Annotated in this window: 59 protein-coding genes, 1 pseudogene and 1 riboswitch (2 of these 61 cut by a window edge); of the genes and pseudogenes, 33 read left to right on the forward strand and 27 right to left on the reverse strand. The window is 66.6% G+C overall.

The window, feature by feature from the left end; all coding sequences use genetic code 11:
* Positions 1-660, forward strand: the 3' end of a protein-coding gene (resB, locus tag IEZ21_RS35365) for a cytochrome c biogenesis protein ResB (RefSeq protein ID WP_189325898.1). Its footprint begins 1149 nt before the window's first position; 660 of the gene's 1809 nt are visible here — the last part of the coding sequence; its start codon lies beyond the left edge, outside the window; the stop codon is at positions 658-660.
* Positions 657-1760, forward strand: coding sequence for a c-type cytochrome biogenesis protein CcsB (gene ccsB / locus IEZ21_RS35370; protein WP_189325899.1), 1104 nt, complete (start codon positions 657-659; stop codon positions 1758-1760). Before resB ends, ccsB begins: the two co-directional genes overlap by 4 nt.
* Positions 1761-1848: 88 nt before the next feature.
* Here the strand turns inward: ccsB and IEZ21_RS35375 are convergent, their stop codons facing one another.
* From IEZ21_RS35375 to IEZ21_RS35390, 4 genes are all read right to left on the reverse strand, one after another.
* Positions 1849-2262 (reverse strand): SHOCT domain-containing protein, encoded by a 414-nt coding sequence (locus IEZ21_RS35375; protein ID WP_189325900.1) that lies wholly within the window; start codon positions 2260-2262, stop codon positions 1849-1851.
* A gap of 108 nt (positions 2263-2370) precedes the next feature.
* Positions 2371-2718, reverse strand: a complete 348-nt coding sequence (locus IEZ21_RS35380; protein ID WP_189325901.1) for a carboxymuconolactone decarboxylase family protein — start codon at positions 2716-2718, stop codon at positions 2371-2373.
* 70 nt (positions 2719-2788) lie between these two features.
* Positions 2789-4153, reverse strand: a complete 1365-nt coding sequence (locus tag IEZ21_RS35385; protein ID WP_189325902.1) for a hypothetical protein — start codon at positions 4151-4153, stop codon at positions 2789-2791.
* A 62-nt stretch (positions 4154-4215) separates the two neighbouring features.
* Positions 4216-4530 (reverse strand): hypothetical protein, encoded by a 315-nt coding sequence (locus IEZ21_RS35390; RefSeq protein WP_189325903.1) that lies wholly within the window; start codon positions 4528-4530, stop codon positions 4216-4218.
* A 318-nt stretch (positions 4531-4848) separates the two neighbouring features.
* Here IEZ21_RS35390 and IEZ21_RS35395 point away from each other — a divergent pair, with 318 nt between their 5' ends.
* Positions 4849-5316 carry a DUF6325 family protein gene (locus tag IEZ21_RS35395; protein WP_246568466.1) on the forward strand — a complete coding sequence of 156 codons (468 nt, stop codon included), beginning with the start codon at positions 4849-4851 and terminating at the stop codon, positions 5314-5316.
* A 30-nt stretch (positions 5317-5346) separates the two neighbouring features.
* The gene (locus IEZ21_RS35400; RefSeq protein ID WP_189325904.1) at positions 5347-5628 is read left to right on the forward strand and encodes an SHOCT domain-containing protein; all 282 of its coding nucleotides are present in this window, start codon (positions 5347-5349) and stop codon (positions 5626-5628) included.
* Between the two features lie 47 nt (positions 5629-5675).
* Here the strand turns inward: IEZ21_RS35400 and IEZ21_RS48955 are convergent, their stop codons facing one another.
* Entirely contained in the window at positions 5676-5813 is a 138-nt protein-coding gene (locus IEZ21_RS48955) for a DUF397 domain-containing protein (protein ID WP_373302351.1), read from the reverse strand.
* Positions 5755-6771: a helix-turn-helix domain-containing protein gene (locus IEZ21_RS35405; protein ID WP_189325905.1), complete on the reverse strand. Its 1017-nt coding sequence runs from the start codon at positions 6769-6771 to the stop codon at positions 5755-5757. The genes IEZ21_RS48955 and IEZ21_RS35405 overlap by 59 nt, the downstream gene beginning before the upstream one ends.
* 141 nt (positions 6772-6912) lie before the next feature.
* Here IEZ21_RS35405 and IEZ21_RS35410 point away from each other — a divergent pair, with 141 nt between their 5' ends.
* Positions 6913-7140: a hypothetical protein gene (locus IEZ21_RS35410; RefSeq protein WP_246568470.1), complete on the forward strand. Its 228-nt coding sequence runs from the start codon at positions 6913-6915 to the stop codon at positions 7138-7140.
* A 192-nt stretch (positions 7141-7332) separates the two neighbouring features.
* Here the strand turns inward: IEZ21_RS35410 and IEZ21_RS35420 are convergent, their stop codons facing one another.
* Positions 7333-8310 carry an isopenicillin N synthase family dioxygenase gene (locus IEZ21_RS35420; RefSeq protein ID WP_189325907.1) on the reverse strand — a complete coding sequence of 326 codons (978 nt, stop codon included), beginning with the start codon at positions 8308-8310 and terminating at the stop codon, positions 7333-7335.
* Positions 8291-8749 (reverse strand): nucleoside deaminase, encoded by a 459-nt coding sequence (locus IEZ21_RS35425; protein WP_189325908.1) that lies wholly within the window; start codon positions 8747-8749, stop codon positions 8291-8293. Before IEZ21_RS35425 ends, IEZ21_RS35420 begins: the two co-directional genes overlap by 20 nt.
* 259 nt (positions 8750-9008) lie before the next feature.
* Between IEZ21_RS35425 and erm the strand changes: the two genes are divergently transcribed.
* Positions 9009-9788 (forward strand): 23S ribosomal RNA methyltransferase Erm, encoded by a 780-nt coding sequence (gene erm, locus IEZ21_RS35430; protein WP_189325909.1) that lies wholly within the window; start codon positions 9009-9011, stop codon positions 9786-9788.
* Here the strand turns inward: erm and IEZ21_RS35435 are convergent.
* Positions 9785-10213 (reverse strand): PLD nuclease N-terminal domain-containing protein, encoded by a 429-nt coding sequence (locus IEZ21_RS35435; RefSeq protein WP_189325910.1) that lies wholly within the window; start codon positions 10211-10213, stop codon positions 9785-9787. The two genes, erm and IEZ21_RS35435, sit on opposite strands and share 4 nt — an antisense overlap.
* An 86-nt stretch (positions 10214-10299) precedes the next feature.
* Here IEZ21_RS35435 and IEZ21_RS35440 point away from each other — a divergent pair, with 86 nt between their 5' ends.
* Both IEZ21_RS35440 and mqnP read left to right on the forward strand, forming a co-directional pair.
* Entirely contained in the window at positions 10300-11760 is a 1461-nt protein-coding gene (locus IEZ21_RS35440; protein ID WP_189325911.1) for a menaquinone biosynthesis decarboxylase, read from the forward strand.
* A 31-nt stretch (positions 11761-11791) separates the two neighbouring features.
* On the forward strand, positions 11792-12694 hold the full coding sequence (gene mqnP, locus IEZ21_RS35445; RefSeq protein ID WP_189325912.1) for a menaquinone biosynthesis prenyltransferase MqnP: 903 nt from the start codon (positions 11792-11794) through the stop codon (positions 12692-12694).
* On the opposite strand, the gene IEZ21_RS35450 is transcribed toward mqnP, so the two are convergent.
* The gene (locus tag IEZ21_RS35450; protein WP_189325913.1) at positions 12684-13322 is read right to left on the reverse strand and encodes a rhomboid family intramembrane serine protease; all 639 of its coding nucleotides are present in this window, start codon (positions 13320-13322) and stop codon (positions 12684-12686) included. The genes mqnP and IEZ21_RS35450 overlap by 11 nt on opposite strands.
* A 116-nt stretch (positions 13323-13438) precedes the next feature.
* On the opposite strand from IEZ21_RS35450, the gene IEZ21_RS35455 reads away from it, so the two are divergent.
* The 7 genes from IEZ21_RS35455 (at position 13439) to IEZ21_RS35485 (ending at position 18736) form a co-directional block, all read left to right on the forward strand.
* On the forward strand, positions 13439-14113 hold the full coding sequence (locus IEZ21_RS35455; protein ID WP_189325914.1) for a UbiX family flavin prenyltransferase: 675 nt from the start codon (positions 13439-13441) through the stop codon (positions 14111-14113).
* A gap of 75 nt (positions 14114-14188) precedes the next feature.
* Positions 14189-14644 carry an Lrp/AsnC family transcriptional regulator gene (locus tag IEZ21_RS35460; RefSeq protein ID WP_033319506.1) on the forward strand — a complete coding sequence of 152 codons (456 nt, stop codon included), beginning with the start codon at positions 14189-14191 and terminating at the stop codon, positions 14642-14644.
* Positions 14645-14736: 92 nt separating this feature from the next.
* A complete protein-coding gene (gene mqnE, locus IEZ21_RS35465; RefSeq protein WP_189325915.1) occupies positions 14737-15900 on the forward strand; it encodes an aminofutalosine synthase MqnE in 1164 nt (387 codons plus the stop codon).
* 370 nt (positions 15901-16270) lie between these two features.
* Complete coding sequence (locus IEZ21_RS35470; protein WP_189325916.1) at positions 16271-16957, forward strand: UdgX family uracil-DNA binding protein; 687 nt, start codon at positions 16271-16273, stop codon at positions 16955-16957.
* A gap of 87 nt (positions 16958-17044) precedes the next feature.
* A complete protein-coding gene (locus IEZ21_RS35475; protein WP_189325917.1) occupies positions 17045-17578 on the forward strand; it encodes a GNAT family N-acetyltransferase in 534 nt (177 codons plus the stop codon).
* Positions 17579-17722: 144 nt separating this feature from the next.
* Positions 17723-18028 carry a DUF4229 domain-containing protein gene (locus IEZ21_RS35480; protein ID WP_033319671.1) on the forward strand — a complete coding sequence of 102 codons (306 nt, stop codon included), beginning with the start codon at positions 17723-17725 and terminating at the stop codon, positions 18026-18028.
* Between the two features lie 45 nt (positions 18029-18073).
* A complete protein-coding gene (locus tag IEZ21_RS35485; protein WP_189325918.1) occupies positions 18074-18736 on the forward strand; it encodes a TetR/AcrR family transcriptional regulator in 663 nt (220 codons plus the stop codon).
* Positions 18737-18756: 20 nt separating this feature from the next.
* Here the strand turns inward: IEZ21_RS35485 and IEZ21_RS35490 are convergent, their stop codons facing one another.
* Complete coding sequence (locus IEZ21_RS35490; RefSeq protein WP_189325919.1) at positions 18757-19674, reverse strand: MaoC/PaaZ C-terminal domain-containing protein; 918 nt, start codon at positions 19672-19674, stop codon at positions 18757-18759.
* Between the two features lie 340 nt (positions 19675-20014).
* Between IEZ21_RS35490 and IEZ21_RS35495 the strand changes: the two genes are divergently transcribed.
* Complete coding sequence (locus IEZ21_RS35495; RefSeq protein ID WP_373302348.1) at positions 20015-21916, forward strand: AMP-dependent synthetase/ligase; 1902 nt, start codon at positions 20015-20017, stop codon at positions 21914-21916.
* Positions 21917-22192: 276 nt separating this feature from the next.
* Here IEZ21_RS35495 and IEZ21_RS35500 read toward each other — a convergent pair whose 3' ends face one another.
* Positions 22193-22396 (reverse strand): cold-shock protein, encoded by a 204-nt coding sequence (locus tag IEZ21_RS35500; protein ID WP_033319512.1) that lies wholly within the window; start codon positions 22394-22396, stop codon positions 22193-22195.
* Positions 22397-22751: 355 nt separating this feature from the next.
* On the opposite strand from IEZ21_RS35500, the gene IEZ21_RS35505 reads away from it, so the two are divergent.
* The 4 genes from IEZ21_RS35505 (at position 22752) to IEZ21_RS35520 (ending at position 28558) form a co-directional block, all read left to right on the forward strand.
* On the forward strand, positions 22752-23621 hold the full coding sequence (locus IEZ21_RS35505) for a menaquinone biosynthetic enzyme MqnA/MqnD family protein (RefSeq protein ID WP_189325921.1): 870 nt from the start codon (positions 22752-22754) through the stop codon (positions 23619-23621).
* An 80-nt stretch (positions 23622-23701) separates the two neighbouring features.
* A complete protein-coding gene (locus IEZ21_RS35510; protein ID WP_189325922.1) occupies positions 23702-25486 on the forward strand; it encodes a serine/threonine-protein kinase in 1785 nt (594 codons plus the stop codon).
* 230 nt (positions 25487-25716) lie between these two features.
* Positions 25717-28110 (forward strand): serine/threonine-protein kinase, encoded by a 2394-nt coding sequence (locus IEZ21_RS35515; RefSeq protein ID WP_189325923.1) that lies wholly within the window; start codon positions 25717-25719, stop codon positions 28108-28110.
* A gap of 163 nt (positions 28111-28273) precedes the next feature.
* Entirely contained in the window at positions 28274-28558 is a 285-nt protein-coding gene (locus IEZ21_RS35520; protein ID WP_189325924.1) for a WXG100 family type VII secretion target, read from the forward strand.
* Positions 28559-28714: 156 nt separating this feature from the next.
* Here the strand turns inward: IEZ21_RS35520 and IEZ21_RS35525 are convergent, their stop codons facing one another.
* The 7 genes from IEZ21_RS35525 to IEZ21_RS35555 all read right to left on the reverse strand — a co-directional run bounded on the left by IEZ21_RS35525 (position 28715) and on the right by IEZ21_RS35555 (position 39055).
* On the reverse strand, positions 28715-33175 hold the full coding sequence (locus tag IEZ21_RS35525; protein ID WP_189325925.1) for a type VII secretion EssC family protein: 4461 nt from the start codon (positions 33173-33175) through the stop codon (positions 28715-28717).
* 31 nt (positions 33176-33206) lie between these two features.
* The gene (locus IEZ21_RS35530; protein ID WP_189325926.1) at positions 33207-33467 is read right to left on the reverse strand and encodes a WXG100 family type VII secretion target; all 261 of its coding nucleotides are present in this window, start codon (positions 33465-33467) and stop codon (positions 33207-33209) included.
* Positions 33468-33890: 423 nt separating this feature from the next.
* A complete protein-coding gene (locus tag IEZ21_RS35535) occupies positions 33891-34715 on the reverse strand; it encodes a hypothetical protein (protein ID WP_189325927.1) in 825 nt (274 codons plus the stop codon).
* Positions 34716-34785: 70 nt separating this feature from the next.
* Positions 34786-35994 (reverse strand): hypothetical protein, encoded by a 1209-nt coding sequence (locus tag IEZ21_RS35540; protein WP_189325928.1) that lies wholly within the window; start codon positions 35992-35994, stop codon positions 34786-34788.
* A gap of 685 nt (positions 35995-36679) precedes the next feature.
* Positions 36680-37117: a membrane protein insertion efficiency factor YidD gene (gene yidD, locus IEZ21_RS48960; RefSeq protein WP_373302349.1), complete on the reverse strand. Its 438-nt coding sequence runs from the start codon at positions 37115-37117 to the stop codon at positions 36680-36682.
* A 259-nt stretch (positions 37118-37376) separates the two neighbouring features.
* Positions 37377-38123: a hypothetical protein gene (locus tag IEZ21_RS35550; RefSeq protein WP_308429672.1), complete on the reverse strand. Its 747-nt coding sequence runs from the start codon at positions 38121-38123 to the stop codon at positions 37377-37379.
* 281 nt (positions 38124-38404) lie between these two features.
* Positions 38405-39055 (reverse strand): hypothetical protein, encoded by a 651-nt coding sequence (locus tag IEZ21_RS35555; protein WP_189325930.1) that lies wholly within the window; start codon positions 39053-39055, stop codon positions 38405-38407.
* A 595-nt stretch (positions 39056-39650) separates the two neighbouring features.
* Between IEZ21_RS35555 and IEZ21_RS35560 the strand changes: the two genes are divergently transcribed.
* Together IEZ21_RS35560 and IEZ21_RS35565 are read left to right on the forward strand one after the other, a co-directional pair.
* Positions 39651-41042 carry a PE-PGRS family protein gene (locus tag IEZ21_RS35560; RefSeq protein ID WP_189325931.1) on the forward strand — a complete coding sequence of 464 codons (1392 nt, stop codon included), beginning with the start codon at positions 39651-39653 and terminating at the stop codon, positions 41040-41042.
* Between the two features lie 51 nt (positions 41043-41093).
* Positions 41094-41678, forward strand: a complete 585-nt coding sequence (locus tag IEZ21_RS35565) for a hypothetical protein (protein ID WP_246568474.1) — start codon at positions 41094-41096, stop codon at positions 41676-41678.
* A 21-nt stretch (positions 41679-41699) separates the two neighbouring features.
* On the opposite strand, the gene IEZ21_RS35570 is transcribed toward IEZ21_RS35565, so the two are convergent.
* The gene (locus tag IEZ21_RS35570; protein WP_189325933.1) at positions 41700-42524 is read right to left on the reverse strand and encodes a hypothetical protein; all 825 of its coding nucleotides are present in this window, start codon (positions 42522-42524) and stop codon (positions 41700-41702) included.
* A gap of 64 nt (positions 42525-42588) precedes the next feature.
* Here IEZ21_RS35570 and IEZ21_RS48515 point away from each other — a divergent pair.
* A pseudogene (locus IEZ21_RS48515) lies at positions 42589-42882 on the forward strand (transposase); the annotation flags it as partial.
* Between the two features lie 160 nt (positions 42883-43042).
* Here the strand turns inward: IEZ21_RS48515 and IEZ21_RS35575 are convergent.
* Entirely contained in the window at positions 43043-43462 is a 420-nt protein-coding gene (locus IEZ21_RS35575; RefSeq protein ID WP_189325976.1) for a hypothetical protein, read from the reverse strand.
* Positions 43459-43755: a hypothetical protein gene (locus IEZ21_RS48040; RefSeq protein WP_246568476.1), complete on the reverse strand. Its 297-nt coding sequence runs from the start codon at positions 43753-43755 to the stop codon at positions 43459-43461. Before IEZ21_RS48040 ends, IEZ21_RS35575 begins: the two co-directional genes overlap by 4 nt.
* A 162-nt stretch (positions 43756-43917) precedes the next feature.
* Between IEZ21_RS48040 and IEZ21_RS35585 the strand changes: the two genes are divergently transcribed.
* The 4 genes from IEZ21_RS35585 to IEZ21_RS35600 all read left to right on the forward strand — a co-directional run bounded on the left by IEZ21_RS35585 (position 43918) and on the right by IEZ21_RS35600 (position 45963).
* Entirely contained in the window at positions 43918-44145 is a 228-nt protein-coding gene (locus IEZ21_RS35585) for a GntR family transcriptional regulator (protein ID WP_033309133.1), read from the forward strand.
* Positions 44146-44183: 38 nt separating this feature from the next.
* A complete protein-coding gene (locus IEZ21_RS35590) occupies positions 44184-44702 on the forward strand; it encodes a hypothetical protein (RefSeq protein ID WP_189325934.1) in 519 nt (172 codons plus the stop codon).
* A 50-nt stretch (positions 44703-44752) separates the two neighbouring features.
* On the forward strand, positions 44753-45313 hold the full coding sequence (locus tag IEZ21_RS35595; protein ID WP_189325935.1) for a hypothetical protein: 561 nt from the start codon (positions 44753-44755) through the stop codon (positions 45311-45313).
* A 101-nt stretch (positions 45314-45414) separates the two neighbouring features.
* Entirely contained in the window at positions 45415-45963 is a 549-nt protein-coding gene (locus IEZ21_RS35600; RefSeq protein WP_189325936.1) for a hypothetical protein, read from the forward strand.
* A gap of 289 nt (positions 45964-46252) precedes the next feature.
* Here IEZ21_RS35600 and IEZ21_RS35605 read toward each other — a convergent pair whose 3' ends face one another.
* On the reverse strand, positions 46253-46633 hold the full coding sequence (locus tag IEZ21_RS35605) for an AQJ64_40280 family protein (protein WP_189325937.1): 381 nt from the start codon (positions 46631-46633) through the stop codon (positions 46253-46255).
* On the opposite strand from IEZ21_RS35605, the gene IEZ21_RS48965 reads away from it, so the two are divergent.
* On the forward strand, positions 46594-47055 hold the full coding sequence (locus IEZ21_RS48965) for a GntR family transcriptional regulator (RefSeq protein WP_373302350.1): 462 nt from the start codon (positions 46594-46596) through the stop codon (positions 47053-47055). The genes IEZ21_RS35605 and IEZ21_RS48965 overlap by 40 nt on opposite strands.
* A gap of 28 nt (positions 47056-47083) precedes the next feature.
* Here the strand turns inward: IEZ21_RS48965 and IEZ21_RS35615 are convergent, their stop codons facing one another.
* Entirely contained in the window at positions 47084-47569 is a 486-nt protein-coding gene (locus tag IEZ21_RS35615) for a hypothetical protein (protein WP_189325938.1), read from the reverse strand.
* Positions 47566-47892, reverse strand: coding sequence for a plasmid mobilization protein (locus IEZ21_RS35620; protein ID WP_189325939.1), 327 nt, complete (start codon positions 47890-47892; stop codon positions 47566-47568). Before IEZ21_RS35620 ends, IEZ21_RS35615 begins: the two co-directional genes overlap by 4 nt.
* Positions 47893-48839: 947 nt before the next feature.
* On the opposite strand from IEZ21_RS35620, the gene IEZ21_RS35625 reads away from it, so the two are divergent.
* The 4 genes from IEZ21_RS35625 (at position 48840) to IEZ21_RS35640 (ending at position 51598) form a co-directional block, all read left to right on the forward strand.
* Positions 48840-49490, forward strand: a complete 651-nt coding sequence (locus tag IEZ21_RS35625) for a hypothetical protein (RefSeq protein WP_189325940.1) — start codon at positions 48840-48842, stop codon at positions 49488-49490.
* Position 49491: 1 nt separating this feature from the next.
* The gene (locus tag IEZ21_RS35630) at positions 49492-50085 is read left to right on the forward strand and encodes a hypothetical protein (RefSeq protein WP_246568478.1); all 594 of its coding nucleotides are present in this window, start codon (positions 49492-49494) and stop codon (positions 50083-50085) included.
* A gap of 221 nt (positions 50086-50306) precedes the next feature.
* Positions 50307-50804, forward strand: a complete 498-nt coding sequence (locus IEZ21_RS35635; protein WP_189325941.1) for a hypothetical protein — start codon at positions 50307-50309, stop codon at positions 50802-50804.
* A gap of 257 nt (positions 50805-51061) precedes the next feature.
* Entirely contained in the window at positions 51062-51598 is a 537-nt protein-coding gene (locus tag IEZ21_RS35640; RefSeq protein WP_189325942.1) for an SMI1/KNR4 family protein, read from the forward strand.
* Between the two features lie 63 nt (positions 51599-51661).
* On the opposite strand, the gene IEZ21_RS35645 is transcribed toward IEZ21_RS35640, so the two are convergent.
* Positions 51662-53191 carry a hypothetical protein gene (locus tag IEZ21_RS35645; protein ID WP_189325943.1) on the reverse strand — a complete coding sequence of 510 codons (1530 nt, stop codon included), beginning with the start codon at positions 53189-53191 and terminating at the stop codon, positions 51662-51664.
* 590 nt (positions 53192-53781) lie between these two features.
* Positions 53782-53933: riboswitch (cyclic di-AMP (ydaO/yuaA leader) on the forward strand.
* A 2-nt stretch (positions 53934-53935) separates the two neighbouring features.
* Between IEZ21_RS35645 and IEZ21_RS35650 the strand changes: the two genes are divergently transcribed.
* The gene (locus IEZ21_RS35650; RefSeq protein ID WP_189325944.1) at positions 53936-54709 is read left to right on the forward strand and encodes a transglycosylase SLT domain-containing protein; all 774 of its coding nucleotides are present in this window, start codon (positions 53936-53938) and stop codon (positions 54707-54709) included.
* A gap of 78 nt (positions 54710-54787) precedes the next feature.
* Here the strand turns inward: IEZ21_RS35650 and IEZ21_RS35655 are convergent, their stop codons facing one another.
* On the reverse strand, positions 54788-55070 hold the 3' portion of the coding sequence (locus IEZ21_RS35655) for a hypothetical protein (RefSeq protein WP_189325945.1). It continues 329 nt past the right edge of the window; the window shows 283 of its 612 coding nt (coding positions 330-612); the start codon falls outside the window, past its right edge; it ends in the stop codon at positions 54788-54790.

Raw genomic sequence — 55070 nt, forward strand, 5'->3', positions numbered from 1 at the left:
GCCTTCTTCGTGCCGACGTTCGCCGGTGCGGGCCAGGGCCAGATGCTGTCCCAGTTCCCGGCACCGGACTTCCCGGTACTGGCGCTCTCCGCCTACCACGGCGACCTGGGCGTCAACTCGGGCCTCCCGCAGAGCGTGTACCAGCTCGACACGAAGAACATGAAGGAGTTCAAGGACTCCAAGGGCGAACTGTTCAAGCAACGCCTCCTCCCAGGCGAGACCATGAAGCTCCCGAACGGCGCCGGCTCGATCACCTTCGAGAAGGACATCAAGGAGTGGGCCGGCTTCCAGGTCACCCAACAGCCCGGCAGCGGCTGGGCCCTGGCCGGAGCCCTGGCCGCCATCTTCGGCCTCGCCGGCTCCCTGTTCATCCAACGCCGCCGGGTCTGGGTCCGCGCCACCGCAGGCCCCGACGGCGTCACGGTCGTCGAAATGGCCGGCCTCGGCCGCAGCGAATCCGCGAAAGTCCCCGAGGAACTGGGGGACTTGGCGGCCATCCTGTACGAGACGGCTCCTGGCGCACCGGATCCGGACGCCGAGCCGGAGACCGACGCCAAGGCTTCCGAAGCCGAGCCCGAGCCGGACGCCAAGGTTTCCGAAGCCGAAGCCGACCCCACCCCCGACCCCCAAGCCGTACCTGCCGAAGGGGCTGAGCAGTGACTCTCGCCGCCGCGACCAACGAAAACCTCGCGAACCTCAGCAACACGCTGATCTACTCCGCGATGGCCGTCTACACGCTGGCCTTCTTCGCCTACATCGCCGAGTGGACCTTCGGCAGCCGCAGCAAGGTCAGCCGCACGGCAGCCGCGCTCACCGGCGACGCGAAGGGCGCGAAGAAGGACACCAAGAAGGCCGGTGCGCCCGAGGTCACCGTGAAGAAAGCCGGCGGCACCGCCGTACTGGAGCGGCCCAAGGTCGTCACACGAGCCGCCGCCGGTGCGCGGGACGTGCCGGACGGACCCGGCGCGCACGGCGGGGACGAACAGGGCGACCTCTACGGACGTATCGCCGTGTCCCTCACCGTGCTCGCCTTCCTCATCGAGTTCGGCGGAGTGCTCGCACGGGCCCTGTCGGTGCAGCGGGCGCCGTGGGGCAACATGTACGAGTTCAACATCACCTTCTCCACCGTCGCCGTAGGCGTGTACCTCTCACTCCTCGCGCTGAAGAAGAACATCCGCTGGCTCGGCCTCCCCCTGGTCACCTCGGTCCTCCTCGATCTCGGTCTCGCCGTCACTGTCTTGTACACCGCCAGTGACCAATTGGTTCCCGCGCTCCACTCGTACTGGCTCTACATCCACGTATCGACGGCGATCTTCTGCGGCGCCGTCTTCTACGTGGGCGCGGTCGGCACGATCCTGTACCTCTTCAAGGACTCGTACGAGAACAAGCTGGCCGGCGGTGGCACGCCCGGCCGTTTCGCCACCTCCGTCCTGGAGCGGCTCCCGTCCTCCGCCTCCCTCGACAAGTTCTCCTACCGCGTCAACGCCGCCGTCTTCCCCCTGTGGACCTTCACGATCATCGCGGGCGCCATCTGGGCGGGCGACGCCTGGGGCCGCTACTGGGGCTGGGACCCCAAGGAGACCTGGTCCTTCATCACCTGGGTCGCGTACGCCTGCTACCTCCACGCCCGCGCCACGGCCGGCTGGAAGGGCCGCAAGGCCGCGTACATCGCCCTCGCCGCCTTCGCCTGCTGGCTGTTCAACTACTACGGCGTGAACATCTTCGTGAGCGGCAAGCACTCGTACGCCGACGTCGGCTGAGCGCAGCGCATCACCCACGAGGCCGGTTCCATGTGACGTACGTCGCGGGAGCCGGCCTTCGTCGTACGGACAGGTGGGACACGCCGGGTCAGTGGAGGACCTTCTCCTTGGCCCGGCGGAACTCCTCGTCGGAGATGTCGCCCCGGGCCCGGATCTCCGAGAGCTTGGCGAGTTGATCCGCCTCGCTGGCTGGGCCGGTGGCGCCGACGGTCTCGCGGACGTACCGGTTCGTCTCCTCCAACTGGGCCCTGACGTGCGCCTGTTCACGCGCGCCCATGTCCTTGCCCCGGGCAATGAGGTAGACGAAGACGCCCAGGAACGGAAGGACGATCGTGAAGACCAGCCATCCCGTCTTGGCCCATCCACCCATGGAGTCGTCACGGAAGATGTCGACGACGACACGGAAGAGCAGGAAGATCCACATGACCCAGAGGAAGATCCACATGACTGTCCAGAAGGCGCCCAGGAGCGGGTAGTCGTAGGCCAGATTCACACTGCCCATCGCTTCTCCTGTTGCTGTCGTTGCGTTGAGGTCGCGGCGCGCGCCGGGGCGGAAGCCGCAGGCCCCTTCCGGAGGGGGCGGGGCCCGCGACCCAGGCCGCGCCGGTCGTTACTGCTCCTCTTCGCCGGGAAGTTCCAGCCCGAAGGCGTCGCCGATGGCGCGGGCGGCGGACACGATGCGGGCGCTGCCCACCACGGGGGCGATCGCCACGAGCGTTCCCTGGATCTTCTCCAGCGGCACGCCGACTTCCGCGGCAGTGCCGATGTTGAGGAGGTACGAGGGGGCAGAGGCATCCATGGCCACCAGAGCCGCGATGCGTGCCAGCAGATACGTCTCCTCATCCAGCCCGGACCGCTCGAACGTGTCGAGCGTCATCTGGACGAGTGTCTCGAACACGGGCGCGTTCGCTTCGGCGAGGGCGGCGACGCCGCTCGCCCCTGTCTCCTTCTCAGCCATCTCAGGCTCCTTTCCTGGCGGTTGGTGTGACGTACGTCTTCGGGAGAGCCTCGGCGTGCGCCGGACGGCATCAGCCGGGGCGGATGACTGGCTGATCGCCGACGGTCGGGCGTTCTGCTGTGCCGGAGGCCGCGGCGAGGATTCCGAGAAGAGCCAGCACGAGGACGACGATGCCGAGGACAAGCGCCACGGCCCCGGGGGTGGGGTAGTTCCACAGCACCAGGGCGAGTACGCCGCCGGCGATGACGATGCCGGTGGTCCAGCCGGCGTGCGCGTCCAGCCAGCGGCCGGCCGCGCCGGTACGCAGACCGTGGCGCGCCATGGCCCGGCCGGTGGCCCCGGTTCCGCCTGCCGCCCCTGATCTGATCCACCGGGCACCGTGTCCGGGACCGTACAGATAGGCGGCCAGCGCGGTGATCACGGCGATGACCAGGACCGTAACCGTGCTGTTCCTCAGGAAACGGATGAAGGTGTCGTAGATGTCGGCCGCGGTGTCCTGCGGCAGAGCGGTGGTGGGGACGGAGTCCAGATAGACCTGGCGCAGCACGGCAAGGCCGACGAGCAGCACGATCATCATGACCCCGACGCCGATGGCCGTGGCCAGCAGGGCGGCGCGATGCGCGGGGGCGCTCCAGATGGCGAGCGCCGCCAGGACCAGGACCACGACGGGGAGCCAGATACCGATCACGTTCAGCAGACGCATGCCGTCCTGGGCCTCGTTCAGCTTGTCGGTGTGCAGCAGGGTGATCGTCTTGTCGACGTCGGGGATCTTCGAGGCCGGAGCGAAGCCCGCGTCCACCAGCCTTTGCTTGACGTCGTCGATGACGGTGCCGAGGTTCAGGTCGATGGTGCCGTCGCCGGCCTGGACAGCGCTGCTGCCCTCGCCGGTGAGGACCTTCACCACGGCGGCGTGGGCCCGTCGGTTGGCGTCGTCCCACACTTCGGCGAACTGGTCGCTGGTCACCACCTTGTGCACGATGTCGTGGACGGCCGAGTTGAGCGCGCTCTTCAGCGGGCCGGTCAGTGCTTTGGCGCCCTCGACCACCCGAGGTGGCGCCCCGTCCTGCTGCAACCTCTGGGCGAGGGCTGCGGTGAAGGCGGCGACGTCGACGTTGTCGACCACGCGCTTGGTGAGCCGGTCGGTCACCGTGTTCTGGACGGAGGGCTCGGTGGCGATCGGGGCGACGGTCTGGACGTACCGGTCGGTGTCGGAGACCTCGGAGTCGACCCAGGCCGCGACCACGGCCAGCGGCGCCAGGAGGAAGGCCAGCAGCAGTAGCAGGGAGGTGGCCGTGTAGCGCAGATGCCGGTGGCGAACGGACGCCGCCTTGCGCAGCCGTTCGTACTCGTCCCGTTCCGTGGCGTTCAAGGGAGGGCCGGCGGCCGGACGGTCAGGTCCTTCGGAAGCCGATGACGAACCATCAGAGGAATCCATGAGTCGCCCCTTGGCTTGCAGCTTCGGTTTGTAGAGCCACGTACGTAGGTGGGAAGGCGGCCTCAGGCTTCTTCCAGGGCCTGACCGAACTCGCGCAGCACTCGGCCGTGATGGCTGTGGGTGAGCTGGTGTCCGACCGCCAGGACCAGCGCCACCGGCCATTCGAGGATCTCCAGAGCGGCCAGTACGCCAACGCCGGCGAGAAAGGCGAGCTGCTCGGGAGGGGGCAGTTCAAGACGCGCGCCGAACACGTCGAGAGTCACGGTGTGGTGTGTGACAGCGCGTTCAGCGGCCGCGCCTGCCGACTTCGCGTCCGTGCCCGAGGCACCGGGCTGAACGGGACGGGCATCCTGTGGGGTGACAGTTGATGCGGTCATGGTTGCCATCCGTTCCATCGCCGACCACGAAGCCTCGGCGATGCGTTTTGGCACGTTTTGTCATCCTGTTAACCATACCGAGGGTGTGCGGGCGTCGCATTGCCGAGCGGCGGGCCGAGCATGACGGCGATGTCGCCCTCCTCTCCACCTCTCCCACCCTTCACGCCGACCACAGTTCGCCCCCCATGGCCACTCGGCGGGAAGCCCCCAGCTTCTCGGGTGGCATGTGGGGCAGCCGACGGAGCCGACCGACATGCGGATCCCCCGGTCGAGTGGTCCACTGGATGAGGGAGTTGCTACTCCGCGTGAGGAGTTGCCGTGAGCAACGAAAGCGACGCATTCGACGACGTGGGCCCCATCGATTACCTGGTGGTCGAGTACCCGGGCAGCCGCCCCACCGGCAAAGCCCTTCCGTACCTCGTCGACCTGGTCGACCGGGGCCTGATCCGCATCCTCGACCTCGTCTTCGTCCGCAAGGACCCCGACGGTTCCGTCGCAGCAGTCGAACTGGCGAATCTCGTCCAGGACGAGAACCCGGACCTCACGGTGTTCGAAGGCGCCTCCTCGGGCCTGCTCGGTCAGGACGACGTCGAAGAGGCCGGAGCGGTGATCGGCCCCGGCAGTACGGCCGCCATCGTGATGTACGAGAACCTCTGGGCCGCACCCCTCGCCGGTGCCCTGCGGCGCAGCGGCGCTCGCCTGGTCGCCGCCGGAAGGATCCCGGGACCGGACCTCATCGCGGCACTCGATTCGGTGGAGGCCGCGGCGTCCGGCACCCGGCCCTGAACAGCACGCAGAGCACAGGAGGTGCCGACCATGCCAGGTCTCCTTCGCGGTGTTGCCCGCACCGCTGCCGTCGCCGGCACGGCGACGGCGGTGTCGAACCGCGTGTCCCGGCGCCAGGCGGGCCGGTGGGCCCAGCAGGACGTACAACAGGCCGCACCCGTGCAGCCTCCGCCCGCATCGCCGTCCGTATCGTCGTCCGCGTCAACGGAAGACAAGATCGCCCTGCTGAAGGATCTGGGAGATCTGAAAGCGCAGGGCGTGCTGACGGAAGCGGAGTTCGAGGACCAGAAGCGTCAGATCCTCAGCGGGTGACCACCAGCTGTGGACGGCCTGCAGACAAGGCGGGCGAGGCGCCGTGGTCAGGCGTTGAGCTCGGGTTCCCGTACGGCCGAGACGAAGGACGACCAGGCTGAGCGGTTGATCAACAGGATCGGTCCGTCAGGGGTTTTGCTGTCGCGGACGGGGACGATGGCGGGGAAATCGGGGGCTACTTCGATGCAGTCGCCGGCGTTTGCCCCGCTGTAGCTGCTCTTGATCCAGGTCGCCATTTCCAGGCAGTTGCCGCCGTTGGAGTCGCTGTAGCTGCTCTTGATCCACGTTGCGGTGCTGAGCTGGTGCCTGTTCATGCTGCTCATACCCCTCCATCACGTCGCTGATCAATGCGACGGATTCGCGGGCCGACGGAGAGTCCGCCCTCAGCACATCATAGGTCTGGCTGTGGCCTGCGTAGATGGCTGGATCATCGTTGAAATGGCCACGATCCAGCGACTCCGAGTAGACCCACTCATGTCCGTCGGGCAGCTTGATCAACGACATGGAGCCGCTGGGGCGGACGAGCCCGAGGAGAGCGGCGGGGGCCACCTGGATACGGATGTTGGGGCGTCGCCCGACGTTGAGCAGGTGCGCGCACTGGTCCCGCATGACGGCCGGGCTCTCCACCACGTTGCGTAGACAGCTCTCGTCCAGGACCACGACGTACAGCGGACCGTCCTCGGCCAGGAAACGTTGCTGTCGGCTCAGTCGGGCCCGAACGCGCTCCTCCAGCTCGTCGCCGCTCGCGACGCGGGAGAACAGGGCCCGGACATAGTCCTCCGTCTGCAACAGGCCGGGAATGACCCGCTCTTGATACTCCCGCAGGGCAACCGCCACCGCATCCATCTCGGCCCTCCGCCGAAACCAATCCGGATGCTCCACCTGCGGATACCAGTCAATCCGCCCCCACAACCGCAACAACACCCCACCCGTACCCAGCACTTCGTCGCACTTCTTCGCGAACGTGTCCTGCGGGACCCTCGTCCCCGCCTCCACCCGCGCCACATGCGAGCGATCGCACGGGATCTCCTTGGCCAGCCCCTCCTGCGTCAGCCCTGCCGCCTCGCGGAAGTGCTTGAGCAGCTCCCCGAAAACGGCCCCGGTGGTGGCGGCCGAACCCCCCTCAGCATTACGTCGGCTCACAACATCCCTCCGTGACAGTGGCCCAGTGGCACGCGTCCGGCGTTGAAACGCCACGCTCCGCTGCGCAACGCTGGATTCACCCAGAGTAACGAGTCATGCGCCCCTGGCAGGTGCGAATGGCAAAGAACGTACGGAGTGGAAATGGCGGACGAAGCAGGGCAGTTGGAGCCGGGGGTGCTCGTCTACGACCCGGGGACGCGCAAGGTGGGGGAGTACCGCGACAAGGCGGGCCCGTACGCGATGCTGCGCCCGGTCGGCGGCGGCCGTGAGTGGGAGGCCGACCCGGCACTGCTCCGCCCGGCGACGCAGCAGGAACGGATCGACGCCACGCTGAGGGCGGCCAACCACCGCACGAAGCGGAGGGTGTGACGTTGCATCAGCCCGTTCAGCCGGACGATCTCAGCTGCCCACCCGTCCCGGCCCCCGGCTGCGGAACATGCACCGAACTCGCCATCACCCGAGACGACGCCCGCACTTACGGCAACCGCAGCGCGGAAACCGACGCCAACGTCCTCCTGCGCCGTCACCTGTGCCGCGACCACGTGTACGTCGGGGTGGTGCTCAACCGACCGTGATCGAGTCCAGCTTCTCCCGCAGATACACGTGCGAATTCACCGGCTCGTACGCCACCCGCCCCACCGGCGCCGGCACCGACTCCACGAGTGTCCCCGGCGTGCACTCGCCGAAGTAGACGAGGGACAGCAGCTCCTCGGCGGGCGCGTCGGCGGGCGGCGGGAGAACCCGGTGCCGCCCCGAGCGCCACCTGTCTCCCGCCCAACGGGCCATCAGGTCACCGATGTTGATGGTGAACGCCTCGGGGTCGTACGGCGCGTCCTCCCAGCCGCCGTCGTCCGTGAAGACCTGCAGGCCGCCCTTGCCCGCCTGCCGGTCGAGGATCGTGACCGTGCCGAAGTCGGTGTGCGGGCCGATACGGAACTGGTCCGGCTCGGGCTCGCCCATCACATCCCTGCCCGGGTACCAGTTGATGTTGAAGCCGTAGGTGGGGTGGCTCATGTGCCGGGTGAAGAAGTCCGGTCCGAGGCCGAGGGCTTCGCCGAGGAGGGCGAGGAGGTGGTTCTCCAGCTCGGCCATCCGGGCCAGGTACTCCTCGCAGAGCGGCTGCAGCCCGGGAGCCTCCTCGGGCCAGACGTTCGGCGCGTACCACTCCGCGTTCACGACCGGGTCCTCGAAGGGCTTGTGTGTCGCGAACGTCAGTGACTCCTTGAGGTCGGGCGGGGTCTCGGTTCCCTCCGCGTAGCCGTTGGCCTCCGCGCCCGGGCCGAGCCAGCCACGCCCGCCTACCCGGGCGGCGTACGGCTGCTTGACCTCGGCGGGCAGTCGGAAGAAGGAGCGGGCGGAGTCCCGGATGGCCGTCCGCAGCGCCGGGTCCACGCCGTGCCCCGTCACGAGCAGGAACCCGGCGCTCTGCAGGGCCTCGTCGACCGTACGGGCGATCTCCTTGCGGGCCGCGGGGTCGCCGGAGAGCCAGGGGCGGAGATCGATCGTGGGGATACGGGGGTCAGTCACCGATGTCCTCATTCCACAAAGCCGGGTTGTTCTTGATGAAGCCGCGCATCAGGTCGGTGCACTCGGGGTCGTCCAACAGGACGATCTCCACGCCGTGTTCGGCCAGCCAGTCGTGGCCACCGTGGAAGGTGGCCGCCTCACCGATCACCACCCGCGAGATGCCGAACTGCCGCACCAGACCGGAGCAGTACCAGCACGGTGAGAGGGTCGTCACCATCGTCGTACCGCGATACGTCCGCTGCCGCCCGGCAGTGCGAAAGGCGGCGGTCTCCGCATGCATGGACGGGTCGTCGTCCTGGACGCGGCGGTTGTGGCCGCGGCCGAGGAGGGTGTCGTCGGCGCCGTAGAGCGCGGCTCCGATGGGGATGCCTCCCTCGGCGAGCCCGGCCCGCGCCTCCTCGACGGCGGTGGCGAGCCACGCGCGTGCCTGTGCCTGATCCATGCGCTTCATGACTCCACTCTCCTACGGGTCTCCTACGGGGAAATCTCCTGCGGGAAAAATCGGTTGCCGAGGGGTACCTGGCGTGACGTAGCTTGATCGGCATGTGCGCAGCCGCAGCTATCACCAGGATCCGCCGCTTCTAGCGGCGGCACTCTCACACACAGCGCGTAACGATCGCGCGTAACGAGAGCATCCGCCGCTCCGGAGACCTTCCGCCGGGCGGCCCCTGCCGTGCTGCCCGGCTTCCCTTCGAAGCCGCGGAGATCCCTTGCGCACCCAGCATCCTCGTCCTGGCCGTCACGAACTCGGCCAGAACTTCCTCATCGACCAGAGCGTCATCGACACCATCGTCGGCCTTGTGGCCCGTACCGACGGCCCGATCATCGAGATCGGCGCGGGCGACGGCGCGCTCACCCTCCCCCTGCAACGCCTCGCCCGGCCCCTGACCGGCATCGAGCTCGACGACCGTCGCGCGGCCCGGCTCGATCGCCGTACGCACCCGTCGACCGCGATCGTCCAGGCGGACTTCCTGCGCTATACGGCCCCCACCACACCCCATGTCCTGGTGGGCAACCTGCCCTTCCACCAGACGACCGCGATGCTCCGACGCATCCTGCACGCCCCCGGCTGGACCGAGGCCGTCCTGCTCGTGCAGTGGGAGGTCGCGCGGCGGCGGGCCGGTGTGGGCGGGGCGACGATGATGACGGCGCAGTGGTGGCCGTGGTTCGAGTTCCGGCTCGTACGACGCGTGCCGGCCAGGGCGTTCCGGCCGCGTCCCGGCGTCGACGGTGGGCTGATGACGGTGTCCCGCCGGGAACGGCCTCTCGTCGACCGCCACGACCAGCGTCGCTACCAGGACTTCGTCCACCGGGTCTTCACCGGCAAGGGACGCGGCCTGCCGCAGATGCTCGCCACCGCCGCACCCGAACTGCCACGCCAACGCATCCGCCACTGGACGCGCCACCACCGGATCGCACCGACCGCCCTGCCGAAGAGCCTCACGGCAGAGCAGTGGGCGGAGCTGTTCCGGCTCCGGCAGGAGCGTTAGCTCTCGCCGCCCTCGTCCCGCTCGCGCTTCTCGCCCTTCGGGGAGTCCTCGGGGGAGTCCTTCGGCGCGTCCTTGGAGGAGTCGGAGAGGCCGGAAGAGTCGGAAGAATCAGAGGAATTGGAGGAGCCGGGGGAGTCCTTCGGGAACTTCTCGTCCTTCTCGTCCTTCAAGGACTTCAGGAACTCGGGGTTGTCGTCCGGCGCCACCCAGCCGTCGCGGCGCCCGCCAGCGGGGCGGCGCGGTGACGTGCGCTCCTTGCCCACGAGGAGCCAGGAGATGGAGCCCACCAGAGGGAAGAGCAGGACGAGGATCGCCCAGAGCGACTTCGGGATGTACCGGATCTGCTTCTCATCGGTGCTGATGCAGTCGATGAACGCGTAGATGCTGAGCCCCAGCGGTACCAGCACCATCAGCACCCTGAGCATGATACTCCCCTTGCACGTCGCGATCGGGGGCCTGGGACCAGGCCCCGTTACGGGGCCAGGGTAGCCCGTAGCCGATACTGGGACGCATGGCTTACGACGATCTTCGCTCCCTGCTCAGGGCACTGGAACGCGAGGGCGACCTCAAGCGTGTCAAGGCCGAGGTCGACCCGTATCTGGAAGTGGGGGAGATCGTCGACCGGGTGCAGAAATCGGGCGGCCCGGCGCTGCTCTTCGAGAACGTACGCGGCTCCGCGATGCCGCTCGCGATGAACGTCTTCGGCACCGACCGGCGCCTGCTCAAGGCCCTCGGCCTGAAGTCGTACGGCGAGATCAGCGAGAAGATCGGCGGGCTGCTCAAGCCCGAGCTGCCGCACGGGTTCGTCGGTGTGCGCGAGGCCTTCGGGAAGCTCGGCGCCATGACACACGTACCGCCGAAGAAGGTGAAGTCCGACAACGCGCCCGTGCAGGAGGTCGTACTGCGCGGCGACGACGTCGATCTGGAACAGCTCCCCGCCCTCTTCACCTGGCCGAAGGACGGCGGGTCCTTCTTCAACCTCGGGCTCACCCACACCAAGGACCCGGAGAGCGGCATCCGCAACCTCGGGCTCTACCGCCTCCAGCGCCACGACAAGCGCACCATCGGCATGCACTGGCAGATCCACAAGGACAGCCGGAACCACTATCAAGTGGCCGCGCGGCGTGGGGAGAAGCTCCCCATCGCGATCGCTTTCGGGTGCCCGCCCGCCGTCACCTACGCCTCCACCGCCCCCCTCCCCGGCGACATCGACGAGTATCTCTTCGCCGGGTTCATCCAGGGCAAGCGGATCGAGATGGTCGACTGCAAGACGGTGCCACTCCAGGTGCCGGCTCAGGCAGAGGTCGTACTGGAGGGCTGGCTGGAGCCGGGCGAGATGCTCCCGGAGGGGCCCTTCGGCGACCACACCGGCTTCTACACGCCGCAGGAACCGTTCCCGGCGCTGACGATCGACTGCGTGACGATGCGGAAGCGGCCGCTGCTCCAGTCGATCGTGGTCGGCCGGCCGCCGACGGAGGACGGGCCGCTGGGGCGGGCGACGGAGCGGTTCTTCCTGCCGCTCCTCAAGATCATCGTTCCCGACATCGTGGACTACCACCTTCCCGAGGCGGGCGGTTTCCACAACTGCGCGATCATCGCGATCGACAAGAAGTACCCGAAGCACGCCCAGAAGGTGATGCACGCGATCTGGGGCGCGCACATGATGTCCCTGACCAAGCTGATCGTGATCGTCGACTCGGACTGCGACGTCCACGATCTGCACGAGGTCGCGTGGCGCGCGCTCGGCAACACGGACTACGCCCGCGATCTCTCGGTCGTCGAAGGCCCGGTCGACCATCTCGATCACGCCTCCTACCAACAGTTCTGGGGCGGCAAGGCGGGCATCGACGCGACGAAGAAGTGGCCCGAGGAGGGCTACACGCGAGACGGCGGCTGGCCGGACATGGTGCTGTCCGACCCGGAGACGGCGGCGCTGGTCGACCGCCGCTGGAAGGAGTACGGACTCAAGTGAGCAGCGTGATCAGCGGAAGGGAGTACGGCCTGTGAGCAGCGCATCAGCCGCGATCCCTCAACCCGGCCGTACGAGGGCCTTCCTGCGCCTCGTCATGATCGAGCACTCCGTCTTCGCACTGCCCTTCGCCTACATCGCCGCGCTGACCGCGATGTTCCAGCTGGACCGGAACATCCACTGGGGCCGGCTGCTTCTCGTCACCATCGCGATGGTCGGGCTGCGTACGTTCGCCATGGCCGCGAACCGGATCATCGACCGCGAGATCGACGCCCGCAACCCCCGTACCGCGCAAAGGGAGTTGGTCACCGGCGCGATGACGGTGCGGCACGCGTGGACGGGCGCGCTGGTCGCCCTGGTCTTCTTCCTCGGCGCCGCGGCCCTGCTCAACCCCCTCTGTCTGGCCCTGGCCCCCATCGCCGTGATTCCGATGGTGGTCTACCCCTACGGCAAGCGGTTCACGAACTTCCCGCAGGCCATCCTCGGTCTCGCCCAGGCGATGGGCCCGATCGGTGGCTGGCTGGCGATCACCGGCGAGTGGTCCTGGGACGCGGTGATCCTCGGCCTCGCGGTGGGCATCTGGATCGGCGGCTTCGACCTGATCTACGCCTGCCAGGACGTCGAGACGGACCGCGAGACCGGCGTCATGTCGGTCCCCGCCCGCTTCGGCATCCCGGCCGCCATCTGGAGCGCCCGCGGCTGCCACACGGCCACCACGGCACTCTTCGTCTGGTACGCCCTGACCACCGACGCGGGCGCCTTCTTCTGGCTGGGCCTGCTGATCGTCGCCGCCGCGTTCCTCTACGAGCACTCGATCGTGAAGCCGCACGACCTGTCCCGGGTGAACAGGGCGTTCTTCAGCGTCAACGGATTCATCGGCATCGCGCTGTTCGCGTGCGCGCTACTCGACCTGCTGGTGCGCGGGCTTACCGTATAGCGCGTTCCGGTGAGCCGGAGCCAGAAGCGGAGCGGCGGCGGAACAGGAACGCCGCTGCCACGCCGGAAACCAGGCCCACGAGATGCCCCTGCCAGCTCACCGTGGTGTTGGTGGGGGCTATGCCCACGAGGACCGAGCTGCCCCAGACCGCCGCGATCAGTATCCCGGCCATGATGCCGAGTGGCCTGCGCTCCACGAAGCCGCTGATCACCAGGAAGCCGAAGAGCCCGAAGATCAGGCCGGACGCCCCTGCCGTGTTGGTGTGCGCCGGAGATATCAGCCAGACACCGAGGCCGTCGGCCACGATGATCAGCGCGCACACGGCGGCGAAACGGCGCAGCCCGCCGAGGGCCGCGACAAAACCGAGGACCAGCAGCGGAACGGTGTTCGCCGCCAGGTGGGCGAAGCCGAAGTGCAGGAACGAGGCCGGCACGATGTCGACCAGCTCCGACGGCTCGCGCGGAGTGATCCCGAGGCCGTCCAGAGAGTGGCCCGTGATCACGTCGACCACTTCGAGCAGCCACAGCAGGGCCACCCAGCCCACCATCAACTTGGCGGCCGTCTTCGCCCGCTCGCCCTGCGACCAGCCCCGGTCACTCCGGGCCCAACTGACGTCCTTACCAGCCATTGCCGTCCCCCATGTCCGCCCGTAGTGCCGCACGCACCAGTCGCCCGGCTCTGTCAGATTAACGGGCGGGCCCCTCGCGCCGTTCCCACTCGGGGCCGCCGGATAGGCTCAGCATCATGAAGCCAGGACAGACGCAGCGCACGCCTTGGATCGTGGGGGTCTCCGGTGCGTCCGGTACGCCGTATGCCGCTGCCGTGCTGCGTGCGCTTCTGGACGCGGGGGAGAGCGTCGACCTGGTCGTCAGCAGGGCTTCGCGGCTGACGTTGCTGGACGAGACGGGGATCAGCTTCCGGGACGCCCACTGGGACGAGGACCTGCGCGAATGGCTGGCCCGTGGCGCGGACGGCAAGCCCGGCACCTTCGACATCCAGACCCGGGACGTACGGCACTGGAGCCCCGGTGACCTGGCAGCGGGGCCGTCTTCAGGCTCGTATCCCTCGAAGGGCATGCTCATCGTGCCCGCGTCCACGGCCTGTGTCGCAGGGGTCGCGCTCGGCCTCTCGAAGGACCTGCTGCAACGCGCCGCGAGCGTCACGCTCAAGGAGGGCCGCAAGCTGGTCGTCGCCGTCCGCGAGACCCCGCTGAACGGGCAGACCCTGCGGCACATGGTGACCCTGGACGACGCGGGCGCGACCGTACTGCCGGCGTCCCCGGCGTTCTACGCGGGCGCCACCCACATCCAGGACCTCGTCGACTTCGTCGCCGGGCGGGTGCTGGACGCGGCGGGCGTCGAGCACACGCTCTACCGCCGCTGGGAGGGCGAACTCGGCGGCGGCTCACGCACCATCTGAGCAACTCGCAGTACCCACGCAGCACTTCACACTTTCAGGACTTCAGGAATTCTTCAGCGGAAGGCTATCGATCGCATGGACGCGGTGGACAGGCAGCTCATCCAGGCCCTCAGGGAGAACGGCCGGGCCTCCTATGCGGAGCTGGGACGCCTCGTCGGACTGTCGGGACCCAGTGTCACCGACCGCATCAACCGCCTGGAGGCGGCCGGCGTCATCACCGGCTACCGCGCGACGGTCGACGCCACCTCGCTCGGCCTCGGCGTCACCGCCCTGATCGGCATCTCGCTCTCCGACGCCGCCGACCACGAGGACGTCGCGCACCGGCTGCGGGACCTGAACGAGATCGAGGACTGCTGGTTCATCGCGGGCGACGACTCGTTCATGCTCAAGGTCCGGGCGCCGGACGTGGACGGCCTGGAGAAGACGATTCGGCGGCTGTCGGGGACGAAGGGTGTCTCTCGTACGCGTACGACGATCGTGCTCTCCACGAAGTGGGAGAACCGGGTGGGTGAGCTGCCCGAAGAAGCGTAGTAGTGCAGGCACGAAGTGCCTGATGGGGGCCCCTCCCGCCCGAAGGGTGGGGGAGTACGGTTGACCGAGTCGTCGTAGGAAGAGGTAGAGGCATGGACGTCGGGCTCAAGCGCGAGCTGGAGGAGAAGGTCCGGGCCGGTGAGCGGCTGACCCGTGAGGACGGCATCGCGCTGTACGAGTCGGACGACCTGGCCTGGCTGGGCGGTCTCGCGCACGAGGTGCGGACCCGTAAGAACGGTGACGTCGTCCACTTCAACGTCAACCGGCACCTCAACATGACGAACGTGTGCACGGCGTCGTGTGCGTACTGCTCGTTCCAGCGGAAGCCGGGCGAGAAGGACGCGTACACGATGCGTATCGAGGAGGCCGTACGCCTCGCCAAGGCGATGGAGGGCGAGAACCTCACCGAGCTGCACATCGTCAACGGCCTGCACCCGAATCTGCCGTGGCGCTACTACCCGCGGTCGCTGAGCGAGCTGAAGAAGGCGCTCCCGGACGTCTCTCTGAAGGCCTTCACGGCGACGGAGATCCACCACTTCGAGACGATCTCGGGCCTGTCGGCGTCCGACATCCTCGACGAGCTGATCGAGGCCGGTCTGGAGTCCCTGACCGGCGGCGGCGCGGAGATCTTCGACTGGGAGGTACGCCAGCACATCGTCGACCACCGCACGCACTGGGAGGACTGGTCGCGCATCCACCGCCTGGCGCACGCCAAGGGCCTCAAGACTCCCTGCACGATGCTGTACGGCCACATCGAGGAGCCGAGGCACAGGGTCGATCACGTGCTCAGGCTGCGTGAACTGCAGGACGAGACGGGCGGCTTCCAGGTCTTCATCCCGCTGCGCTACCAGCACGACTTCGTCGACGTGAAGGACGGCAAGGTACGCAACCGCCTCCAGGCGCGCACCCAGATGGCGACGGGCGCGGAAGCTCTGAAGACCTTCGCGGTCTCCCGTCTGCTCTTCGACAACGTCCCGCACGTCAAGGTCTTCTGGGTCATGCACGGCGTCCAGACCGCCCAGCTGGCCCTTCAGCACGGCGCCGACGACATGGACGGCTCGGTGGTGGAGTACAAGATCACCCACGACGCCGACAACTACGGCACACCGAACAAGCTGACCCGCGAGGACCTGCTGGACCTGATCCGGGACGCGGGCTTCCGCCCGGTGGAACGGAACACGCGGTACGAGATCATCCGCGAGTACGAGGGGCCGGACGCGTCGCGTCGGGAGTCGCCTCAGCCGATGCGGGTGTGAGGGTTTCCTTTCCCACCCACCCGCCCTTCTGGGTTCAAGAGGGCTCCGCCCTCTTGTGAACTCCCGGCTGCGCCGGGGCTGCCGCGTGTGGTCGGGAGCGTGCGGGCTCGTTGTGGCTGGTCGCGCAGTTCCCCGCGCCCCTGAGGCCTGCGGCCTCCTTAGGGGCGCGTATGCCCAGCTCAGCTACTCAGCCCAGCCAGGCAAATTCAGCCCGTCCGGCGTTTGAGGACGAGGCCGTTCAGGCCGATCGGGGTCTGGGGCGGAGCCCCAGCGGGGGTCCAGGGGGCGGAACCCCATGGTTACGGGAAGGAGCGGGGTGGGGAAGAAAAAACCCACGTGAGCCCCGGCCCAGCACGGGTACTCGAAGCGCATGGCCAGCACCAAGGCCCCCGAGGACGCGTACACGGCGGAGCCGTTCGTGCCGCAGCGCGGCGGCCTGGCCGCCCTGCGGAAAGCCGCCGCCGAGTGCCACGGCTGCCCCCTGCACCGCGACGCCACGCAGACCGTGTTCGGCACCGGCGACACCGACGCCCGCGTACTGATCGTCGGCGAGCAGCCGGGAGACCAGGAGGACCGGCAGGGGAAACCGTTCGTCGGCCCCGCGGGCCGCTTGCTCGACCGGGCCCTGGCCGAGGCGGGCATCGACCCCGGCCAGACGTACGTCACGAACGCCGTCAAGCACTTCAAGTTCACGATCCCCCACTCTCGGCTTCGCTCGAGCGGGGGGACCCCCATCGGCCCCGGCAAGCGCCGTATCCACAAGTCACCCAGCCTGCGCGAGATGACGGCCTGCGGCCCCTGGCTCGCCGCCGAACTGGCCGTGGTGGACCCGGAGTTGATCGTCGTACTCGGCGCCACAGCGGGCAAGGCCCTGCTCGGCTCCTCGTTCCGCGTCACCCAGCAGCGCGGAACGCTCCTGGAGGAGGAGATCCACGGCCGCCGGACCCGACTGGTCGCCACCATCCACCCCTCCGCCGCCCTGCGCGCCGACGACCGCGAGGCGGTGTACCAGGGGCTGGTCTCCGACCTGAAGGTGGCGGCAAGGGCACTGGACTGAGTGCAGGCCGGCGAGAACAGGCCATGTGAAGAGGCCGTCCTCCGAAGGCCCTTGAGCCATGCATGAAGTAATAGATAATCTAGCCTCATGCCCCTTACCTTCACCCTCGACTCCTCCATGGACCCCGCCCTGCGCGACGGCCTCCTCCACCTCTGGGCCGACGTCACCAACGCGGGCGGCGCCGTCGGCTTCGTACCGCCCGTGGCCCCCGACGCGATCCGCCCGGAACTCATCAAGCACCTCGCCGCGATGAACGAGGGACGTATGCGGCTGCTGGTCGGCCGAGACGAAGAGGGCGCCGTCGCCGCGACCGCCTTCTTCGCCTTCAACACGCACCGGCTGATGACGCACTGGGTGTGGCTCTACACGGTGATGGTGCACCCGAAGCACCAGGGCAAGGGCTACGGGCGCGACCTGCTCGAAGCCGCCGCGGAAGCGGCCGGCGGCTTCGAGGGCATCGAGGCGATACGGCTCACCTGCCGCGGCGGACTCGGACTCGAGCGGTTCTACGCCTCCTGCGGCTACAAGGAGGTCGGCCGCGTACCCGGCGCGATCCGCGTCGCACCCGGCGACGACCGCGACGACATCACGATGCTGCTGCCGCTCACCCGCCTCGACTGAGGCCGCAGGAAGCCATACAGGAATACAGGGAGCCATGCAGGAAGCCATAGGGCGAGGCCATGGACCCCTTGCAAGATCACCGGCAGGACGTGCTTGACTGGAGGGTGCCCTTTGGGAACGTTCGAACGGGAAGAGTGGATTGAGATGCTCCGCTACACACTGATGCGCCTCGGAATCTTCGCGGGCTGCCTCGTGGTCGTCTGGGGCCTCGTCTACTCCGGCATCGCCCCGCGCGGCCTCGGCGACTCCAACGGCATGTGGATCGTCCTGCTCGCCCTCGTGCTCTCGGCCCCGATCAGCTTCGTGGTCCTGCGCAAGGAACGCGACCGCGCCTCCGCGAAGATCGTCGAGCGGGTGGACCGGACCAAGGCCAACCTGGAGCGCAACCGTTCCCAGGAGGACACCGCGGACGACGCGGCGCGCGGCGGGGCGCAGGGCCAGCCTTCGTAACTGACGGCGACACGCCCTTGGCGTGAGGACCGTACGCTAACCCATATGGGTGCTGTGAAGAGCAAGCGGATGCCGCGGGCGGTGCGTGAACAGCAGATGCTGGACGCGGCCGTGCACATCTTCGGGCAGCGTGGGTACATGGCCGCGTCGATGGACGACATCGCTGAACTCGCGGGTGTGTCCAAGCCGTTGGTGTATCTGTACCTGAACTCGAAGGACGAGCTCTTCACCGCCTGTATTCGGCGCGAGGCCAAGGCGCTCACCGACGCCGTACGTGCCGGTGTGCGGACCGACCTGCCCGCCGACCGCCAGCTCTGGGAAGGCCTGCTGGCGTTCTTCGCGCACACCTTGCAGAACCCTGACGGCTGGGCGGTGCTGCACCTCCAGGCCCGTACGCACGGCGAGCCGTTCGCCGCCGAGGTCACCGCGATGCGGGAGGAACTCGTCGCGTTCGTCACCCAGTTGATAGCGGTGGCCGCCCGCGAGGCCCACCGGGACCCGTCGTCGGCCGAGCGTGCCGAACGTACCGAGCACGAGGTCGCCGGCCTCGCCGAGGCCCTGGTCGGAGCGGCCGAGTCCCTCGCGGCCTGGGCCAACACCACACCCGGCGTCTCGGCCAAGCAGGCGGCGGCGACGCTGATGAACTTTGCCTGGGCAGGCCTCGGGAACCTGATGGACGGGCGGGCCTGGGCACCCCCGAAGTCGTAACGCCTCACGCCAAGTACACCTCACGCAAGAGGCCGTACCTCGCCCGTGAGGTGGACGCGCTCCCCTTCCCCGCGCAGCTCGAAGGCGCCCCCCTTTGCCGCGTACGTCACCACCCCCGGCAGCAGCACCGGCGCCCTGAACTCGGCCTTGACGTACACGGCTTCGGGAACGCCGTGCTCCGCGAGACAGCGCGCCACGCTCCACATGCCGTGCGCGATGGGCCTCCGGAACCCGAAGAGCCGGGCCGTGAGCGGATACAGATGGATCGGATTCCGGTCCCCGGAAGCCGCCCCGTAACGCTGCCCGAGATCCCCACCGAGCCGCCACTCGGCCATGGCGGGAAGGGTTTTGCGGACCTCGCCCGGCGGCGGGGGCGGCCCGGCGTGCGCCTTGGCCGACGAAGTCTGCGGAGTTTGAGAGGTCTGCGAGGTCTGCGAGGTCCGATGCGAAGTCTGCGAGGTCCGATGCCGTGCGAGATACGTACTCCTCGACTCCCATACGAGGCTGCCGCCACCCCGAGCCTCGGTGACGAGGGTCGCCTCGGTCCCGCGCCGATGCGGCGCCAACCCTTCCACGTAGACGTGGAGTTCGTACTCCCCGGTGGCCGGCAGCGCCTCCCGCTGCACGATCTCGACGGTCGTGTGCACGAGCCCGAGCAGCGGCAACGGAAACGCCCGCGCACTCATCAGCCGCATGGCCAGCGGAAACCCCAGCACATGCGGATACGTCACGGGCAACGCGTCGGCGCCCACGCCGTACCCGCAGACGCGCTCGTACGCGGCGAGCTTGGCGAGGTCGATGCGAACGCCGGGGAGTACGAGGCGAGTTGGGGGCGTCACCGCACCGCCGCGCCGGGGCCGCTTGAAGGGGGAGAGGAGGGCGCCGCGGGCGAGGAGGGGGGTGAGGGCGGGGGAGGCGGCGAGGGTCTGGGTGTGCATGCGGGTCACGCTCCCGATCGGCACCATCATGAATCTTACTCCGGAGTAAGATTACTCAGAGGTCAGAAAGAGGTCGAGACGTACCCCGGCGCCTGTGAATGTTGTGGAGGGTGGCGTCGTCGCTGGTGAAGACGGTTCGCTGACGGCACCCGCGTACGTCGTAATGCGTACGTTGAAGGCTCACCCCCCAATGAGCACCAGCAATGAACACCAGCCTGATCAGCCCCGTAGCACCCATGGGGACCCATGGGACTCGTGGGGGACCGCCCCTTGTGATGCGTGATGAGTGAGCCGACCAGGAACACTCTCCCCCACAGGCATGACGACGAGGAGCCGCCCCATGTCCGCCAGGAAGTCCTCCACTCCCGCCCCCGCGCTCGTCGAGCCGGACATCAAGCGGCTGGACGGTGTCGTACGGGAGGCGGCGGTGCCACCGCTCGTCGCGCCGGTCAGACACGGATCTCTCGCGGACATCCCGTTCGACAACGCGAGCGAGGCCCCCGCCGATGTCGTCCTGAGCCGCAAGGGGCCGGACGGCGACTGGGTGGACGTGACGGCGAACGCGTTCGCGGACGAAGTGCTGGCGCTGGCCAAGGGGTTGATCGGCGAGGGACTGATGCCGGGCGACCGGATCGCCATCATGGCGCGTACGACGTACGAGTGGACGCTGCTGGACTTCGCGGCCTGGGCCGCCGGCCTGGTGACCGTGCCGATCTACCCGACCTCGTCCGTCTTCCAGACCCGCTGGATCCTCCAGGACTCCGGGGCCGTCGCGCTCGCCGTCGAGGACGCCGCGCAGGCCGCCGCGCTGGGCCCGGAGCGGGAGCGGATCCCGGATCTGAGGCATGTGTGGGTCTTCGAGAAGGGGCACGTGGAGCGGCTCGCCGAGTCGGGCCGGAACACGCCGGACTCGGAAGTCGCCGTACGCCGTGGGATGTTGGGGCCGGGAACCCTCGCCACGGTCATCTACACCTCGGGTACGACCGGCCGCCCCAAGGGCTGCGCACTGTCCCACGGCAACTTCTTCGCCGAGGTCGACAACGCCATCGAACACCTCTACCCGGCCTTCAGGTCCCGCACCGACGAACCGGCGGCCACCCTCCTCTTCCTCCCCCTCTCCCACGTCTTCGGCCGCATGATCGCGGTCGGCTGTCTGCGCGCCCGCGTCCGGCTGGGGCACGCCCCGGGCATCGGTTCCGAGGAACTGCTCACCGACCTGGCCTCGTTCAAGCCGACGTTCCTCGTGGCCATCCCGTACGTCCTGGAGAAGGTCTTCAACACGGGCCGCGCGACCGCCGAACGCATGGGCCGCGCCTCGTCCTTCGACCGCGCGGTCCGTGTCGCCCGCTCATACGGCATGGCGGTCGAGGCCGAGCAGCACGGCACGGGCCCCGGCCCGGGCCGCTCCCTGCGCGCGGCCCGCTCCCTCTACGACCCCCTCGTCTACCGCCGCATTCGCAACGCCCTGGGTGGTCGCGTCCGCTACGCCATCTGCGGCGGCTCCCCGCTCGGCCGCGACCTCGCGGCGTTCTTCGCCGGTGCGGGCATAGAGATCTTCGAGGGCTACGGCCTCACGGAGTCGACGGCGGCGGCAACGATCACCCCGCCCCTCAAACCCCGCCTGGGCACGGTGGGCTGGCCCATGCCCGGCACCCGGGTCCGTATCGCCGCGGACGGGGAGATCCTGCTGAGCGGCGGCCACGTCTTCCGCGGCTACTGGGACCCGCACGCGGGCGGAGTCGTCCCCGCCGCCCCCGACGGCTGGTTCGCGACGGGCGACATCGGCGCCCTGGACGACGAGGGCTACCTCACGATCACCGGCCGCAAGAAGGAAATCCTGATCACGGCCGGCGGCAAGAGCGTGGCCCCGGCCCCCCTGGAGGACTGGCTCCGCTCCCACCCCCTGATCGCCCAGTGCATGGTCCTCGGCGACGGCCGCCCGTACATCAGCGCCCTGATCACCCTCGACCAGGACGGCATCACCCACTGGCGCCAGATGAACAAAAAACCCACGGTGCCCGCCGAACTCCTGGTCGAAGACGAGGAGTTGAACACCATCCTCCAACGAGCGATCCACGAGGCCAACAAACTGGTCTCCCGCCCGGAGTCGATACGCCGCTTCACCGTCCTGCCGGGCCGCTTCAGCGAGGAGGCGGGGCACCTGACGCCGACGATGAAGCTCCGGCGGGACGCGATCGCAAGGGACTTCGCGGCGGAGATCGAGGGGTTGTACGAGCGGTAGGGCGGCGAGGCGCCGCTGCGCGTCGGCGGGGGCGCGGGGCCTTCGGGCCCTACAAGGGGTGCGGGGAGCCGCAGGCTTTTTCAGGGGCGCGGGGAACTGCGCGACCAGCCACAACGCACCCGCACTCGCCAACGAACCCAACACCCCACCCCGGTAGGCGCCCGCCGGAGGCAAAAGGCAGGAGCCCCGCCACCAGAGATGGTGAAGGGGCTCCTTGGGTACTGCACTCGTTCCGGAGATCAGAGCATCAGAGCGTTCGCTCTTGAAGCCGAAGGATCAGACGGGGGTGACGTTCTCCGCCTGCGGGCCCTTCGGACCCTGGGTTACGTCGAAGGTAACCGCCTGGTTCTCTTCGAGGGAGCGGAAGCCGCTCGCGTTGATCGCGGAGTAGTGGACGAAGACGTCGGGGCCTCCGCCTTCTTGGGCGATGAAGCCAAAGCCCTTTTCGGCGTTGAACCACTTCACGGTTCCGGTAGCCATAAGCCCTCCTTGGGCCCAAAGGGTTGCCCTGCTCCAGAACCAGCGATTGTGTAAACAACTGCATTCGTCTGAATACGACGAGAGCCCGCGGTTACATGCGCTCCGCAGGCTCTGTACTGCAAGGGAAACCAAACTGCAACTTGCGGCTGAGCCTAGCATGCAGGCAGCCGGAAGCAATAGGGATCAAGATCACGTCACCCGGATGTTTGAGTAGTTCACCCGATGGGTTGACGTAAGGAAGGCGGCGAGGTGTCACGGGGGTTGACACAAGAGGCCGAGCTGGTTTCCGGAATCGCTCTGCATCACTCCGGGACCCGAAGCCTGCACCGTACCCCAAAGGAGCTAGCCTCACGATGTGGACAATTCTCGCACCCGGCCGCGCGTCGGCCACATCCAGTTCCTGAACTGCCTGCCCCTGTACTGGGGGCTCGCCCGTACGGGGACGCTTCTCGACTTCGAGCTCACCAAGGACACCCCGGAGAAGCTCAGCGAGCAGCTGGTGCAGGGCGATCTCGACATCGGGCCCATCACGCTCGTCGAGTTCCTCAAGCACGCCGACGAACTGGTCGCCTTCCCCGACATCGCGGTCGGCTGCGACGGCCCGGTGATGTCCTGCGTGATCGTCTCCCAGGTCCCGCTGGAGGACCTGGACGGCGCCCGCGTCGCCCTCGGCTCGACCTCGCGCACGTCCGTACGGCTCGCGGAGCTGCTGCTGGCCGAGCGGTTCGGCGTACAGCCCTCGTACTACACCTGCCCGCCCGACCTCGCCCTGATGATGCGTGAGGCCGAGGCCGCCGTACTCATCGGGGACGCGGCGCTGCGCGCCAACCTGCTCGACGGGCCGCAGTACGGGCTCGCCGTGCACGACCTGGGCGCGCTGTGGAAGGAGTGGACGGGGCTGCCGTTCGTCTTCGCGGTCTGGGCGGCGCGCCGCGAGTACCTGGAGCGCGAGCCGGTCGTCACGCGCAAGGTCCACGAGGCCTTCCTCGCCTCCAGGGACCTGTCGCTGGAGGAGGTCGGCAAGGTCGCCGAGCAGGCGGCGCGCTGGGAGGCCTTCGACGAGCGCGTTCTGGAGAACTACTTCACGACGCTCGACTTCCGTTTCGGCGGCCCGCAGTTGGAGGCCATCACGGAGTTCGCCCGCCGGGTCGGCCCGACGACCGGCTTCCCGGCGGATGTGAAGGTGTCTCTGCTGGAGCCGCAGTCCGCAATCCGTAATCCGTAAGCAGCGCCTACCCTGCTGGTTGTCCCTACTCTTGACCCTTGCTGGTTGGGAGTGGAGCGCGTACGGGGGAGGTACACGCCATGCAACCGCTCGATGTCGACGAACCCACCACGGTGGGGCCCTACCGGCTGCTCGGCCGGCTCGGCTCGGGCGGGATGGGCCGGGTCTATCTGGGCCGCAGCGCGGGCGGCCGTACCGTCGCGGTCAAGATCGTGCATCCGCACTTCGCGCTCGACGAGGAGTTCCGCGCCCGTTTCCGCCGCGAGGTCGACGCGGCACGGCGAGTGGGCGGCGCGTACACGGCACCGGTCCTCGACGCCGACCCGGACGCCTCGATCCCCTGGGTGGCGACCGCGTACGCCGCAGGACCCTCGCTCGCCGCGGCGGTCGCGGACGCCGGTCCGCTGCCGGAACATTCCGTACGGGTCCTGGGTGCGGGCCTCGCGGAGGCGCTGTCGGCGGTGCACGGACTGGAGCTCGTACATCGCGACGTCAAGCCCTCGAACGTACTCCTGACGCTGGACGGCCCGCTGCTCATCGACTTCGGCATCGCGCGGGCGACGGACGGGACGGCGTCCCTGACGTCCACGGGTGTGTCCGTGGGCTCGCCCGGCTATATGTCGCCCGAGCAGATCCTCGGCAAGGGGGTCACGGGGGCGGCGGACGTCTTCTCGTTGGGGGCGGTACTGGCGTACGCGGCAATCGGGGCGCCCCCCTTTCCCGGTGACTCCTCGGCCTCCCTGCTCTACAAGGTCGTACACGAGGAACCCGAACTCGGCTCCCTGGAAGGGGAGTTGCGCGACGTAGTCGCGGCCTGTCTGGCTAAGGACCCGGGCGAGCGTCCGTCTCCGGCCTCGCTCGCCGCCCGGCTCGCGCCGGAGGGGGCGGCGCGGTCGGTGGTGGCGGGGTGGCTGCCGGGGCCGTTGGTGGAGCAGGTGAGCCGAAGTGCGGTGCAGGTGCTGAACCTTGAGGCTTCGGGGGTGGAGGAACCTTCTGGGGTGGTGGGGTTCAGTAGTCCTTCGGTCGGTAGTCCTTCGGTCGGTAATCCTTCGGTGGGGGCGGAGGCCAACGGGTCGGCTCCCGTTGCTCCGGCTGGTCCCGCTGGGGTGTTCGGGCCGCCGGATCCTTCGTACGGGGTGGCTGCGCGAGGTGAGCAGGCAGCTCAGGTGGCGAATGCACCGACGTACGTTCCGGAGCGGCGCGAGACCGACGGCCCGGGACCGGGATCCGGATCCGGATCGGGCCCTGGTCCCGGAAAGCTGACCGTCTCCGTGGCCGCGACGTCCGCGCCGGGTGCGGGCGGCCGTGGGCGCAAGCTGAGTTGCACGGTGGCGCTGGCGGTCGCGGGGGCGCTGGCGGCGGTGACGTTCGGCTCGGTGTTCGTCTTCGACCTGCTGCCGGGAAGCGGAGCCTCGGATGGTGGGAGCGCGGGCAGCGACACGGCGCCGTTGCCGAACGCACCGGCCCCGAGTGCGAGCGCGTCCGCGCCCTCCGAAGCTCCGGCCACCGGAGCGGCCGTCCCCAAGCGCTACCTCGGCACCTGGGAGGGCGACGGAGTAGCCCTCAACGGCACCCTCCCCATGGGCAAGTTCCGCGTCACGGTCCGCCAGGCCGGCGTGGGCGAACAGTTCGGCACGTTCCGCCAGACCGACCTGATCGGCGGCCACTGCGACACCGTACTCATCCTCAAGAAGGCCACTCCTCAGCAGATCACCGCCACCAGCGTCGCCAAGAAGTCCAAGGACGCCGTGTGCGTGATGGGCCGCCACGAGGTCCGACTGACCCCGGTCGACGACGACTTGAGGTACGAGACGGACAACGAGGAGGCCGGGGATCCGGTGGCTCGGATGAACAGGGTCAAGTAGCAGCCTTCCGGCGGCGATGCAGGAAGCGCCCGCCGAGCACGGCCACGGCATGCCCGGGCAACGAAGCGGCGATCCACTTCAGCGAACCCCCTTGCCCCCCCGGCCACTTCACCCGCGTCAGCCCGCCTTGCCGTCCCCGGCCACTCCCACCCGTCACTCCCATTACTACTGTGTCTGCAAACAAGTGAACGAAATTACCGCGCGGACGAGGAAACGGGGAAGGCCCGACCATGGAGACACTGCAGCCGGACGATCCGCGGGAGTTGGGCAGCTATCGGCTGCTGCGGAGGCTCGGCGTGGGAGGCATGGGTCGCGTCTACCTTGCCCGTTCGCCGGGCGGCCGCACGGTCGCGGTGAAGGTCGTACGGCCGGAGTTGGCGGCCGACGTCGACTTCCGCCGTCGCTTTCAGCATGAGGTGGAGATAGCCCGCGCGGTCTCCGGCCGCTATACGGCACCGGTCGTGGACGCGGCGCCGGACGCGTCGCTGCCGTGGCTGGCGACCTCGTACGTCCTCGGCCCCGACCTCACCGATGTGGTGGAGGCGCACGGCGCTCTCCCCGAGCACACGGTCCGCGCCCTGGGCGCGGGCCTGGCCGCCGCGCTCCAGGAGATCCATGCGGCAGGCCTGATCCACCGTGACCTCAAGCCCTCCAACGTCCTGCTGGCGGCGGACGGCCCCCGCGTCATCGACTTCGGCATCGCGCGGGCGGTGGACGGAAACCGTATGACGCAGACGGGAGTTGTGGTCGGCTCGCCCGGCTACATGCCGCCCGAGCAGGCGTTGGGGCAGGACGTCGGGACCGCCGGGGACGTGTTCTCGCTCGGCGCCGTGCTTGCCTTCGCGGCAACGGGCCGCAATGTCTTCGGAGAGGGCGCCGCCTCGCACGCCGCGATGCTCTACCAGATCGTCCATGGTGAGCCGGACCTCACCGGCATACCGCAGTCACTCCTCGGGCTGATACGCGCCTGTCTACTGAAGGACCCGGCGCAGCGCCCGGCTCCCGCAGAAATTGTCGGGGCTTTGGCGCCCGGCGGCGTCGAGGGGCTGCTGACGAACTGGCTGCCGTCGGCGGTCGCTTCCACGATCGCGACGCATGCGGCGGGGATCCTGGACCTGGAGGCGCCGGAAGCACCGGAGGAGCAGCCGGCTCCCGGATTCGGGCGCCCGCCGACAATGCAGGACGGGGCGTCGGTCGCTGCAGGGACTCCCGGTACGGACACGCCGGTGCCGGGATACGGCACCCCGGCCACGGGCATGCCGGTCCCGGGCTATGGCTTCCCTCCGGCAGGTGTGCCCGCACCGGGTTACGGCACACCACCAGCCGGGACCTCGCCGTACGCAGCCGGTACACCCCTGCCAGGTACGGTCCAACTCGGCACAGGTCCCGCGAACTCCTCCACCCCTGCTCCCTCCCGGCGCCGCTTCCTGGGTCTGGCAGCCGGTGGTGCGGCGGGAGTCGCGGTCGTCGGTGGAAGCGCTGCCTGGTGGCTTTCCCGCGACGACGGTTCGCCCGGTACGTCCGCGGGGGGCGGCAAGGGCGGTTCGGACCGCCCCGCGGGCGAGAACTTCACGACACCGCCTGCCGGTACGGCACCGCAGCCGCTGTGGCACAAGTCGGTGGCGGAGGAGAGCATCAGCACCACCCTTCCGCTGGTGACCCACGACGGCCTGCTGCTGATCAGCGGGGACCCTTTGGTGGCGTACGACGTGAAAACGGGCAAGAAGCGCTGGTCCCGCCCTGGCGTCGTCCGGCCAAATGCCCAACTGCTGTTTTCCGGCGGCAAACTGTTCCTGGCCGACGGCGACTACGACGGCGCACTCGTGGCACTGGACGTGAGGACAGGCAAGGAGGCCTGGCGCAGTCGCCTCGGCAAGAATCTGAAACTCGACGCCACGATCGCCATCGACGAGAAGAACGTGTACGTCACGGTGACGGACTTCAGCGACGCGAAGAGCGCCACCGACTACCGCATGGGTGTTGCCGCCATCAGCCACACCACGCGTAAGACGGTGTGGGTCCAGATGCGCGACTGGGGTACCAACAACTGGGATGTCGAGGGCACTGTCTCCGGAAAGTACTTCGTCTACGCCGACTCCAAGTACAACCTCACCGTCCGCGACACCGCCACGGGCGGCCAGCTATGGACCAAGAAGCTCGGCGACGACTGGAGTTGGACACCCACCGTCGCCTCGGGCCTCGTCTTCCTCCCGGGCGACAACCTGACGGCGCTCGACGCGGAAACCGGCAAGACCCGCTGGACGCTGTCTCCCAACGGCCGTCGTGGCTTCAACGATCCCACGGTCATCGACGGCGTGCTGTACATCAGCGACTACGACGACGGCGTATGGGCAGTCAACGTCAAGACGGGCAAGAAGATCTGGCTGTGCGAGGACCCCGGTGCAAGGAGAGCCCCCACCACGTTCCTGCGCGCCGGCGCGACCCTCTACGGAGCCTCGTACAAGGACGAGGGCGGCATCTTCGCGCTCGTGGCGAAGACCGGCAAGTCCCGCTGGGTCTACAACGACAACAAGGACCCGGTGGAACCATTTCAGGTCGCTATATCCGGCAACCGGCTGCTGGTGACGCACGGCTACGAGATCTACTCGCTGCCGGCGGTGTGAGTTCTTGGAGGACCGTTCCCTGGTCGGAAGGGAGAGGGCCGTGGTGAGTCCCGTGTCGCAGCCCGGCAACGGTGCAGGGGACGGCTTTCGCAGTTGCAGACGGTGCGATAGCGTCCATTGAGACAGTTGAGACAGCTTGTGTTAGCGACACGGGGAGGAACAGATGGCCGACGATCTCGACCGCGGTGCAAACCTTGACAAGCTCAAGAAGCTCTATGAGGCCTTTCAGAAGAAGGAGGGTGAGGTTCGCGACCTGATCCACCTGCTGGACGGTCAGGCCAACAACAGCCACGGCTTCTGGAAGGGCCCGGGCGCTGACCGTTTCCGGGACGACTGGCGTGACTTCAAGCCGCAGTTGAACCGCCTTGCCGACTCGCTCAGCGACGCGTACAAGTCCGCAAAGAGTGGCCATGACGCGATCGAGCAGGCTACGTCTCGGCCTCACTGACCCTGCCTGCTGCGACCGTTGGGCCAGCACCCGGACGTACGGCAAACCCACGTGATCACGCTGACCCGTTGAACCGTCGGTATCGGTAGGGCACAAGCCGCGGCTCGTTCGCCGGGGCGGCTGGTTATCAGCCGCCCCGGCTTTCGCATGTCGGTGTTACTCGTCGAGAACTGCCTGAACCGGCATCATCTGGCCGCTTCGTACGAGCAGGCCCCGCCCAACTGGTCCGCCACCGCTGCCAGTAGGTACACGGACATTGAACAACTCGCCGTCCGACGAGCTCTGCGGGGACAGGATCATGCCCTGGCGCGAGCGTCGAAGCTCCACCACGAATCCCCGGTATTGGGATCCCAGAGTGTCCGTGGCACCGGCAGCGATGAGTCCGACGCCGCCGTCCCTGCCGCTTTGGGCCACCTCTTCCAACGCCCGGTCCAGATCGCTGTCGTACAGCATGTCGGCGTCGTCGGCCACGACTGCGAACCTGCCGTTGGTGCGGTCCACCAGCTGCCGCACATCCTGCTCAGAGCTTTCCGCGTTCAGAACTCCCAGCACGCCCTCGTGGTTCTCCAACGACTTAAGAGGCGAGCGGCGCGGCGTGACCAGGATGAGCGGGACCTGGTTGCGCAGAAGGCTCTTCGCGGCCACGAGAAGTGCCGTCGATCGGCCGGACTTGGGTGGTCCTGCGATCACGAAGCCAGGGCCGGACTCCTCCAAGTCGATGCTGATGGGCTCGAGTTCGTCGCCTCCCACACAGAAGAGAGCGGACAGGGGAGAAGACGGATCCACGGCTGTGTCGAGTGCATACGCCTGCTCTGCCGTGATGCGCATGGGCAGCTCGTCCACGCGAAGTGGCCGGTGGCTTTTCGGCGGAATCGGATGAGTCTCTCGCGCCCGCTGGGCGATGGAACGCAAGGCGGCCACCTGAGCTTGGCCCGAAGGGTCTCTTACCAGCAACGCGATCTGACTCTCCTGGACCCCCTGATCGGTCAGTCGTAGCGCCCTGCCCGACGGCATCTCGCTCGGAATCTCACGTGACGCAAGCCCGGCGAGGGAGTACTCGTTGGCATCGGTGAGTCGCAGAACCAATTTGTCCGCGAAGGAGGAGGAGACCTGGCCGCTGAAGCCGCTCCGGTCGGCGGTCATGACGACCTTGACCCCCACAGCCGCTCCCTCGCGGAAGATCTTGGTGATCATCTCGATGAGGCGGCCGTAGTCGATTCCCTCCAGGGCTGCAACGTAGCCCTCCCAGCCGTCCAGCAGGAGAACCATCCAGGGGAGCCGGTCCTCGGGCGCCACCGTAGCGCGCTGTTCCGTGGCGCTCGACAGTCCTTCCATCGCAAGCAGCTGTTGGCGACGGGAGATCTCCGCGGAAATCCGGTCGAGCAGGCGACGTACCCGGTCAGGCTGGTCGCGCGTCACGATGGCACCGCAGTGCGGGAGATTGGCCAGCGGCAGCAGGGCGTTTGCGCCGCAGTCGATGCCGTAGAGGTGGACGTCCCGGGGCGATGTAGTGGCCGCAAGAGATCCGGCCAGGGTACGAAGACTGGTGGAACGGCCCGAGCGAGGACCACCGGCAATCATGATGTGCTCACCGTGGACCAGGTCCAGTACAAGCGGTGTGCGGCTCTGCTGAGCGGGTAGGTCGGTGAGCCCCATCCGGATGGGTGCGACCTCGTTGGGCGCGACTTGCGGAGTGCTGGACTCAGGAAGCTCGTCGAGCGACAGCAGGTCCTGCAGAGGTGGCAGCCAGGGACTCCGCTGGACACCGAACTGCATCAGTTCTGCGCCCTCTCGAATGGCGCCGACCAGAACACTCAGATCGGTAACGAGCGTTCCGTCGTCCTCGCTCTCGATGACACGCGGTGCCGGGCGCCCGAGAGAGGGCCATGCCAGGGGTGCCATGATCGCCTTCGGGCGATCTGTGCCGATGCTCGGCCTGCGCCCACCGATCCGCGCTGACTGCACGGCAACAAGTGACTGGGCGCCCGAGCGGACGTAGGCACGTCCAGGGGTGGACTTTGCGATGAGTCCGGCATCCGGAGCGTCGATCACGTCTGACGACTCGCCACCGTCGGTGACTCGCAGGGCGATACGAAGGTTCGTGTTGGCGCGGATGTCCGCGCTCACCACACCTGCGGGGCGCTGTGTGGCGAGGATGAGATGTACGCCGAGCGACCTGCCCCGCCGTGCGATGTCGACCAACCCCTCGATGAAGTCCGGGAGTTCGGCAACCAGTGAGGCGAACTCGTCGATGATGAGGACGAGGCGGGGCATCGGCTCCAGCTCAGGGCGGAGCTTTCTGGTGTCGTTGTAGTCCTCGATGTCCTTCGTGCCTGTGGCGAAGAGGATCTCCTCGCGTCGCTTGAGCTCGGCGGCGAGAGAGGCGAGGGCTCGCTCGGTGAGGTGTGCGTCCAGGTCGCTGACCATGCCGACTGTGTGCGGGAGTTGCGCACAGTCCTGGAATGCGCTGCCGCCCTTGTAGTCGATCAGGACGAAGTTGAGTGCGTCGGGACGGTTGGCGACTGCCAGTGAGGCGATGATCGTCTGCAGCAGTTCGGACTTACCGGCACCAGTGGTTCCCGCCACAAGCGCGTGCGGGCCGTCGCGCCGGATGTCGAGCATGAACGCCCCATCGCTGGCGATGCCGATGGGCACCTCCGTGGTGGAGCCTCCCTGCTTCCAAATGCCCGCGATATCGGTGCCGGTGGGGTCGGGCATGCCGAGAAGGGACAGCAGGCGGGCGGAAGCCGGCAGAGCTGAGTCGGGGTCGTCCTGGCTCACGTCGCGTACGGGGGCGAGCGAGCGAGCCACCAACTCGCACCAGGTGGTGGACACTTGGTCAGCCAGAACCTCGCCGACGACCTCAAGTCCGCCGCCGCTGATCACCACCCGGCTCGGCTCGTTGTGCACTCCGCTGATTGCGGCCTTGCACTCCTCGGGGAGCAGTCGTTCGTCCTCGTCGATACACACGGCGTAGATGCCGTGGTGGGGACCTTCCTGGAGCAGTTGAGGCACGCCGGGCATGCGCCGCAGCAGGCGCGCCCCATCCAGAACGAGCAGAACGAAGGGATCGGGACGTAGTTGTTTGGAAGACCCGAAGCTATTGGCGCCTGCTTTGCGGCGTTCCAGTTCGGCCAGCAGTTCGTGGATGCGGCGTCCGACGACTTCGGGCTCGGACCCCACCAACGAAACGCAGCTCTGCCCGAGTTGGGGCGCGGTATGAGGAAGCCAGTGTGCCCAGTTCCATGCGGCATCGGCATCCGGGGCGGACGAGAGAACGACCAATGACAGGTCACGCGGGCTGTGCAGCACGGCGGCCTGTGCGACCAGCCAATTGGAGACGGTCAGGCGGAGATTTCGGTCCCCCGCCACACCGACTACACCGAGCTCGGGCAGTGGGAGCACAGCGGGAACATCCGGGACCGTCGGCGGCTGCGGCGGTTCGTCGAAGCTGGCGCCTCTGTCAGCTCGCAGCTCGATGTCCACGGGAAGCTCGGCGACGCCCACCCGTAGCTGAAGTACGTCCGGGTCGGTGAGCCTGCGCTCCCAGAGCCGACTACGAGGCCCTGTGGCGTGTAGGAGCAGTTCGGCAGGGTCGGGGTGGGCCTCTCGCCGGGCACGCTGATCGGCCTTTCCGAACTCTGTCAGTTTGATGTCGTAGTCGACGAGCGCCTGCTTGTATTCCTTGACTGCCTGGCGGTACTTCTTACGTCCGTGTCGTGCCTCGCTGGCCCAGTAACCGAGCATCATGAGTGGGCTCATGGCGCAGAAGAGCAAGGTGTAGACCTGCCTGGTCATGAAGTACATGCCCAGGCCGAATACCGCCGGGATGAGCGAAGCGATGAGTTGGAGGCGAGGTGGCTCGCCCTTCACCGGCTCGGCTGGAACGGTGAGTTTCGGTCGCCGGCGAATCGGAGAGAGGCGCGGAGGCCGGTTGTAGGCATAGCCGCCGTCCTCGGTGGCAGCGAGGTGTGCGTCCGGCTCCTGCGTCTCGTTCAGGCTGATCAATGTGTTGCCAATGCGGACGACGCCCTCAAGGGGCCAGGTGGTTTCCGCTTCCACTGGATCGTCGTCCAAGGTCATGGACACCCCGTTGTCGGGGCGAATGGCGACGGTGCCGTCGATGTTGATGGCGAGACGAAAAGCCTGGTCGGGCAATGACGGGTCTGGAACAGACAACACACAGGAGCTGCCGGATCCGACGGTCGCGACACCGGCCTGCACTCGTCTGACCAGTCCAGCACCGGGTCCGCTGCAGACTCGCAGCTCAAAACGGCCCACGGGCTCACCGGACCGCATGAAGGGTCCGATCGCGTCGTCGACGGTGACGCGGACTCCGTCACGCATGAAGGCTGAGGCGGGACTTGCTGGGTCGTAGAGCTGGCCGTCCACCCACAGATTCGGAGTAGACGCTGAAGGCGAAGGTGCCGGGTGTGCGCCCCTGCGGTTCAGGAGGGGCATGACGACGGCGAGCGCACTGCGCTGGTCAGCGTTCCCAGGCCATGCAGTACCTGCGAGACACGTCGCCACATCACCCGCGGTCGCGTCTTCCTCCAGAATGACCAAGACGTCCTGGGGCGTCGTTCCTTCGGTGAGCACTGTCACCAGGACTTGCATGCTCGTCTTCCTCCCGGCCCACCGTGGACCATCAGGGCTTCGGGTTCTTGAGGTCCTTGACGGACTTGTCGCACGTCCGAGCTTCCTCCTGAAGCGCCTCAGCGACGTTGTCGCACTTGGTGCGCCATGTCTTCAGCTCTCCACGCACGTGGTCAGCGTGAGGTCCGGACCAGTTCTTCATGGTCGTGGTGGAGAAGGTGCGAGGGGCGTCAGCAAGGCTGGCGATGTGATCCGCAAGGCTACGCAACTGTGAAGCTCGCTTGGACAGCTCCTCGATCTCAGGATTGGCCACCCTGATTACCTCCCCGTTGTAGTGGCGTGATGTGCTGGTTCACGAGTGGGATTGAGGGATGCGCGTCACCTCAACGCGCAGTGGAGCCTGAGGCACGAGAGTACTCAGGGGCTGTTCACGGTGTCTAAGGCCCGCTCGTGCCGTGATCCCGGCAGGAGGTCATTCGTGGCGAAATCTGCCGGAAATCCGAATTCTGAACTGGGGGTGCATGGTTGGAGACTCGAGAGCAGAGCCGTACAATCCGCGGCCGCGAGAGTAGACCGGAAGGTTTGCCTTGCCCGTGTGACGGAGCCGAAGCTTCGGTCCCGCGATTTGTCGGGCAGGGCAGCGGATCGGTAGCAGGCAAGGCGTGCTCGCCCTGCATCTGTTCACGCGAGGTGATCCGCGACGCTTCGAAGCCCGTGGGCTTCCCTGAAGGGCGTGTTACGGAGTTGCGAATTCACCGCTTCCAGGGAAAACATTCGTGATCATCTCCCACACCTGCTTTGCCTCGACACGGACGAGCCGGAGCGGGCTCTCTGGGGAAATCTGGCCATGCAAGATGGGTTCAGCGGGCAACTCTCGATGCCAATATCCGAGAGGGCCGCAGTCCCAGATGGCGAAGCCTCGAGACTTCAGGCCTGCCCTTCCCTCGTCCTCCCCTTGCCAAGTGGCAATCATTCGCCAACTGGAGCGCAGTTCGGCGAGCAAAGCGGAGAGCGTTGAGAGTTCGGGTTCCAGCAGGCCTTGCGCAGAGAGTTCTTCGCGGATCTTCTGAGTTGCGGAATCAGCTTCAAAATTGGGTGAACTATTCAAGGTGGCTAGCCCTGCGTCCAAGACGGACATTTTCGAATCTATGGCATTGATTTCCCCTTGGGGGAGGTCGGAAGGCTGGAGGTTCACCATACGAGCGAGAGCCCACACCAGCATAATGGGTTCAAGCTGGACGTACTCAACCTCTTCTTCGCCGGGCCAGGATTCATGAGAGAAGGCGAAACCATCTCCGATGACGAGGCCGTGATGCAATCGTCCAAATTCACCTAGGGATTCGACTGTAATCGTGACCGTTGGATCGGTCAAAGCGCTAATTAGAGGTGCCAGCAAAATAGAGATGTTTCCGTCGCTGTCTATCAATCCGCTCTCGATGAGCCCTTGTTGAGGGGTCATAAGGTCAGTGGCTACTTGCTCTCCGTCGGTCATGTAACCGAGAACCGCCAGATGTTTTCCCGAAAGTCGAAACCTTCCACGGGAACTGTCGTATGAGGGCATGCGTGCTCCTTCCAGAGAGAATTAATCTTAACTCTGCGATAGGCGAATTTCGCCGTTTGGGTCAATTTGGTCAGTCGAATGGATTCAGAAAGTTCCCGACTTCTTTTGCTCCATCAGAAATCGCTTCTCCGGTCTTCTCTGCCGCGTTGCCGACCCATTCCTTTGCTGTTGAAGCTCCGGCTGCGATCTTGTCTGCGTTGTCCCATATCAAGGTTCCTGCATAAACGAGTCCAGTTCCTGCGGCAATCCCCCAGGTTACAGGGCTTGGCGCAATCAATGCTAGCGTGAGAGAGCCGTTGAATGCTGTGCCAGCGACGTCCGAAGCATATCCGGCCGGGTCCTTCTTAATTGCGGCGACTGGATCTGTTGTAGCAAGGTTTGCTACTCCCCAAGCAGTGGCGGCTGCAGAACCGACAACCCCTGCGCCTCGCATCCACCCAGCCGCCCTTGCAGCAGAACCAATTCCTCCATTCTTTGCGACCGTGAGCAGGTTCGCCTGTGAAGCGGAGGGCATGAAAAACGTGCCGTTCTTCATGTGACCACCAAGCATGGCAGCTTCATCTGAACCCGTTAGGGCGGTTACCAGTCCGGGGGGCGCGCTACTGAAATAGCTGCCTACGCGGGGAACGCTGCTCAGTCTGTACCAATTATTGTTGACTAGCTTGGAGGCGAAAGTTCCAGGAGAGTGTAGAGCTTTTTCAGAGATTGGAATATTGGGAATCTTTGAATTCTTCAAGTATTTTGCTATCTTGATTGTTCCCATGACGCCAACGCCTGCAGAAGTGAAGAAGGCGGCGAGGTTGGCTGTTCCCTCAATGTACCCGGATACGGCCTTACCGAACTCTGGATTCCCGGCTATTTTACCCACCGCATCCCCTTGGATGCGCACGATCCAGTCGTCGAGGCTTTCACCATCCTTACGATCTAGCCAGCCCGTATCGCCTCCGTCAGTTACTGCAGCATTGGCGACGAGGAGTGTTTCTGGAGGGATCTTCTTCCCTTTAAGCTCCTCGGATGAGAAACCTGCCCACATCAGACCGCCAAATGGGTCTCCAGAGGCTGCTCTGATGAGGCTGGCTCGACGCCTCATGTCAGGTGCTGTCGTGGCAACCCATGTGCGCATCGGCTTGATGGGTCCGAGTTTCCCAGATACGCCGAGTGTGGAAGCCCGGGTGAAGGCTTCTGCAATCTTGTCTTCGAGACCTCCTCGACCGTCCAGGAGCTTGGCGAGGTGTTCTAGATCCTGTGGGTTTATGACACGATTTTTCTCATCGCCCATTGGTCAACTCCTTCATTCCTCAAAATGCCCTAAAGGCTCGATCCTGGCGAACTTTCTTAGCGCCTAAGATCAGGGCATATATCACTTGCCCTGCGTAGGCTGATTTCTTACTGCGGTAAGAAGTGCAGTTAGAAAAGCTGCGCGATCTCGGGTGGCGATACAAAGTTTCTCGCCTTTGCGGGTGGCGATAACAACGGAATCCATGCCCATTGGAACTCCCCAAGCGCCGCCTACGAGCCGTTCTTGTCTCTGAGATCCTGCTCGAAGCCCTGGAAGAGGAGCGTCAATGTTTTGAAGAGATGATTGGAGGCGCTGCGTGGGACTGGGAATTTCTGCTTGGTGGGCGGCTTGAACGGACGCCGAGTCTAGGTCAGTCAGTGGGATTTTTTCCCTGCCGACTCGCAGGACTCCATTTTCAATTCGGATTCGATGGAATATATACTTCGAAACCGGAATGCCCAGGCAGGGGGCAAGGAGCAGGAGGAAAAGGCCGGATACTGCCAACCATGGTCCTGTATCTTCGGGTATTGATTTGAATCCCAGGTACGAGACGACCGCGAGGTACGTAGTGATGCATGCGATCGACCAGACCTTGGGCAGCTTTTCGACGTACATATCTTTCATCTCAGGATTCTGGAGGACGGTTGGGAGTGTTCTTGGCGCTGATTGGTAGTTAAGCGATCAGCTAACTCGGGACGGCATCGCGGAATCCTCGCCGACGAGCTGCGGCAGGGCGGCAACGCAGCAAGCGGGCCATTATCAGCCATCCTCCGCGAAATGCCCCATGCCGATGCAGAGCCTGAACTGCGTAGGTCGAACACGATGGCTTGTATGGGCATCGGGCCGGTTGGGTCGGACTGATCGACGCACGATAGAAACGGACTGCCACGTACATCTTCGTGGCCAGCCATCCTGTTGGTCGCGGCGCTGCCGGGTCATCCCCTACTCCAGCCGACATGCGTGCGGCGGGCCGTGTGAGGATCGTGCAGAGCACGATCAGCCATGCGGCAGGGCAGAACCGACTGCAACAGGTGCACGTGTCGAGCAGACCCTCCCACCAACTGTCTTGGGTGGCGGCTCTTTTCTGCCTGTCAGGCTTTTTTGTCTTTCGAGTGTTCGACATGACGCTTCCTCTGTTTCACGGTTAGTAGTCGGCCGACCCGAGGTTCGCCTTCAGGTTGCATGTCATGATCAACAGGACTGGGTCACGATCAGCGCGATGCTGGCTGGGTTCGCATCTCGGCTCGCTGACCCCTCCGCGGGTGGATGGTGTTCAGTGAAGGATGACGCCAGCAACGGGATGGGTCCACCCGGTGTCCTCACGTCAGCGCACGAGTATTTGCGTGGACGTGAGGGCTCAACGGCGTCCTGAGCTGGGAAACTCAGCGGTTGACGGACTGGATCTCCTGGACGATGACGGCCTGGTCGTTGCCGAACTCGCCGTTGGGAAGGTCTCCGCCCGCGCCGCCGGTGCCGGCCCAGGTGACTTCCCACGTGACCGTCGCCTGGAGGTTGAAACTGCCGTCGCCGGAGGAGCGGAGGTACTTGAGGCCGCAGGGAGGTGTTTGGTCGGCCTTGCCCTTGGCGTACGGCTCACCGATCGATCCGTCGTCGTTGATCGCGCATTCGCCGGAGGCGGGGTACGTCTCGGCGTCCTCGGTGCCCGGTTCCAGCCTGAGGGAGACCGGCTTGGCGGTGGTGGTCGCCTGGATGTTGAGGCCGGCGACGTTGAGGGCAGCGGTCACCGCTACCTCCTTGAACTGGGCTTTGTCGAGCCAGGCCCAGGTGGGGAGGTTGACCTTGGTGGTGTCCTCGGGGGCGAGGGTGACCTTGGTGTCCGGGAGCTGAATCGCGTTGTAGGCGGCTTCGGCGAGCACTTCTGGCGTGACTGCTTGGTCGACGCCGGGATCGTCGTTGTTCTCGACCCAGAACGGCTGCTTGTCGCATTCCCAGCTGGCGGGGTCGTCTTCGCGGTCAGGGTTTCGGACAGCGACCCACCATTTTCCGTTGTCAGCCTCGTCCTCGTTGTAATCCTTGTACTCGCCGTCTTTGTAGACCTCTCGGAACTGGCCGACTGCGGCCTTGGCGTAGCTAGCCTGGCCGGGGGTGTCGATCGTCTCCTGATACATCGTCTCGACGTACTTCTCGAACTCCGCGACCGAACGAGGCTCGTACCAGCATGCGGGTGGGGTCCAGTCGCCTACCGGTTGAATGGCGCTCGTGCTGCCGCTGGAGCGTACGGAGCCGGAATACGTGACTTTCGAGACCAAGGTGCCCGCGTCGGCACTCGCTGTCTGCTTGGTATTGCCCTGTGTACCCGAGCTTGGTGGCCAGTCCGCGAAGGCGGTTCCCGGTGCCAGGGCGAGTGCTCCCGAGAGAACGCCAACCACGACGAATCGACTGCGGGCAACTACGGCGTGCACGACTTGTGTCCCCTCTGCGAAGTGAGCTTCGTTGTCTGCCAGACGCCCTGCTTGTCCTTCTCGAGTCGTGCTGTGTAAAGGACGTAGGAATTGCTGGTCACAGCCGTCTTGTGAACCTTGTTCGACTTGCGGTCCTTCGCGTAGGCCTTGGATTGGTCCTCGCAGTACACGACTCCTGCGGATGAGGAGTCGAAGACGTCAACCTTGGGGTTGTAGTAGCGGTTTGTGCCCGTGATCGAGTAGCCCTCCTTCACGATTGACTCGACCCAGTCCCTGGCGTCAGCCAGGGCGGTGCCGCTGTAGTAGAAGCTGAGGGCGGGCAGCTTGGCGTTTCCTTCAGTGATGGCGTAGTTCGTCGCGTCGACCCTCCGTGCGACATCCGCGAGGACGGCGTCCTGAGTCGTGTCGCCGGTCTTCCAGCTTTCGAAGTTGTCGCTGAGGTCGTCCGGCAAGGTGACCCGGGGGCGGCTGGCCGCGTCCGTTGCGTCGGGCGAAGCCGATGTCTCCGTGTCGCCGGTATCGGCACCCGCGATCTTGTCGTTGTCCTTCGAGCTGTCGTCTCCGCTCCCGCAGGCCGTGAGCAGTAGGGCTGCGGTTGCGGCGAGCGCGGCAGCAACGGGCAAAGGGCGGCGCTTCACTGTGGACTCCCCGTGAGACATAGGTTCAGTCAAGAGCAATGACGGTATCCGTGGGGCGGACGGTTTCGCCACAGTGAACTTCCTTGCATGGCTGGGCAGATGGGAAGAAACCGGGGCAAGTCAAGGGCGCTTGTGGCCCGATTGTGTCTGGACACGCGAGGGCCCCGAGCGCGGGATGTGCGTTCGGGGCCGGGTGCGGGGCTCTATTTGCCGGGATTCAGGCGTTGCTTGCGCGACGAGGGTTCCGTCGTGGCGTGAAGCGGTCGTTCAGTCCTGGAACTCCTCGATGGGGGACCCCGGCGAGTGCCCAGGGTTCGTTCTCCATCAGGGCACCGTAAGTTGTCGTTGGGTCCAAAGAGGAACGTTCCCGAGTCAGCTCAGGCTTGGTTGACGAGATCCCGGCGATCACTGCGATCGTGCGGAATCCTCGTCGTTGCGGGGGCTGTTCGCACCTGTTCGGGATAGTGGACGGCGCCAACTGTGGAGCGTGGCCGACTCGGTTCGATGCTCCCGCGGCAGCCGCTGTCTACCCTGGCGGCTTATTCTGAGTCGCTAGCGCGAAGGCAAAGCCGGCTATTGAGGGACAGGGGCAGGAATGTCGTTTCGGGCGGCAAATCCGGAGGACCTGGAGCATTTGGCGAAACTCCTGGACGGGCGCGGTGGCGTGGAGGACCGCCTTGACGAGGCCTTCACCCGAGCTGCCCAGTTGGAGGTGAGTGGGCATCTGGCGGCCCTGAAGCCGATGAGGTCCTGGACTCGCAGCGAGGCTCAGGATCTGCGTAAGCGCGCCACCCTCCTGCGCCTCGAGAACGGCGACCCGATGGCCGGGCTGCTGTGGGCGGGGTTCACGACGAAGGACCTGGAGAAGTACAAGGGCGAGGGGATCAGGCCGGAGACGCTGCTGCTGGCCAATTCGGTGGCAGCGAGCGACGATCCGAACGCGAAGGACCTGACGCGACAGCCGGGGGAGAAGCTCGGCGACTGGGTCGCACGGCTCGAGGCGCATGCGCTCTCGAAGATCCCTGGTCTGGAGCCGCACGAAGAGTCCCTCACCGAGATGATCAAATTCGGCGCCGACGCGTTCAACGTCGCGGCCGCAGCCCAGGTTGTCACGGCGAGCGGCTTCGCGGGAACCAAGGTGCTCTTGGGCAACGCAGTGAAGACCGGCAAGCTCGGGCCGATGAAGGACGCCCTCGCGGCACGGTGGACCGCGGCCGGCAGTAACCCCATCCTGCGTTGGGCGGGCACGAAGCTGGGAAACTACAACCCGCCGATACGCTCGTTGACCGCCCCCGGTGCCTGGCTTCCCGGGCAGCTCGGCAACATGGCCTCCCGGAGCCAGACGTATCAAAGGGTTGCCAATGTGCCCTTGAGTTCCGGTTTCCTGGGTGACCGTTGGGGTGGCGGGTTGGACGCGCTGCGCCGACGCGGCTTCATGAATGCCAAACTGCTGGGCTTCACTCCCAATCAGGCCATCAACTTCTTTGCCGGATCGGACGATCTGGCCCGCAGGTACGGCGGGCTGACACACTCCGGGCAGCCAGTCATCCGCGCGGGAAACGCCAGCCTGCTGAAGGTCGGGAAGGCCGGTGGGTTCAAAGCGGCGGCGAAGACCGCGGGGCTGTGGCGCGGGGCCGGCATCGTCGGGTCGGCGGGCGCGACGGCCTTCTCCATAGCCAACATCGCCACCATGGACCACGCGAAGGAGTGGGAGAAGAGCAAGGCCGGCTACCTGGCCAACTATGCGGAGGCCGGGTTCAACGCCTCCCTGACCATGGCGATGGTCGCACCCAATCCGGTCACGATCGGTCTCGCGGTAGGGACCGGCATCGTCTACGGAGGACTGAAGGTCGTCGAGCACTGGGACGACATCACGGAAGGCGCCGACAAGGCAGCCGACTGGGTGGGCGACAAGGCAAGCGACATCGGGAATGACATCGCCGACGGTGCCAAGGAGTTGGGCAGCGCACTCAACCCGTTCGATTAGCAATCGCAAGAGATGAGAGCACTTGTCACCATGGGAACGAGTAGTGAGTCCTTGACGTTCGAGCTGTTGCCGTACAGAACCAAACCAAAGAAGGGGGAGACGCCCAAGGCTGGGCTTGAGGGGAATGTGGGGCACTTCGGCCCCGTCATCGTGGAGCGCTGCCCGCTCTACCGGCCACTCGAAAAGGGAATGGACACTGCTCGGCTGAGCGGCCCCGCCTTCCCGGAGACGACCTTCCGCGGGAAGCGCAGGTCGGGACAGCCTTCGCTGTTCAAGGCCGAACTCACCCTTGACGGACGGGCCGCGGAGCTGCGCTTCAACGCCCGGGCCTTGAAAAAGGGGGACCGGGCGCTGCGCATCGCGTACGACGGCCGGGAGTACGTCTACTCCTCGGAGGGCCTGGGCAAGGCGAATGTTCTGGAGAGAGAGGGAGTCCGCGTCTCGATCGAACTCGGCCGGCAAATTCCGCCGGCCGACATCGCCAGCGCGGGTACAGCCACCGGCCCGGTGGATGCCGTCGACCTCGCCATTGCCATCGTGCTGCAGGAGGTAGACACCGACGTCCTCACTCTGAGCGGCGCCGCACTGTCGTCACCCTTCGCCCTGATGCAGCACTTCTCGGATCGGGCGGAGTAGCGGGCATCCCCCAAGCCCCGTTCAGCGCGGGCCCAGCTCCTTCTTCTCCGGCAGCAGGTCGGTCAGCTTCCGCCAGATCTCCCCGGCTCCCGAGCGAACCAGGTGCAGGGGGCTTTCCGCGGTGACCTGGCCGGGGAGGATTGGCTCCTCCGGCTGCTCACGGATCCAGTAACCCCGGGGACCGCAGTCCCAGACCGCCAGGCTGCGAAGCATCGGCGCATGCTCGCCGTCGTGCTGTCCGTCCCAGGCGACGGTGACACGCCAGTACGCGTTCAGGGCCAGGACCAGCTCCGTCAGGGTGGCCGCCATCTCCCCTGAGGTGCCGGCGTCTGCCAGCTCCTTGTGAATCGCGGCCCGGTCCTCCTCGGGTTCTCCGGATGGGGCGGACAGCACGGTGAAGGCGGCATCCAGCGCCTTCATGGTCGATTCGACGCGGGGCGTCGCCGGCTGCTCGTCGGCATCGCGACGCCGCAGATGGACCATGCGGGCAAGTTCGAAGACGAGCGTGCTCGGTTCGACCGGGATGTACTCCGACTCCTCCTCGCCCGGCCATCCTTCGTGCGCGATCACCGTGTTCTGGCCGACGATGATGCCGTGGTGTACAGGGCCTGGCTCGCCGGTGATCTCGACGCTGATGATGAGGACGGGGGCGTCCAGCGCCTCCACCAACTCACGCAACAGCGGTGAGAGTTGCCCCTCCTGACCAACTAGACCCAGTTCCTGCAACTCTCCGAGGGACGGGAAGAGGTCCGGGCTCGGAGTCTCCCCCGTGGCGAGACGGGCGAGCACCCGGACGTGGCGGTCGGCCAGACGCAGACGGGACCTTGAGCTGTCGTACGCGGGCATGAGCACATCCTCCGCAGATTGGGTGGCATGAGGCTAACCCGAGGGTCGTGGCAGCCTGGGACGGGTGCGGCCAGGTGCGCCAGCACTGCTGGACGCGATCCGGCTCAGCCCGGCGGACGACGCGACCGCGGTGACTGCCAGCCAACTCCGCGAGGTCGTCAGTTGGCTCGTGAGAGCGGGGCAGTGGCGCCCGGGAGACTCCGCATTCTCATCGTCATGGACACCGGCTACGACGTCACCCGCCCTCGCCTACGTCCTGGCAGACCTGCCCGTCGAGCTGGTCGGCCGCCTGTGTTCGGACCGGGTCATGCTCCGTGACGCCGGACCGCGCCGCTCCACTCCGCGCGGCGGGCAGCCCCGCACGGGGCAAGTCAAGGGTGCTTGTGGCCCGATTGTGTCTGGACGCGCGAGGGCCCCGAGCGCGGGATGTGCGTTCGGGGCCGGGTGCGGGGCTCTATTTGCCGGGATTCAGGCGTTGCTTGCGCGACGAGGGTTCCGTAGTGGCGTGAGGTGGCCGTTCAGATCTGGAACTCCTCGATGGGGGACTCGGGTTGGGCTCGGAGTTCGTTCTTCAGCAGGTCCCCCTGAGTCGTGCTGTGTTCTCCCGTACGGCAGCGAGGGCATTCGCACGGTGGGAATGCCGACGTGCGCGGCACTGGGTCCACTCGGCCACCGGCCAGGACTTCGACTGTGCCTCGGTCCTCGGTCATGGTGCCCTGGGCGTTGAGCTTGTAGACGCGGAGGGTGAGGCGGGAGCGTCGGGGAGGGGTTTCGGGGAGTTCCAGTGGGTCGGTCAGGGGTGGGTAGTGGTCGGCGCAGTCGGTGCACGCGTAGACATTGAAGCCGGGGCCTGTTGCCGCGTGCACTTCGTGGACCAGGACCGGGGTGTTTGTGGTGCGGTGGCAGCGGGCGCACATCCGTACGGCGGGGCGGGTCATCGGGTGGCCGCCGGTACGCGGATGCCGTGGATGTGAGTGGGGCCGGTGTCGATGCCCAGGGTTGCCAAGTACAGAGCGCGGCGGCGTTCGCGCTGGCGGCGGTGCTCGGCGGGGTCCAGGACGTAGGGGCGTACGAGACGGGACGTACCGCCGTCGAAGAGTCCGGTGAAGCGGGGTGGCGGGATCGGGATGAACCGCAGGGGCGGTGCATCCCCGAGGCGGTGCCGGCCTCGAGGGCGTGGGGTGCAGATGCTCAGCATCCAGGCCAGGACTCGGAGAGTAAGGTCCAGCATGTCGGCGCTCCTTCGAAGCGTTCGGCCGCGCCCCGGGACGGCTTGCCTCCGTCGCCGGGGTCTGTCATCAGAACCGTATGGGCTCTTGCAGGGGGTTGTCTACCCATAACTAGGGAGAAAGGTCTCTATGAATTCCTGCAAGGCGGTACGTACAGTTCACCTGTGTTCGAATTTGATCCAACAAGGCCTAAGTGGCAGCAGATCGCCGAGGTGGTCCGGCAGCGGATCGCCAGCGGCGAGTACCCCGTGCGCGGACTGATCTCCGAGGTGAAGCTGGAGCAGGAATTCGGGGTTGCGCGCGAGACTGTCCGCAAGGCCACCGCTGCACTGCGGGAAGAGGGGCTGATCGTCACCACGCGAGGCATGGGCTCCTTCGTCGCCGAGCGGTGATCTTCCGCGCCCAGTCAGCGCCCTCGTAAGGTGCCCCCGTGTACATACCCTCCAACGCTCTCGACGGCAGCCGTCGATCCCGTCTCGCCAAGGGCGTCATGCTGTGCATCATCATGCTCATGCTCGGGGTGGGGCTGACCTTCACCACGTTCCGAGGGACCGGTGGTGACGTGCCGGCCATCGTCGGCTTCGGGGCCGCAGCAGTGTCGGCGTACCTGCTCGCCTGGTGGAGTGCTCGTTATTGGTACGCGGCTTTCTCCGAAGGGCGGCGACCCGAGCCGGTTCCTCAGCCCGACCCGTGGCCCTGGGCGCCGCCTCCGTTGATCATTGGCGTGGCCTTGGTTGTCTCGGGCGTCCGGGATTTGAGCCGAGGCGACAGCAGTGGGTGGTTCGGGGTGGGGATCGGCGTGCTGTTCGCGGTGCCCGGCCTTCTGGGGCTCGTAGTGCTGGTGCCGTTGGGTCGTGCCTCCAGGAACGGGGCCGATGGCGCCTCCGCCGCGTCCGCTCGGACGACCGAGCCGCCGAGGCCGCGTCGCGACTGGGGACCCATCGGCTGAAGCATTCCGCGGCGAACGGCCTGACCCCACCCGAGAGTGAAAGGAACGCAATGCTCTGGCGCGACGAGCGAGTCCGGTTCGGTGCCGGGATTGTCGGGGTCGTGATCGTCCTGATGACTGCCGGGGTTGTTCTCGTATTCGGGCTCGGCACTTTGAAGTGGCTCGTGCGCGACTCGGCACCGACTCTGATGGGCTGGCCCGGTGGGCCTTGGGCTGTTGGAGGCGGTTTCGGGCTGGTGACCGTTTTCGGCTGCCTTGGTGGGGCGCTGCTCGCGCCCGGCTTCTCGGTCCCAGGGGTGGCGGGGGCGAGGCGTGGGTTCCGTATCGCGGGGGCCGGGCTCTGCTGGGGGGCGGCGTACTGCTCCGGGATGTACATGCTGAGTGCCTTCATTCCCGGCAAACGCTGTGGGTCCGGGCCGAGTTGCGAGTACATCCCAGGCACGGGCAGCGCGTTCCTCTCGTACGCCATCACCTCGGGCGTGGTCGGATGGCTCGTCCACCGATGGCGTGCCGCGCGAGCCGAGGAACGCCGGCTCAGGGAGCGAGAGCGTATGCGGAAGCTCCGTAAGAAAGGCAAGGGGAAGAGCCGGGCGGCCGCTCGTCGGGGGTGACGTGTTGCTGTCGCTCGGATCTCGGGCGAGGCGCCGGGCGACTGCGCGTAGCCGAAAGGGACGGCTATCCTCACCGGGCCTGGTGAGGAGGCGGGGAGTCCATGTCTGTTGGATCAAGGGGTGGCAAGCCCCGGGCGCAGGGCCGTGGGCACTCGCTGGCAGGGAACATCGCATTCGGTACGGGGGCGGTGCTGGTCCTGGCGACCATAATGCTCGGCGGCTATGCGGGCGCGGTCCTCACCCATGGCTTGGCCGACGACTCCTTCTTGTCGTCAGCGGTTCCTGATGACGGACGGGTCGCCGTGATCATCGGGGGCGTCGGCATGGGGAGCCTGATGGGGTTGATGCTGCCTCTGCTCCTCCTCGCGGCGGTCCGGGGGACCAAGGAGAAGCCCAGGCTCGGGCCGGGCGAGGCGCTGCTCAAGGCTCTCGGCGTTGTGGTGATCGGCGCCTACCTGGCTGTCGTTTCGCTGCTTCCCGCTCAGCTCGGCTGGATCCTTCCCGAGAGGGTCGTCTCGCTGTTCAGCGTTCCCTTCGTCGGCTTCAGCTGGGCACCTCTGATGCTGATCCCTTGGGGACGGTTCGGGCTGGGGGGCATGGCACGGCTGCGCGTCGGCTCGCGAGGTCAGGGCGGGTCCAGCTCTGCCTGAGGCTGGCCCTGCCCGGAACGCAGTGCTAGACGTCACGTATATGGGTCCCATGTCAGCCGTACGAGGGGCTGGGGCTGGGGCTCGGAGTCGGCGTTATGGATCTGAATCGCTGACGCGAACGCTGCCTGCCTGTCCCTGCTGGAGGGCAGGCAACGCTGACGCTCGCCATGTCAATCCCGCGTCCGCTCCGAAGCCGTGACGCCGCCGCGGGAATCTCGAGCGTCGCCCGACTGCTCGTAGGCGGAACTCATCCTGGAACGATCAGTAAGTCCCCGAAGCAGGTTGTGGATCAGGTGGCAGGACGAGCGCTCAACGCGCTCTGGAGCGCCGGCTGCACGTCTTCCCCGAGAACGATGTGTGTCGTCTTGCCCGGCAGGGTGGGCAGCTCAGCCCAGTGAGTCACGGTGTTGTCGTCGGCAAGACTGTAGGGCACATGGACAATCCGGTCGGAGTCGACGAAGCAGTCCGTGTGTTCCGTCCCGTCCTCACTGAAGTGCCGATTTGTGAAAGTCATCGGCCTCACAATCCAGTATTCCTCCCCCAACGCTGTTTCTGACTCGGCGCTGTCGGCTGGGTACCGGCCCGTTATCGCCGCTGCCACCGGTGCACCGGGCTGTGGCAGCCTCTCGCGTGCGTCGACCCAGGTCACGTGGGTGTTCAGATTCGTCATCCCCATCCTCAGTTAAGCGGTCGGGTTCCGTTTTCTGTCCATGCGCCGGTACATCGGCAAGACCGTTGTACCGACCTCGGCGTCTTGTAGGACTGCCCAGCGCTTGCGCAGGTTGCCTGAGTCGGAACAAACACGGAACCAAGCGCTCCGCCACTGCCTGCCCTTCCTCTCGGGCCGCCGCAGATCACCAGGCGACCCCCGACCTCAAGGCGGACCACATCGCCGCTCACATTGCTTCCGGGGAGCTGCGACCTGGTGCGCGGCTGCCAGGCGAGCGCGACCTGGCGGCTGAGTACGGGGTCGCGCACTTGACCGCTCGCCGCGCCACCAGCGACCGCGGCTTCGTCGTCACGCTCCCCGCGAAGGGCACCTTCGTCGCGTACCCGGACGCGAACGAGCCCGCCGACGACAGCCAGGAGTAACGGCGTCGTCCACCCCGGCGCTCCTCCGTCACACCGCCTTGACGTGGACGTCGCCCGGGTTCAGCACGGCCAGATACGCCTCGATGTCCTCCGGGTCGCTGGTGAAGATCACGGCACTGCCATGCTTCACGGCGGACAGGGCCACCCACGCGTCCACCGCGTCTGGCTTCTTCTTGGCGGGGAGTTTCGCTTCCCCCAGTGCCGCGCCGATGCGGCGCCAGTCGATGACGTCAGGGCCGTTGGCGCACGCGATGCACTCCGGTCGGCCGGCTCTCGTCTCACGCATGGCTGGTTCGGATGTCCGGGCCTGCGGCACTGTGCAGTCCTTCAGGACGGCGGCCAGAGTGTGGATGGAGGCCGGACGCGGGCGCCACACCTGGGCGAGAACCGGACCGAGGACGAGTGCGCGGTGGGGAGTGGCCTTGAAGCCGTTGTGCAATGCGACGGCCTTGGCTTTCCGGTCCGCGAGGGCGATGAGCATTCCGGTGTCGTACACCGGGACTCTTGCGCTCACGCGGCGTGTCCGGGGCGGGCGGGCGAGCGGTCTTCACCGTAGACGAGGTTGAGAGCGGCTTCGACATCTCGCCGCTCCTGCTCTGTCAACTCCTCTGCCTTCACGTCTGGTTCGGACGGGAGGGCTGCCGCTTCCGCCTCCGCCTCGGCGATGAGGGCATCGAGCCCGGAGAACTGATCCTCTATAGCCTCGGTCTCCGCCATCTGCCGGGTCGCAGCGTGCACGAGGTACGCGGAGACGTCCATGCCTGCCCGCTCCGCGTGCTGCCTGATGCGCTCGGCCTGCTCCTGCTCAAGGCTGATGCTGATCCTGGTCTTGGCCACGAGAAGAGTGTATGACGCGTATTACGAAGTGTTCAAGCGGCTGCGGTGCAGATGGAGGACCCGAGTCGAACGCACGGATTCATTTCAATCTCGACGGTATCGATGATCCCGTAGCTTCGGCGCGGACAGGAGAAAGCGTCGACCCGAGCGGCTTCGAGGGACTGACCAACTGGGAGCTTTACCAAGCCCGTGAATCACCGCACGCATGGGATCGCATCACGTGGTACCGAGGAGGCCAGACAGTTGCCAACCCCTTCGCCTGACGATGCCCGAGTCGAGGTTCGGTTCAAGTCGTCCCGCACCTTCCGAATGTGGCGTTACGGAGTGGGCCACTCCCAGTTGCTGCTACGTGCGACCCCGGGTGGGGCTGAGCCCCGCTGCATCGACCTGCACTTTGAGGGCGTCGCTGCTGTCCAGCTCGGGATCCGGTACGTCGCTCCTGAGGTGCTTCTCGCCACAGAGCGCGAGCGCGCGGAGCTGGAGGCATTGGCTCAGTCAGGTGCAGGAGCACGCCATATCGCCCTTGCCTTGCGAACCGAGGCTGGCACCGGCCTGGTGCTGTGCAGAAGAGTCCGTGCCCTGCTCGGCGGCACGGATCCCTTTGGGGAGGTCGAGGACAGTGAGGTGTTGTGGAGCCATCGCGCCTGATCTTTACCCCGTAGCTCCAGTTGCGGGCCCTTGCGCCCAGACCGCCGAGCTGACCGGCCTGGGCCCCTGCTGGGCTGCCTGGGGGGCGGTGATTGGAAGGTTTGGGACACTCTCGACCCCAGAAGTACCTGGTCGCAGCGGACGGGGTTGTCCAAAACCTTCCAATTGGTGTTGTCCGGGGCAGCCGGGAGCCCGGCGACGGCACGCGTATGCGGGCCGGACTGCCGCCGGGCTCCGGTTGACGCGGGGCCGACCTGTCAGGGCAGCGCGTGCACGCGTGGTCTCACCATGTGGTCCACGTGTTTTCCGGCGCCGACCGCTCGTTGAGCGAGGCTCACTTTCTGATGGAAGGCTTCATGACCACAGAAGGCACCGAAGAGCACCTCTCCGTGTACCGGCTGCTGCCGAGCATGAGGGAGTTCCAGCTTCTCCACTTCGACAACTCGCTCGTGGACCTGATGCGCTGGCAGGCGAGTGGATCTCAAGGCCAATTCCCCATGGAGTTCACCGCCGAATGGGGAGGCCATCCGCGGTGGACCAAGAGCGAGTTTCCCACCGGGAACCCCAGCTCTCCCGTGCTCAGCTGTCGGCTGGCCGACTTGTTGAGAGATGACTTGGAGCGCGCGGGGCGCCTGCTACCGATCCGGATCGAGAACGCCGATGCGGACGACTACCTGCTGTACGTCGTGGAGCTGGTGGCCGACTGCCTGGACACCGAGAAGTCGTCGCCGGCGGACAAGCTAGGCAGAGTCCAGAGGTCGGTCTTCCGGCCGGAAGCGCTTCCCGCCGACGTACCGGCCTTCCGGCCGACCGGATTCCCCACAGCGGTCTGCTGGAACGGATGGGCCGTCGACCTCTTGAACGGTCTCCTGGGGGACCAGCTGGAAGCCCGACTGGTGTGGTCGGAAGATCCCAAGGACGTTCCTTATCCCGACCCTTGGGGATTCTGACGTGGGCAACACAGCAGAGACGGACTTCCGCGAACATGTGCGCCAGGGAGCCAAACGCATCCTGAACAGTTTTCCCGAGGCCCTCCGACCCGAGATCTACGTCGTCTCGTTCCGCCTCTGGCGCGTCGACCAGGACCCTCGCTACCCCTACGTGGCCATCGGTTACAACACCGAGAGCGAGGTCCGCCGTGTGATGGAGCAGGGGTGCGCCTACGAGGGGACGGCCCGCTGGGAGTACGCGTACTGGCTGCTGGAAGGGTTCGAGATGGTTGGGCACGTGCCCGAGGACCCGGTCGGCAGCAAGCTGCACCTGGCCGAGGCGCAGGCGGCGGGACTCTGGTACGAGGACGAAGGCAGCCTCTCCGACGAGGCGCGTGACGCCCTCGATGACCAGCTTGTCAGCCGCTTCGACGATGTGTGCATCGACGCCGCCCGACACCTTCATGCCGACGGTCACCTCACCCGGGTACTCGGACGGCAGGTCCCGGTCGTGCTGTTCGACATGGACCGCCCCGGTTGGGAGGTGGAAGCCACCGAGGCCGCCAATCCTCGCGAGGTGCTCGCCGACTTCCTGGAGCATCATTCGGTGAGATGAGCGACGGAAGGGACCAGGACCGGGCTTGCGACAGCAGGGCGGCCCAGAATGGATCGATGGACAGATCCAGCGGATCTACGCGGGTCTCAACCACAGTTGATCCGGTTTGGTGAGCCGATTATTTCTAGGCGCACTGCCGGTTCCTCCGGCGTACGCCTCGGACAATCGATGAGGGTTCTGTGGCTATTACTAGCGAGTGGCTCGATGAATGGCTGAAGCGCATGGAAGCGCTCACCTCTGCCTTCATAGAGGGGTTCCAGCTCGCCTTCGGTTATCCGCCGGGCGAGAACTATGTGGTATCGGTTTCGGGGGCATCAGGGGCAGGGGTCAAGGAGTTCGTGGGTGTCGGGGGCGTGCCCGAGGACCTGGTTGCCTTCTATCGGCGGGTGGGGAAGGTGAGTCTTCCGGATGTGGGTTCCGGCTTCTTTGTGCATTCGGTGGGCCAGACGGTGGCGGGGGTGTGTGGTGATCTCCCGACGCGGATCGTTGGCGCCCGCGAGGACTCCGTTGTCGTCTTCGGGTCCGATGGCGGGGGCGCGTTTTTCGCGCTGAGTGCCACCGATGGGGCGACCGTGTACCGGCTTCCTCCTTCTGGTGTTGAGGGAGGCGTCTACACGGAGGGAGCGCTTCCGTGCGAGGTTGTCGCGTCCGACCTGGCCGGCTTTCTGCGCCTCCTCGAGCATGAGCTGAAAGGGGGCCAAGGGCTTCGCGCTTCGTAGTAAAGGTCTGAGAGTTCACAACTCACGTACGACAACGGTCTGGTGGTGTCCGTAATGAAAGGTGACACTTCGCCCGGTATTGGCGACACTCTGGAGGCAGGGGGTTTCGGCTGCGAATGTTACACATTCCTGGGGTCTGTAACGTTCGTAGAACCGCCTACCAGTGGGCAGCAGTCGCACGCCGCCTGCGTATATCCGGCCCCCCTCTGTCGGGCGCATCGACGTGACAGGGAATGTGTCGGAGTGGAGTAATTCGCATGAACGCGCCGATTGAGAGGCTGACCCAGCTGGTTCCCCCTGCATCAACCCCCTCTCGGAAGGACTGGAGCCTGGTCGAGGAGGAGATCGGGACGCCCCTGCCTCACGACTACAAAGGGCTGATCGATACTTATGGTGGAGGGTTGTTCGACAACTGCCTCTGGTTGCTCGAGCTGGGATGTGAAAACAAGCACTACGATTTGCTTATCGAGGCAAAAGAGCGTGCGGAGGCTTTTGAATTGCTATGGGGGCACGGCGAAGAGAAGCCCAACGAGCTGGAAGAAGAGGGCAGCCGCGTAATTCCATGGGCTACCACAGAGAACGGTGAGTTTGTCTTCTGGCTGACTCGGCCTGGGCAGGGCCCCAACACCTGGACGGTGATGGTGAACGAAGGTCGCGGCCCCGAGTGGGAACGCCACCAGATGACCTGCACCAGCTTCTTGGTTGCGGTCCTGGAGGGAGACGTACGGTCGGAGATTCTCTGGGAACTCCCTGTCTCAGAGCATGAATTCCGTCCAAGTGGCGACTTTGTGTGACACCGCCTCCCAGGGCGAACGGTGGACCGCTCGTCCCGACGGCCCGTCAGTTCTTCGGCCCCGTCAGCCCGCCGACGCCTTGGCACAGAGGTATGGACGCGCGAGCAGCAAGCCCGTGCCCGTAATAGCGATGCCGAAGTAGACCGGCGCCAGGTGGATGAAGTCCGTGTAGTGGATCGCGGTGTGCACCACGACCGCCGGCAGGAAGCCGGCGGATGCCGCCGCGGTCAGGGTCCAGAACACCCAGGCCTCCCCCCGCCGCCAGCCCCACGCGCTGAGCAGCACGATGGCCACCGCGGCGGACATCAGGGCGCCGCCCAGCCCCGCGCGGTCGTGGGCGACGAAGGGCACAAGCCGGGGGTTCAGGGATTCCAGCGCCTCCGTGCTGGTGCCCAGGAAGGTCAGGTCGGTCGGTACGAAGACGCCGGTCAGGCCTACCACCGAGATCACCGCTCCGCCGGCGAACAGGCCCGCTCCCGTGACGATCAGCAGCAGCTGGCCGGTCAGCGCCCGTCGGCGTTCCGGTTCCGGGCCCTCGGGGGTCAGGTGCCAGCGCGGTGTGTGCGGGGTTCGGCGGACCGCGGCCACGAACATCGGGAACAGTACGAGGGCGGTGGCCGTGTGCAGGGGTTCCACGAAGCCGGTGGCCAGGAAGTAGAACAAGGTGGGGAAGCCGATCGTTCCCGAGAGCAGGTACACCTCGCGGGCCCAGGGCCAGCCGCGTCTGATCCCGCCCACGGCGAGGCCGGTGTAGAGGGCGCCGATCGATGCCATCGTGCCGGCCATGGTGATCCGGTCGTGCTGGAGGAAGTGGACGAGGTGGTGGTTGGCGGCGTGCAGTTGATGCACCGTCATGCCGAGGTAGTCGCGGTCGTACCAGAGCAGTACCGGCCCGAGTGTGATCGCCACGGCGCCGAGTCCGGCGCCCGTCATACCGAGCCCGACGAGCAGCGCCCACCACCAGGCGGGCCAGCGGCGCGGATCGCGGCCGACATCCCGTAGCCGCGGCGCGGGCGCGGTGGGCGTGGCTGCCTCGGTGACCCGTGCGAACCAGCCGGGTCCGGCCTCGACGAGCACCCCGGGCCGGGCGAGCACGACGGCGTCCGGCTCCTCGAGTGCGGCGGCCGCGGCGGTGACCGACGGGTCGGACACATGGATCACGTGCGGGTCGTCGCCGCTGGTGAACCCGTCGACGTGCGGCTTGAGGGCAGCCTCGGCCTCCGGGTCGCAGGCGCGGACGACCAGCGGGATCGAGCGGCCGGCAGCGGCCTTCCGTACGGTCTCCACGTCGGCCGCCGAGACGGGCGCCACCTCGACGACGCCGGCCCCGAGCGGGGGCATGGCGCGTACCGTTTCGCGGGCGAGCGAGGGCGGGACGGATATGCCGAGGCGGACGGTCACGGGTACGCCGGCGATCTCACCGGCGAGGCGCTCAGGCGGGTGGCGGTGGCCGAATCCCCGGGCGATCAGCCGCGCGCCGGCGGGACGGGAGCCGATCGAGGCCAGCAGCCGCAGTGCGGCTCGCTGCGAACGGCGACGGCCGAGGACGGCAGCGGCCGTGCCGCGCAGCGGGTGATACGTCCAGTCCGGCATCAGTCGCTCTTGCTCTCGCTCTCCGTCGCGGTCACCGGGGCGCCGGGCCACCGGGTGCGGTCCAGCCGAGTAAACCTCACCCGGTGTCGGCCACGTTCGGGGAGGGGACGTTGCCGGCGTATGTGACACATTCCGGTGATCTGTAACGTTCGTAGAAATGCCTGCCTGTGGGGAGCCGCCCTACACCACGTGCGTGTTGCGCGATCGGACTGCGCTCCATGGCCGCGCCTCCGCGGCTTCCCGAACGCCGGTACTCCAGCGTCTACTTCAAGCCCAACCCCGGACCACCTTCACGGAGCGAAATGCCCGAGTTGCCTATCTTGCCGCTTTGTTCAGGCTTGATGGTGCTTGATTGCGTGAATTGGGTCACGTTCGGGCGAATTGGGTGTTGTGAGTGCGTCTCGGCAACTTCTGCTTTGCAGAACGGAAGTTGAGGATCGCGTTCCGGAATAATCGGGCGATTTGCCCCTCGATTCGATGAGTTCAAAAGGGGCTCACTGGGATTTCACGGCTTGTTTCGGGTGTGTGCTCTCGCATACGTTCTCGGCGATCCGGGCGGAACGCCGAATCCTGCCGCCGTCCGGAACCCATCCATCCATGCGCTTCGGCAGGAGCGGGGGAACCAGGTAAGTCGCCGGTCCGGATTTCGGAACGGCTTGGGGTGAAGTCGCGCTCATCGTGCGGCCGGGCATCTCCCGCCCGAACCCGACAGCTCACCTCGCAGGCGCCGGAGAGGAATTCGCCATGTCCGCACGAGGTAAGCACCGTCGTTCGAAAGCCCGCCCCTTTGTCCGCGGTTTCGTCGCCGTGGGGACGGGTGGAGCCGCGCTCGTTCTCCCGATCATGGGGGCGACCGGCGCCGGCGCCGCCCAGCCGGCGCAGGTCACACAGGTCGCCCAGGAGACGCAGGCCACAGTCCCGCAGGTCCAGCTCGTCACGCACAAGGTGGCTTCGGGAGAAACCCTGTCCAAGATCGCGAAAAAGCACTCCGTGAGCGGCGGTTGGAAGAAGCTGTACAAGGCCAACAGTGCCGTCATCGGCACTGACCCGACGCGGCTTCGTCCGGGCCTCACGCTGACGGTCGGCACCAAAACCGTCCAAACGCCAGCAAACGAGGTGAAGGCGGCACCCGCGGCCACGCCCGCCGCCGAGCCCGCTGCCACGCCCGCCGCCGAGCCCGCCGCCGAGAAGACGTACACGAACGACCTCGACGGCTGGATCAAGGAAGCGCTGGACATCATGGCCCAGAACGGGATTCCGGGCTCGTACGACGGCATCCACCGCAACGTCATGCGCGAATCGTCGGGGAACCCGCAGGCCACCAACAACTGGGACTCCAACGCCGTGGCCGGTACGCCGTCCAAGGGCCTCCTGCAGACCATCGATCCGACCTTCCAGGCCTACCACGTGCCCGGTACGTCGATGGACCCCTTCGACCCCGTCGCGAACATCGCGGCAGCCTGCAACTACGCCGCCGACAAGTACGGCTCGATCGACAACGTCAACGGGGCCTACTGACCGGGCCTGAGCGAACCACCGGCCCCGGGTACCAGGTGACCAGGTACCCGGGGCCGGTGCACACCCATGCCAACCGCCCTACTGGCCGGGGAACTTCCAGATGAACGGCTCCCCGTCCTCCTCCGACCAGTGGACCTCCATCTCCTTCGCGTTCGCCGGGATCAGGTACGACTCACAGAACGTGTGGCTCTCGCCCTGCTTCCAGCTCTCGACGTCGTACGGGTCCTCGCAGCCGGGCGCGTCGTCGGAGGCGCCGATGAGGAGGGCGCCCCGCTGACCGTCGGCCCAGATGGTGGTGCCGTCGCCCGCGTCGGAGTCGGACGTCAGGGCCGGGCCGCCCTTGTGCGTGAACTTCAGGTGC

Origin of the sequence: Streptomyces flaveus, assembly GCF_014647675.1 — a bacterium.
Lineage (GTDB): Bacteria > Actinomycetota > Actinomycetes > Streptomycetales > Streptomycetaceae > Streptomyces > Streptomyces flaveus.

Bases quoted from the DNA above. Each gene is read 5' to 3' on its own strand.
- IEZ21_RS35375 (WP_189325900.1), bottom strand. From the start codon at position 2,262: ATGGGCAGTGTGAATCTGGCCTACGACTACCCGCTCCTGGGCGCCTTC.
- IEZ21_RS35380 (WP_189325901.1), bottom strand. From the start codon at position 2,718: ATGGCTGAGAAGGAGACAGGGGCGAGCGGCGTCGCCGCCCTCGCCGAA.
- IEZ21_RS35385 (WP_189325902.1), bottom strand. From the start codon at position 4,153: ATGGATTCCTCTGATGGTTCGTCATCGGCTTCCGAAGGACCTGACCGT.
- IEZ21_RS35390 (WP_189325903.1), bottom strand. From the start codon at position 4,530: ATGACCGCATCAACTGTCACCCCACAGGATGCCCGTCCCGTTCAGCCC.
- IEZ21_RS35400 (WP_189325904.1), top strand. From the start codon at position 5,347: ATGCCAGGTCTCCTTCGCGGTGTTGCCCGCACCGCTGCCGTCGCCGGC.
- IEZ21_RS35410 (WP_246568470.1), top strand. From the start codon at position 6,913: ATGGCGGACGAAGCAGGGCAGTTGGAGCCGGGGGTGCTCGTCTACGAC.
- IEZ21_RS35420 (WP_189325907.1), bottom strand. From the start codon at position 8,310: ATGAGGACATCGGTGACTGACCCCCGTATCCCCACGATCGATCTCCGC.
- IEZ21_RS35425 (WP_189325908.1), bottom strand. From the start codon at position 8,749: ATGAAGCGCATGGATCAGGCACAGGCACGCGCGTGGCTCGCCACCGCC.
- IEZ21_RS35435 (WP_189325910.1), bottom strand. From the start codon at position 10,213: ATGCTCAGGGTGCTGATGGTGCTGGTACCGCTGGGGCTCAGCATCTAC.
- IEZ21_RS35440 (WP_189325911.1), top strand. From the start codon at position 10,300: ATGGCTTACGACGATCTTCGCTCCCTGCTCAGGGCACTGGAACGCGAG.
- IEZ21_RS35450 (WP_189325913.1), bottom strand. From the start codon at position 13,322: ATGGCTGGTAAGGACGTCAGTTGGGCCCGGAGTGACCGGGGCTGGTCG.
- IEZ21_RS35455 (WP_189325914.1), top strand. From the start codon at position 13,439: ATGAAGCCAGGACAGACGCAGCGCACGCCTTGGATCGTGGGGGTCTCC.
- IEZ21_RS35460 (WP_033319506.1), top strand. From the start codon at position 14,189: ATGGACGCGGTGGACAGGCAGCTCATCCAGGCCCTCAGGGAGAACGGC.
- mqnE (WP_189325915.1), top strand. From the start codon at position 14,737: ATGGACGTCGGGCTCAAGCGCGAGCTGGAGGAGAAGGTCCGGGCCGGT.
- IEZ21_RS35470 (WP_189325916.1), top strand. From the start codon at position 16,271: ATGGCCAGCACCAAGGCCCCCGAGGACGCGTACACGGCGGAGCCGTTC.
- IEZ21_RS35475 (WP_189325917.1), top strand. From the start codon at position 17,045: ATGCCCCTTACCTTCACCCTCGACTCCTCCATGGACCCCGCCCTGCGC.
- IEZ21_RS35480 (WP_033319671.1), top strand. From the start codon at position 17,723: ATGCTCCGCTACACACTGATGCGCCTCGGAATCTTCGCGGGCTGCCTC.
- IEZ21_RS35485 (WP_189325918.1), top strand. From the start codon at position 18,074: ATGGGTGCTGTGAAGAGCAAGCGGATGCCGCGGGCGGTGCGTGAACAG.
- IEZ21_RS35490 (WP_189325919.1), bottom strand. From the start codon at position 19,674: ATGCACACCCAGACCCTCGCCGCCTCCCCCGCCCTCACCCCCCTCCTC.
- IEZ21_RS35495 (WP_373302348.1), top strand. From the start codon at position 20,015: ATGTCCGCCAGGAAGTCCTCCACTCCCGCCCCCGCGCTCGTCGAGCCG.
- IEZ21_RS35500 (WP_033319512.1), bottom strand. From the start codon at position 22,396: ATGGCTACCGGAACCGTGAAGTGGTTCAACGCCGAAAAGGGCTTTGGC.
- IEZ21_RS35510 (WP_189325922.1), top strand. From the start codon at position 23,702: ATGCAACCGCTCGATGTCGACGAACCCACCACGGTGGGGCCCTACCGG.
- IEZ21_RS35515 (WP_189325923.1), top strand. From the start codon at position 25,717: ATGGAGACACTGCAGCCGGACGATCCGCGGGAGTTGGGCAGCTATCGG.
- IEZ21_RS35520 (WP_189325924.1), top strand. From the start codon at position 28,274: ATGGCCGACGATCTCGACCGCGGTGCAAACCTTGACAAGCTCAAGAAG.
- IEZ21_RS35525 (WP_189325925.1), bottom strand. From the start codon at position 33,175: ATGCAAGTCCTGGTGACAGTGCTCACCGAAGGAACGACGCCCCAGGAC.
- IEZ21_RS35535 (WP_189325927.1), bottom strand. From the start codon at position 34,715: ATGCCCTCATACGACAGTTCCCGTGGAAGGTTTCGACTTTCGGGAAAA.
- IEZ21_RS35540 (WP_189325928.1), bottom strand. From the start codon at position 35,994: ATGGGCGATGAGAAAAATCGTGTCATAAACCCACAGGATCTAGAACAC.
- yidD (WP_373302349.1), bottom strand. From the start codon at position 37,117: ATGTCGAACACTCGAAAGACAAAAAAGCCTGACAGGCAGAAAAGAGCC.
- IEZ21_RS35550 (WP_308429672.1), bottom strand. From the start codon at position 38,123: ATGTATCAGGAGACGATCGACACCCCCGGCCAGGCTAGCTACGCCAAG.
- IEZ21_RS35560 (WP_189325931.1), top strand. From the start codon at position 39,651: ATGTCGTTTCGGGCGGCAAATCCGGAGGACCTGGAGCATTTGGCGAAA.
- IEZ21_RS35570 (WP_189325933.1), bottom strand. From the start codon at position 42,524: ATGCCCGCGTACGACAGCTCAAGGTCCCGTCTGCGTCTGGCCGACCGC.
- IEZ21_RS35575 (WP_189325976.1), bottom strand. From the start codon at position 43,462: ATGACCCGCCCCGCCGTACGGATGTGCGCCCGCTGCCACCGCACCACA.
- IEZ21_RS48040 (WP_246568476.1), bottom strand. From the start codon at position 43,755: ATGCTGGACCTTACTCTCCGAGTCCTGGCCTGGATGCTGAGCATCTGC.
- IEZ21_RS35595 (WP_189325935.1), top strand. From the start codon at position 44,753: ATGCTCTGGCGCGACGAGCGAGTCCGGTTCGGTGCCGGGATTGTCGGG.
- IEZ21_RS35600 (WP_189325936.1), top strand. From the start codon at position 45,415: ATGTCTGTTGGATCAAGGGGTGGCAAGCCCCGGGCGCAGGGCCGTGGG.
- IEZ21_RS35605 (WP_189325937.1), bottom strand. From the start codon at position 46,633: ATGACGAATCTGAACACCCACGTGACCTGGGTCGACGCACGCGAGAGG.
- IEZ21_RS35635 (WP_189325941.1), top strand. From the start codon at position 50,307: ATGGAAGCGCTCACCTCTGCCTTCATAGAGGGGTTCCAGCTCGCCTTC.
- IEZ21_RS35640 (WP_189325942.1), top strand. From the start codon at position 51,062: ATGAACGCGCCGATTGAGAGGCTGACCCAGCTGGTTCCCCCTGCATCA.
- IEZ21_RS35645 (WP_189325943.1), bottom strand. From the start codon at position 53,191: ATGCCGGACTGGACGTATCACCCGCTGCGCGGCACGGCCGCTGCCGTC.
- IEZ21_RS35650 (WP_189325944.1), top strand. From the start codon at position 53,936: ATGTCCGCACGAGGTAAGCACCGTCGTTCGAAAGCCCGCCCCTTTGTC.